The sequence below is a fragment of the Rhizobium sp. WYCCWR10014 genome (assembly GCF_001657485.1).
Classification (GTDB): Bacteria; Pseudomonadota; Alphaproteobacteria; order Rhizobiales; family Rhizobiaceae; genus Rhizobium.
The window spans coordinates 1-47653 of record NZ_LXFU01000020.1 but is presented as its reverse complement, the minus strand read 5'-3'; the positions used below and the strand labels follow the sequence as shown (position 1 = coordinate 47653).

The 47653-nt window shown below is 62.0% G+C and carries 49 protein-coding genes and 1 pseudogene; 33 read left to right on the top strand and 17 right to left on the bottom strand.

The window, feature by feature from the left end:
• Window positions 1-234 precede the first annotated feature (234 nt).
• A complete protein-coding gene (locus tag A6U98_RS01545) occupies window positions 235-1242 on the top strand; it encodes an asparaginase (RefSeq protein ID WP_064647450.1) in 1008 nt (335 codons plus the stop codon).
• Window positions 1243-1370: 128 nt separating this feature from the next.
• A complete protein-coding gene (locus tag A6U98_RS01540; RefSeq protein ID WP_064647448.1) occupies window positions 1371-2111 on the top strand; it encodes a hypothetical protein in 741 nt (246 codons plus the stop codon).
• On the opposite strand, the gene A6U98_RS01535 is transcribed toward A6U98_RS01540, so the two are convergent.
• Window positions 2086-2841: a DeoR/GlpR family DNA-binding transcription regulator gene (locus tag A6U98_RS01535; protein WP_064647446.1), complete on the bottom strand. Its 756-nt coding sequence runs from the start codon at window positions 2839-2841 to the stop codon at window positions 2086-2088. The genes A6U98_RS01540 and A6U98_RS01535 overlap by 26 nt on opposite strands.
• Window positions 2842-2984: 143 nt before the next feature.
• On the opposite strand from A6U98_RS01535, the gene A6U98_RS01530 reads away from it, so the two are divergent.
• Both A6U98_RS01530 and A6U98_RS01525 read left to right on the top strand, forming a co-directional pair.
• Window positions 2985-3341 (top strand): hypothetical protein, encoded by a 357-nt coding sequence (locus A6U98_RS01530; RefSeq protein WP_012756560.1) that lies wholly within the window; start codon window positions 2985-2987, stop codon window positions 3339-3341.
• A gap of 366 nt (window positions 3342-3707) precedes the next feature.
• On the top strand, window positions 3708-4328 hold the full coding sequence (locus A6U98_RS01525) for a glutathione S-transferase family protein (protein ID WP_064647444.1): 621 nt from the start codon (window positions 3708-3710) through the stop codon (window positions 4326-4328).
• Here A6U98_RS01525 and A6U98_RS01520 read toward each other — a convergent pair.
• Both A6U98_RS01520 and A6U98_RS01515 read right to left on the bottom strand, forming a co-directional pair.
• Window positions 4313-4678, bottom strand: coding sequence for an MmcQ/YjbR family DNA-binding protein (locus A6U98_RS01520; RefSeq protein ID WP_064647442.1), 366 nt, complete (start codon window positions 4676-4678; stop codon window positions 4313-4315). The genes A6U98_RS01525 and A6U98_RS01520 overlap by 16 nt on opposite strands.
• 38 nt (window positions 4679-4716) lie before the next feature.
• Window positions 4717-4911 (bottom strand): hypothetical protein, encoded by a 195-nt coding sequence (locus A6U98_RS01515; RefSeq protein ID WP_064647440.1) that lies wholly within the window; start codon window positions 4909-4911, stop codon window positions 4717-4719.
• Window positions 4912-5086: 175 nt separating this feature from the next.
• Here A6U98_RS01515 and A6U98_RS01510 point away from each other — a divergent pair, with 175 nt between their 5' ends.
• On the top strand, window positions 5087-5983 hold the full coding sequence (locus tag A6U98_RS01510; RefSeq protein WP_064647438.1) for a LysR substrate-binding domain-containing protein: 897 nt from the start codon (window positions 5087-5089) through the stop codon (window positions 5981-5983).
• Window positions 5984-5986: 3 nt separating this feature from the next.
• Here A6U98_RS01510 and A6U98_RS01505 read toward each other — a convergent pair whose 3' ends face one another.
• Window positions 5987-6652, bottom strand: coding sequence for a glutathione S-transferase family protein (locus A6U98_RS01505; protein WP_064647436.1), 666 nt, complete (start codon window positions 6650-6652; stop codon window positions 5987-5989).
• Between the two features lie 264 nt (window positions 6653-6916).
• Between A6U98_RS01505 and A6U98_RS01500 the strand changes: the two are divergent.
• Window positions 6917-8085: pseudogene (locus A6U98_RS01500) on the top strand (IS481 family transposase); the annotation flags it as partial.
• A gap of 118 nt (window positions 8086-8203) precedes the next feature.
• On the opposite strand, the gene A6U98_RS01495 reads toward A6U98_RS01500, so the two are convergent.
• Window positions 8204-9571 (bottom strand): TIGR03808 family TAT-translocated repetitive protein, encoded by a 1368-nt coding sequence (locus A6U98_RS01495; protein WP_064647432.1) that lies wholly within the window; start codon window positions 9569-9571, stop codon window positions 8204-8206.
• 254 nt (window positions 9572-9825) lie between these two features.
• Between A6U98_RS01495 and A6U98_RS01490 the strand changes: the two genes are divergently transcribed.
• On the top strand, window positions 9826-12123 hold the full coding sequence (locus tag A6U98_RS01490; RefSeq protein WP_064647430.1) for an EAL domain-containing protein: 2298 nt from the start codon (window positions 9826-9828) through the stop codon (window positions 12121-12123).
• Between the two features lie 113 nt (window positions 12124-12236).
• Here A6U98_RS01490 and A6U98_RS01485 read toward each other — a convergent pair whose 3' ends face one another.
• Window positions 12237-13208 carry a glycerophosphodiester phosphodiesterase family protein gene (locus A6U98_RS01485; protein WP_064647427.1) on the bottom strand — a complete coding sequence of 324 codons (972 nt, stop codon included), beginning with the start codon at window positions 13206-13208 and terminating at the stop codon, window positions 12237-12239.
• A 104-nt stretch (window positions 13209-13312) separates the two neighbouring features.
• Here A6U98_RS01485 and A6U98_RS01480 point away from each other — a divergent pair, with 104 nt between their 5' ends.
• The 11 genes from A6U98_RS01480 (at window position 13313) to A6U98_RS01430 (ending at window position 21972) form a co-directional block, all read left to right on the top strand.
• Entirely contained in the window at window positions 13313-14119 is an 807-nt protein-coding gene (locus A6U98_RS01480; RefSeq protein WP_064647425.1) for an alpha/beta hydrolase, read from the top strand.
• Between the two features lie 87 nt (window positions 14120-14206).
• On the top strand, window positions 14207-15217 hold the full coding sequence (locus tag A6U98_RS01475; protein ID WP_029874314.1) for a ligase-associated DNA damage response exonuclease: 1011 nt from the start codon (window positions 14207-14209) through the stop codon (window positions 15215-15217).
• 229 nt (window positions 15218-15446) lie between these two features.
• On the top strand, window positions 15447-17072 hold the full coding sequence (locus A6U98_RS01470; RefSeq protein WP_064647423.1) for a cisplatin damage response ATP-dependent DNA ligase: 1626 nt from the start codon (window positions 15447-15449) through the stop codon (window positions 17070-17072).
• A 113-nt stretch (window positions 17073-17185) separates the two neighbouring features.
• Window positions 17186-18106 (top strand): alpha/beta fold hydrolase, encoded by a 921-nt coding sequence (locus tag A6U98_RS01465; protein WP_064647421.1) that lies wholly within the window; start codon window positions 17186-17188, stop codon window positions 18104-18106.
• A 41-nt stretch (window positions 18107-18147) separates the two neighbouring features.
• The gene (locus A6U98_RS01460; protein ID WP_064647419.1) at window positions 18148-18384 is read left to right on the top strand and encodes a hypothetical protein; all 237 of its coding nucleotides are present in this window, start codon (window positions 18148-18150) and stop codon (window positions 18382-18384) included.
• 90 nt (window positions 18385-18474) lie between these two features.
• Complete coding sequence (locus A6U98_RS01455) at window positions 18475-19281, top strand: L,D-transpeptidase (RefSeq protein ID WP_064647418.1); 807 nt, start codon at window positions 18475-18477, stop codon at window positions 19279-19281.
• Window positions 19282-19456: 175 nt separating this feature from the next.
• The gene (locus A6U98_RS01450) at window positions 19457-20191 is read left to right on the top strand and encodes a L,D-transpeptidase (RefSeq protein ID WP_064647415.1); all 735 of its coding nucleotides are present in this window, start codon (window positions 19457-19459) and stop codon (window positions 20189-20191) included.
• A 281-nt stretch (window positions 20192-20472) separates the two neighbouring features.
• Entirely contained in the window at window positions 20473-20682 is a 210-nt protein-coding gene (locus tag A6U98_RS01445; protein WP_003546468.1) for a cold-shock protein, read from the top strand.
• 254 nt (window positions 20683-20936) lie between these two features.
• Window positions 20937-21221 carry a hypothetical protein gene (locus A6U98_RS01440; RefSeq protein ID WP_064647414.1) on the top strand — a complete coding sequence of 95 codons (285 nt, stop codon included), beginning with the start codon at window positions 20937-20939 and terminating at the stop codon, window positions 21219-21221.
• A gap of 78 nt (window positions 21222-21299) precedes the next feature.
• On the top strand, window positions 21300-21539 hold the full coding sequence (rpsU, locus tag A6U98_RS01435; protein ID WP_003546477.1) for a 30S ribosomal protein S21: 240 nt from the start codon (window positions 21300-21302) through the stop codon (window positions 21537-21539).
• Window positions 21540-21747: 208 nt separating this feature from the next.
• On the top strand, window positions 21748-21972 hold the full coding sequence (locus A6U98_RS01430; protein WP_064647412.1) for a hypothetical protein: 225 nt from the start codon (window positions 21748-21750) through the stop codon (window positions 21970-21972).
• 69 nt (window positions 21973-22041) lie between these two features.
• Here the strand turns inward: A6U98_RS01430 and A6U98_RS01425 are convergent, their stop codons facing one another.
• Window positions 22042-22518 (bottom strand): MarR family transcriptional regulator, encoded by a 477-nt coding sequence (locus A6U98_RS01425; protein WP_064647410.1) that lies wholly within the window; start codon window positions 22516-22518, stop codon window positions 22042-22044.
• A gap of 133 nt (window positions 22519-22651) precedes the next feature.
• Here A6U98_RS01425 and A6U98_RS01420 point away from each other — a divergent pair, with 133 nt between their 5' ends.
• Window positions 22652-23074, top strand: coding sequence for an organic hydroperoxide resistance protein (locus tag A6U98_RS01420; protein ID WP_003546481.1), 423 nt, complete (start codon window positions 22652-22654; stop codon window positions 23072-23074).
• A 92-nt stretch (window positions 23075-23166) separates the two neighbouring features.
• On the opposite strand, the gene A6U98_RS01415 is transcribed toward A6U98_RS01420, so the two are convergent.
• Window positions 23167-23613 (bottom strand): MarR family winged helix-turn-helix transcriptional regulator, encoded by a 447-nt coding sequence (locus A6U98_RS01415; protein WP_064647408.1) that lies wholly within the window; start codon window positions 23611-23613, stop codon window positions 23167-23169.
• Window positions 23614-23701: 88 nt separating this feature from the next.
• Here A6U98_RS01415 and A6U98_RS01410 point away from each other — a divergent pair, with 88 nt between their 5' ends.
• The 3 genes from A6U98_RS01410 to A6U98_RS01400 all read left to right on the top strand — a co-directional run bounded on the left by A6U98_RS01410 (window position 23702) and on the right by A6U98_RS01400 (window position 25871).
• Window positions 23702-24427, top strand: coding sequence for a thioredoxin family protein (locus A6U98_RS01410; protein ID WP_064647406.1), 726 nt, complete (start codon window positions 23702-23704; stop codon window positions 24425-24427).
• Window positions 24428-24545: 118 nt separating this feature from the next.
• Entirely contained in the window at window positions 24546-25013 is a 468-nt protein-coding gene (locus A6U98_RS01405) for a DUF1579 domain-containing protein (RefSeq protein ID WP_064647404.1), read from the top strand.
• Between the two features lie 78 nt (window positions 25014-25091).
• A complete protein-coding gene (locus A6U98_RS01400) occupies window positions 25092-25871 on the top strand; it encodes a VOC family protein (RefSeq protein ID WP_064647454.1) in 780 nt (259 codons plus the stop codon).
• 60 nt (window positions 25872-25931) lie between these two features.
• Here the strand turns inward: A6U98_RS01400 and A6U98_RS01395 are convergent, their stop codons facing one another.
• The 3 genes from A6U98_RS01395 to A6U98_RS01385 form a co-directional block, all read right to left on the bottom strand.
• A complete protein-coding gene (locus A6U98_RS01395) occupies window positions 25932-26549 on the bottom strand; it encodes an outer membrane protein (RefSeq protein WP_064647403.1) in 618 nt (205 codons plus the stop codon).
• A gap of 164 nt (window positions 26550-26713) precedes the next feature.
• Window positions 26714-28240 (bottom strand): ABC-F family ATP-binding cassette domain-containing protein, encoded by a 1527-nt coding sequence (locus tag A6U98_RS01390; RefSeq protein WP_064647401.1) that lies wholly within the window; start codon window positions 28238-28240, stop codon window positions 26714-26716.
• Window positions 28241-28764: 524 nt separating this feature from the next.
• Window positions 28765-30360, bottom strand: coding sequence for an ABC-F family ATP-binding cassette domain-containing protein (locus A6U98_RS01385; protein ID WP_064647399.1), 1596 nt, complete (start codon window positions 30358-30360; stop codon window positions 28765-28767).
• Here A6U98_RS01385 and A6U98_RS37965 point away from each other — a divergent pair.
• Window positions 30347-30469, top strand: a complete 123-nt coding sequence (locus tag A6U98_RS37965; RefSeq protein ID WP_280818220.1) for a hypothetical protein — start codon at window positions 30347-30349, stop codon at window positions 30467-30469. The genes A6U98_RS01385 and A6U98_RS37965 overlap by 14 nt on opposite strands.
• A gap of 225 nt (window positions 30470-30694) precedes the next feature.
• Here A6U98_RS37965 and A6U98_RS01380 read toward each other — a convergent pair whose 3' ends face one another.
• Complete coding sequence (locus A6U98_RS01380) at window positions 30695-32260, bottom strand: helicase HerA-like C-terminal domain-containing protein (RefSeq protein WP_064647397.1); 1566 nt, start codon at window positions 32258-32260, stop codon at window positions 30695-30697.
• A 224-nt stretch (window positions 32261-32484) separates the two neighbouring features.
• On the opposite strand from A6U98_RS01380, the gene A6U98_RS01375 reads away from it, so the two are divergent.
• From A6U98_RS01375 to A6U98_RS01365, 3 genes are all read left to right on the top strand, one after another.
• The gene (locus A6U98_RS01375) at window positions 32485-32877 is read left to right on the top strand and encodes a hypothetical protein (RefSeq protein WP_003546502.1); all 393 of its coding nucleotides are present in this window, start codon (window positions 32485-32487) and stop codon (window positions 32875-32877) included.
• A gap of 107 nt (window positions 32878-32984) precedes the next feature.
• Window positions 32985-33440 carry an NUDIX domain-containing protein gene (locus A6U98_RS01370; RefSeq protein WP_064647395.1) on the top strand — a complete coding sequence of 152 codons (456 nt, stop codon included), beginning with the start codon at window positions 32985-32987 and terminating at the stop codon, window positions 33438-33440.
• Between the two features lie 77 nt (window positions 33441-33517).
• Window positions 33518-33859: a hypothetical protein gene (locus A6U98_RS01365; RefSeq protein WP_082933826.1), complete on the top strand. Its 342-nt coding sequence runs from the start codon at window positions 33518-33520 to the stop codon at window positions 33857-33859.
• Window positions 33860-33891: 32 nt separating this feature from the next.
• Here the strand turns inward: A6U98_RS01365 and zwf are convergent, their stop codons facing one another.
• The 3 genes from zwf to A6U98_RS01350 form a co-directional block, all read right to left on the bottom strand.
• Window positions 33892-35400 (bottom strand): glucose-6-phosphate dehydrogenase, encoded by a 1509-nt coding sequence (gene zwf, locus A6U98_RS01360; RefSeq protein WP_064647391.1) that lies wholly within the window; start codon window positions 35398-35400, stop codon window positions 33892-33894.
• A gap of 112 nt (window positions 35401-35512) precedes the next feature.
• A complete protein-coding gene (gene tam, locus A6U98_RS01355) occupies window positions 35513-36283 on the bottom strand; it encodes a trans-aconitate 2-methyltransferase (RefSeq protein ID WP_064647389.1) in 771 nt (256 codons plus the stop codon).
• A gap of 125 nt (window positions 36284-36408) precedes the next feature.
• Window positions 36409-37683: a hemolysin family protein gene (locus A6U98_RS01350; protein ID WP_064647387.1), complete on the bottom strand. Its 1275-nt coding sequence runs from the start codon at window positions 37681-37683 to the stop codon at window positions 36409-36411.
• Window positions 37684-38366: 683 nt separating this feature from the next.
• On the opposite strand from A6U98_RS01350, the gene A6U98_RS01345 reads away from it, so the two are divergent.
• The 5 genes from A6U98_RS01345 (at window position 38367) to A6U98_RS01325 (ending at window position 43401) form a co-directional block, all read left to right on the top strand.
• On the top strand, window positions 38367-40748 hold the full coding sequence (locus A6U98_RS01345; RefSeq protein WP_064647385.1) for a methyl-accepting chemotaxis protein: 2382 nt from the start codon (window positions 38367-38369) through the stop codon (window positions 40746-40748).
• 110 nt (window positions 40749-40858) lie between these two features.
• Entirely contained in the window at window positions 40859-41710 is an 852-nt protein-coding gene (locus A6U98_RS01340; RefSeq protein WP_064647452.1) for an alpha/beta fold hydrolase, read from the top strand.
• A 98-nt stretch (window positions 41711-41808) separates the two neighbouring features.
• Window positions 41809-42372 carry a hypothetical protein gene (locus A6U98_RS01335; protein WP_064647383.1) on the top strand — a complete coding sequence of 188 codons (564 nt, stop codon included), beginning with the start codon at window positions 41809-41811 and terminating at the stop codon, window positions 42370-42372.
• Window positions 42347-42817, top strand: coding sequence for a GNAT family N-acetyltransferase (locus tag A6U98_RS01330; RefSeq protein ID WP_064647381.1), 471 nt, complete (start codon window positions 42347-42349; stop codon window positions 42815-42817). The genes A6U98_RS01335 and A6U98_RS01330 overlap by 26 nt, the downstream gene beginning before the upstream one ends.
• A 74-nt stretch (window positions 42818-42891) precedes the next feature.
• The gene (locus A6U98_RS01325) at window positions 42892-43401 is read left to right on the top strand and encodes an AAA family ATPase (RefSeq protein WP_064647379.1); all 510 of its coding nucleotides are present in this window, start codon (window positions 42892-42894) and stop codon (window positions 43399-43401) included.
• Between the two features lie 58 nt (window positions 43402-43459).
• On the opposite strand, the gene A6U98_RS01320 is transcribed toward A6U98_RS01325, so the two are convergent.
• The gene (locus tag A6U98_RS01320; protein WP_064647377.1) at window positions 43460-43927 is read right to left on the bottom strand and encodes a cupin domain-containing protein; all 468 of its coding nucleotides are present in this window, start codon (window positions 43925-43927) and stop codon (window positions 43460-43462) included.
• Window positions 43928-44371: 444 nt separating this feature from the next.
• On the opposite strand from A6U98_RS01320, the gene A6U98_RS01315 reads away from it, so the two are divergent.
• Window positions 44372-45190 (top strand): sugar phosphate isomerase/epimerase family protein, encoded by an 819-nt coding sequence (locus tag A6U98_RS01315; protein ID WP_064647375.1) that lies wholly within the window; start codon window positions 44372-44374, stop codon window positions 45188-45190.
• Between the two features lie 66 nt (window positions 45191-45256).
• Here A6U98_RS01315 and A6U98_RS01310 read toward each other — a convergent pair whose 3' ends face one another.
• Window positions 45257-46300, bottom strand: a complete 1044-nt coding sequence (locus A6U98_RS01310) for a zinc-dependent alcohol dehydrogenase family protein (RefSeq protein ID WP_064647373.1) — start codon at window positions 46298-46300, stop codon at window positions 45257-45259.
• A gap of 247 nt (window positions 46301-46547) precedes the next feature.
• Between A6U98_RS01310 and A6U98_RS01305 the strand changes: the two genes are divergently transcribed.
• Entirely contained in the window at window positions 46548-47435 is an 888-nt protein-coding gene (locus tag A6U98_RS01305; protein ID WP_064647371.1) for a branched-chain amino acid aminotransferase, read from the top strand.
• The last annotated feature ends 218 nt before the right edge of the window (window positions 47436-47653 follow it).

Genomic DNA, 47653 nt, shown 5'->3' with positions numbered 1-47653 from the left:
CGCGAGCCACCGCGAAGGCGACGAGCCATCGCACATCGACAACTAAGTTAGCGCCTATGGGGTCAAGCCCGAGGATGACGGAGGGTGGGGTGACGTCCTGCCATACATAGAGCCGGCACTATCAGCAGGCACCCGCGTAGCCGCCTAGACCTCGACGCCACGTCAACCCCGTTGGCTTTCGCCGCGTGACGCGTTATGGACTGCGCAACCCCGCCAGCATCCGGATGAGAGCTCATGACCAATCCCGTCACCGTCGAAGTCACCCGCGGCCTGCTCGTCGAAAGTCGCCATCGTGGCGCGGTGGCTGTGGTCGATGGCGATGGTAAGCTTGTCTTCTCGCTGGGCGACATCGAAGCTGCGGTCTTCCCGCGCTCGTCCTGCAAGGCGATGCAGGCGCTGCCGCTGGTCGAGAGTGGTGCGGCCGATGCCTATGGCTTCGGCGACAAGGAATTGGCGCTGGCCTGCGCCTCGCATAATGGCGAGGACGAGCATGTGGCGCTTGCCGCGTCCATGCTGTCGCGTGCCGGCCGCGATATCGAAACGCTGGAATGCGGCGCCCACTGGTCCATGAGCCAGAAGATCCTGATCCAGCAGGCTCGCATGCTCGATGCGCCGACCGCGCTGCACAACAATTGCTCGGGAAAACATGCCGGTTTCATCTGCGCCTGCTGTCATCAGGACCTCGATCCGAAGGGCTATGTCGGCTATCAGCACCCGCTGCAGGTTGAGATCCGCGCGGCGATGGAAAGCCTGACCGGGGCCGTGATTGGCGCCGATAGCTGCGGCACCGACGGCTGCTCGATCCCGACCTATGCCGTGCCGCTCAAGAGCCTTGCCCATGGTTTTGCGAAGATGGCGACCGGCACCGGCCTCGAACCCCTGCGTGCCAAGGCATCCCGTCGCCTGATCGAGGCCTGCATGGCCGAGCCCTTTTACGTCGCCGGCTCCGGCCGTGCCTGCACCGCGCTGATGCAGATCGCCCCCGGCCGCATCTTCTGCAAGACCGGCGCCGAGGGCGTCTTCTGCGCCGCCATTCCGGAAAAGGGCATCGCCATCGCTCTCAAATGCGAGGATGGCATGACCCGCGCCGCCGAAGCCATGGTGGCGGCGACGCTTGCCCGCTTCTTCGAGATGGAGAGCGAGGTGCATGCGGCCCTGATGGCCTATGCCACGAAGCCAATGCGCAATTGGAACGGCATCCATGTCGGCGATATCAGGGTCACTTCCGCCTTGGCCGGATGAGTTGAGCTTGCGTATATAAGTTATCAGAAAAATAAGAATTACCTAATATAAAGGGGTACGTCCTGCGATCGCGGATGCACCCTTTCGCGGCGACGTGAGCACAGTCCTGGAAGCCGTGAGGGCAGGGCATGTTTGCAGGCCGCTATCTGTGGTGGATGCTGATGGGTATCGGCATCTTCATGTTCGCCGCGCTGAGCCTCGATTATATCACCTGGCTCACGATCCAGCTGTCCGGCTGCGGCGAGATGGCCGGGGCCTGCGAGCCGGGCCTGCGGCTGATATCGGGCGTGCTCAAACCCGCCTGCATCTGGACCGCGATCGGCGTGCTCTTCATGGCGACGCTGCTCCGTCTTCACGCTCTCTCGCTCATCTGGTTCTGGGGCCCGATCGTCGCCATCTGGTTCGTCGCTTCCACGCCGATCCTGCTCTTCCTGGCGGCGGATGCGGCGGCGCTGACACAATCCGCCACCCTGGCCGCACTGCCTGTCGCCTTGCTGTTTCTGGCGTCTTTCGCAGCCTATCTCATGGTTGCCCTCGAGGATGGCGAGATGCCGCCGCTTGCAGCCTCGGTGCCGTTGCGCCTCACACTCCGCCTGACGGCGGTCTACGGCGCGCTTGCCGGTGCAGCCTTCATGCCGGAACTGTCGCGGATCGCCGGAACCCTGCTCGACATGCCGGCGCTTTCCGTCATCATCGCGCTGGCGCAGCCCTATCTGCAGACGGTGCTCACCCTTGGAACCGGCAGCATGGTGCCGGCCTATGCCGTGCTGGCGGCCTTCATCGCGGCCCTTGCCGCAAGCCTCCTGCCACATGCTGCCGTGCCGCCGCCCTCCCGCAGCGCCATCATGCTGCGGCGATCGCGCCGTTGAGATCGCGATAGGGTTTCAGCTGTTCGGCCGTCATCTCCATGGGCACGATCAACCCCGCCACCTCGGAAATGCCGAGCACCGGGCAGGGCGAGACGAGGTCGAACTTATCCTCCGTCAGCAGCACATGCGTTTCGGCCGAGCAGCGGGCGATATGCCGCTTGATCGCCGCTTCCTCGAAATCGCCGGTGGAAAGCCCGTGCACCGGATGCGCGGCGGTGACGCCGAGAAAGAAGAGGTCGGGGCGGAGCTGCGAGATTGCCGCCATGGCCGCTGCCCCCGTCGCCACCATCGAATGTTTGTAGAGCCGGCCGCCCGTCAGGATCACCTCGGCTGTCGGGTGGTGTTCGAGTTCGGCGGCGATCGTCGGGCTGTGGGTCGCAACCGTCAGCGGCATGTCGCGGGGCAAATGCCTGGCGATCTCCGCCGTCGTCGTGCCGCCATCGAGGAAGATCATCTGACCGGGCTTGACCATCGCCGCCGCCGCCGCCCCCAGCCGCGCCTTGATCTGCGACGAGACGCTGCGCCGCGCGGTGAAATCAGGCAGGTCTGGCGCCAGCGGCATCGCCCCGCCATGCACCCGTTTCAGCAGCCCTTCCGCTGCCATTTCCCTGAGGTCGCGGCGGATCGTGTCCTCCGAAAGGGCGAAATCCTCGGCGACGCGCTTGGCGATCACCTGGCCGTCACGGCGCAGGATGTCGAGAATGAGGGTCTTGCGTTGTGTTGTCAGCATCGGATCTCTGCACGAAATTAAACATAACAGCCCGATATTGCACGAAATGACTCGACATTCAAGAAATATCGTGCATTTTCATGACATCCCGTGCATGAGGCCGGGAAAGTGCTCACGCATAAAGCGGAGCGAAGGAGTGGATCATGTTGATTTTGATTGCCGGGCCCTATCGGTCCGGAACCGGCGACGACCCGGAAAAGATGGCCGCCAACCTGAAGCGGCTTGAGGCACCCTCTCACGCGCTGTTTCAGGCCGGCCATGTGCCGATGATCGGCGAATGGGTGGCGCTGCCGATCTGGCACGCCGCCGGCGGCCGGTCGGTTGGCGATGCGCTCTACGAAGAGATCTTCCACCCGGTCGCCGGCCGGCTGCTGCAGCTCTGCGAGGGCGTGCTGCGGCTGCCCGGCGATTCCAAGGGAGCGGACAACGACGTGCGCATCGCCCGGGAACGCGGCATTCCGGTCTGGCACAGGCTGGAGGATGTTCCGGGCTGCGGCTGAGGTTACCTCCGGAGGGAGAGGTGCGCCGATCGTATCCGGCTACGTTGGCTGACAAGGCGAGTGGAAGTGCAAGATCTGCCCCTCACACTAACCCTCTCCCCGTAAAAACGGGGCGAGGGGACGTGGCAAACGCAGCGTCGAGGTCGGGGAAAGCCGGTGCGGCATGTCCCTTCGCCCCGCCTGCGGGGGTCCGAAGGACGGGTCGAGACCCGTGGCTCGACCCCGGTTGGTGGCGGCAGCCGGATGAGGGGCGCGCGCGGCACACCGATCATGCCCTCACACTCGCACGCACCCAAAACCCAATCACCCCAGTTCCGGCGCACCGACCCCTGGGCTATAACCCTTGCCGAAAGGGAGTCGAGAACCATGCTGACATTGTACTACGCGTCGGGAACCTGCGCGCTCGCAAGCCTTATTGCCCTGGAAGAATCCGGCCTGGCCTTCGAAGTAAAGAAGATCAGCCTCCGCGATGGCGAGCAGCGTTCGCCGGACTATCTGAAGATCAACCCGAAGGGCCGGGTGCCGGCACTGGTCACCGATTATGGCGTGCTGACGGAAACGCCGGCGATCCTGGCTTATATCGCCCAGAGCGCGCCGGCCGCCAAGCTGGCGCCGCTTGACGATCCCTTCGAATTTGCCAGGCTCCAGTCCTTCAACAGCTATATCTGCTCGACCGTGCATGTGAACCATGCGCATCGCCCGCGCGGCTCGCGCTGGGCCGACGAGCCGGCGGCAATCGAGGCGATGAAGGCGAAGGTGCCCGAGAATATGGCCGATTGTTTCACGCTGATCGAGCGGACGATGTTTGAAGGCCCATGGGCGATGGGTGAAGCCTATTCGCTCGCCGATCCCTATCTCTTCGTCATGACCGACTGGCTGCCGTCGGACGGCGTCGATCCCGCCCGCTTCGAAAAGGCGAGCGACCACCACGCCCGCATGCTGCTGCGCCCCGCCGTCCAGCGGGCGCTGGCCTACGACCGGGCCTGACCGTTAAATCCTGCGGCAAGCTTCTTCGGCGCCCGGAACAGCCAGGCGCCGATCAGCCGCAGCCGCAATTCCTCGTCGCCGATCACGGCGGCGCGCACCGGCAGATGCGGCCAGCCGACATAATGATCGGTTTGAAAATAGACGTCAGGCGCCATTTCCAGTAGGTGATCCTTGTCGTCGAGCGAAATCGAGATCAAGATCGTCTCGGCATTCTTCACCGCGACAAAACTCTTGCCGCCGACCTTCAGCGCCGGATTGCCGTAGGAGGTGCTCTCCTCGACATCAGGCAGCCCGGCTTCCGCCGCCAACCGCTTCAGGCGTTCGAAGATCGCATCGACATCGCCGGCCATGGTTCCGCCCTTTCTGCCAGGGCGAACCTACCATATTTTTACGCGCATTTCGCCAGCGGCGACTTGGCCTCCGCCTGAAAGCCGGCCGGCATCCCGAGCGGCAGATCGGCGATTTCGCGCATCGACATTCGTTCGACCTCCGGATGCCGCAGCGGATCATCCTTCCAACTGGGGACAATTTCTGCGCTTCCCACCGGAAGGGCAGGTCTCAAGAAAAACTTCAGCAACGACATGGCATGCCTCGCTTTCTTCCGTGGCGCGGATATGATCGCCCAACGGCTCTCGGCCTCCGAGCCATCCTATCTGGCCAACGCTCCGCGCTCGAATGGATTGCCTATGCTTGCAATGTCGGCCTCAACAGCCAGATTTTCAATTGAGAATAACGCTGAGGCGGTATAGAAAAACTATATGAAGAACCTCAACATGGTCCATCTCAACGGCCTGCGGGCGCTGGAAGCCGTCGGTCGTCTCGGCTCGCTGCAGGCCGCCGCCGACGAGCTCGGCGTCTCGGTCGGCGCCGTCAGCCAGCAGGTGATCAAGGCCGAAGCCCAACTCGGTCAGGTGATCTTCGAGCGCACCGCCAGGGGCATGATCGCCACCGAAGCCGGCCGGCCGGTGCTCCTGGCGCTCGACGAGGGATTCGCCCGGCTTTCGGCGGCGGTGTCGATCGCCAGCCGCAAGGACGATACCATCCTGACCATCTCGGTGGCGCCGGTTTTCGCCGCCCGCTGGCTGGTCTGCCGGCTCGATCGCTTCGCCGAGCGTCATCCCGACATCAAGCTGCGGCTGGATGCAACCACCAACCTCGTCAATCCGGCCCTTTGCGACGTCGATATCGGCATCCGCGTCGGCAACGGCAAGTGGCCGGACGTGAAGGCCGAACTGCTGTTGGCACAGGAGGTCTTTCCGGTCTGCTCCCCCGAGATGGCGGCGACATTGAAGGAACCCGCCGATATCCTCGCACTGCCCGCGATCATTGACGGCCGCGCCATGTTCACCTGGGAGGTCTGGATGCGCGAGGTCGGCCTATCCGGTGCCACGCTTTCGACCCGCCACGTCTTCAACGATGCCTCGCTCTGCCTCGATGCGGCGATCGCCGGCCAGGGCGTCATGCTCGCCTGGCAGACCCTGGCCGCCTTTGCGCTCGCCGAAGGCCGGCTCGCCGCCCCTTTCGGCATCCGCGCGCCGACCGGCTTCGGCCATTACTTCGTCACCGCCGAAGGCACGCGTGAGCCGAAGAAGGTCAAGGATTTCAAGGCCTGGATCCGTGAGGAAATGGCCGGCACGCTCGCCCTTTTCCAGTAGTCCTCAAATTTCGATCGGCTCCTTGCCGCGGGTCGCCTGCATGGCCTTGTAAGCCGGGCGGGACTGGCAGCGCTCGATCCAGACTTTGATGTTCGGATGCGCATCGAACAGCGCCTCTTCGGTCTGGGTGTAGCGCAGCACCTCGGCAATGTTGAGATCGGCAACGGTAAAGCGGTCGCCGGCGATCCATTGCCGGCCGGCGAGGTGGCCTTCGAGAACCGCCAGCGGCCTGCGCAGCGAGCGGCAGGAAACCGCGATCGTCTGTTGGCCGCCTTCGCTGTTTTCGAGCCCGTTATCATAGGTGAGCACGATCTTCACTGCGTGCGGTTCGACCTCCGCAGCCGCCCAGACCGTCCACATCGTCAGCAATCCCTCTTCCTCGACGGTTTGGCCGGAAAGCGGTCCGCCATGTTTACGGGCGAGGTAAAGATTGATCGCCAGCGACTCGTGCATGACGAGGTCGCCGTCCCGAATGCTGGGGATCTGCGCCATCGGGTTGACGGCAATGAATTCAGGCGAATGCGTGTTGAGCGGCGCATTCTCAGATAGCGGATCTGCGAGCCGCCTTGCCTGCAGCACCGGCACCGAGCGGAATTCGAGCCCAAGCTCCTCCGCCATCCAATAAACGCGTGAGGCGCGCGATCGATAGACCCCGTAGATTGTCAGCATGAACGTATCCCCTCGATGTGTCCAAGAGACCGTAAATGCCGCACCGATCCTGGAAAAATCCTTGTGGCTGATGGGATGATGAAAGCTTTTGATATCAGATGAAGATTTCAAGTTATACGCGCCGCAATTCCGGCAGGGTGAGTTTGGCGAAAGCGCCCCCACCCTCCGTCATCCTCGGCCTTGTTGTACGGCCTTGATACATAGCTGACAGATGTTCGGAGACATGCCTGACACTTCCGCGATGATTTTTGTCGGGAGGTCGGCATGGTTTGGCGGTCGAGGTCAGTTGTGGACGAGCGTTTGGAATTTTGCCGGTTGGCAGGGCTGGAGGGGACGAACGTCTCTGAGCTTTGCCAGCGCTTCGGCATCAGCCGGCAGACGGGCTATGTCTGGCTGCGGCGCCTGCGGGCGGGCGAGCCGGTGGAGGACCGCTCACGCCGGCCGCATGCGAGCCCGCGGCGGACCGGAGCCGATCTCGAGCGCGCGGTGCTTGATATCCGCGACGAACATCCGGCCTGGGGCGCTCGCAGGATCACCCGCCGGCTGCAGGATCTCGGGACCGAGCCGCCGTCTGCATCCACCGTCCATGCCATCCTGGTGCGCCACGACCGCATCGGGCCACAGACGGGTGGCCGGCCGGCGCTCGGCCGCTTCGAGCGTGAGGCACCCAACCTGCTCTGGCAGATGGACTTCAAGGGCCGCACGCAGCTCGTCTCAGGCCTCTGGTGCCATCCCCTGACGATCATCGATGACCATTCCCGCTTCGCCGTCGGCCTCGAAGCCTGCGCCGACGAGCGCATGCAGACCGTCCGCGGCCGGCTGGAGCCCATCCTGCGCCGCCACGGTCTGCCGATGGCCATCTATACCGACAACGGCAACCCATGGGGCACCGGCGTGCCCAACCAATGGACAAGGTTGCGTGTCTGGCTGCTCAAGCTCGGCATCGACCTCATCCATGCCAGACCCTACCACCCCCAGGGCCGCGGCAAGAACGAACGCTTCCACCGCAGCCTCAAGGCCGAGGTTTTCGACTTCAAAGCCCTCGCCAGCCACGCCCAAGCGCAAAGGGCCTTCGACCGCTGGCGTGACATCTACAACCATTGCCGTCCCCACCAGGGCATCGACATGGCCGTGCCGGCCAGCCGCTACCGGCCTTCACCGCGCCCGTTTCCCGACCGCCTGCCCGAACCGGCCTATGACAGCTCGGAGATCGTGCGCCGCGTTGGAACAACCAAGGGCTATGTCAGCTTCAAGGGACGGGCCTGGCGCGTGCCCAACGCCTTCAAAACCGAATGCCTCGCTATCCGCCCGCTCCAGCGCGATGGTCTCTACGGCGTCTTCTTCGGCGCAACACAGGTCGCAAAAATCGACCTCAAAAGCCAGGACTGACTGTCAGGCATGTCTCCGAACATCTGTCAGCTATGTCTCCGGGCTTTACACTTGTGCCGAGGATCTATGCCCGTAGCGGTTTTTGGATGCGGCGTGGATGCTCGGCACAAGGCCGAGCATGACGGAGCAAGGAGCCATGACTCGGGGAAGCAAAAGCACTTGTTACGAAACGCGGTTCCGCTCGACGGTCAGCTGCGCATAGGGCGAGCCGCCTCCCGCCATCTCGCCGGACACTTTCTTCTCCCATTGGAAGCCTAACACCGCGCCTTCGGCGGTCTCCTGGAAGATGTTGTCGGTGATGACGGCGGTCCCCGCCCCGTCGGCGACCGAGACGGCACAGCCGACCGGGGCCTTGCGCACCACATTGCCTGTCACAACGACGTTGCGCAGATACGGACCCCAGCCGATCTGCAGGCCCCAGCGCGGCGCACCCTCGATCACATTGCCTGAAATCAGCGTATCGGCCTCCGCCGCGATGCCGATGCCGAAACCGACCTCGTGCTGGTAGGGACCCTTCAGCGTCAGGTTGCGCACGACATTGCCGGTGACGCTCGCCAGCCGGCCGCCCTCGTCGAAATTGGCGATCGAGATGCCGTTCGCCGCCCCGTCGATCATGTTGGCGGAAACGACGGCGCCTTCGAAGGCGAATTCGACATAGATCGCCGTCTCGCCGGACCGCCGGCACTGATTGCTGCTGATCTGGATGTCCGAAGCCGAATTGGCGCGGATCGCCGTAAAGGCGCAGTCGGAGATGTGGTTGTTCACCACCATCACGCCGTCGGCACGGAAGATGTTGATGCCGTTGCCGTTTTGGCCGGTGCCGCCGTCATTGGCGCGAATGTTGGAAATGCGGTTGCCGGAGACAACCGTGCCGTCCTCCGCCTTCTTCCAGCGATGCACCAGGATGCCGCCATTGCCGCAATCCGAGACCGTATTGCCCGTCACCGAAAGGTTGGCGGAATCCACCGCGTAAAGCCCGGATTGGGCGGCACCCGAAATGCGGCTGCGCTCGATCCGCCCGCCGCAGCGCTCCAGCTGCAGGCCGTGCTTGCGGCTGCCGCCGATCTCGCAATTGTCGATCAGCACCTCGTCGACGCCGGTAAATTGCAACAGCCCGCCGGCATCGTCGCCAAGCCAGCGGTTGCCGCCGTCGATGACGAGATTGGAAAGCTCGATCCGCCGCACGTTCTCGGCCGAAAAGAGATGGCCCTCGCCGGTATAGATAATCTGCGAGGCGCCGGGCACGCCAGTGATGCGCGTATTGTCGGGCAAGGTGAGATTGGAAATCCGGTAGGTGCCGGGCGGCAGGAAGACCGGCACGTTCTCGCGCGCCGCCTGTTTGATCATCTGCTCAAGGTTGCGTGTCTTGCGGTCGCCGCTTTCGGGAATGGCGCGATATTCCACCGCGTCGATCGCCCCGCGCAGGTCCGGCTGAGCGGCCGCCGTCAGCGGTGAGGCAAGCGCGCGTGATGTCCCTCCCGCAACGGCCGAGGCAGCGAGGAATAAAAGCATGTCGCGGCGTGAGGGCATCCGGGGATCACTTGTCATAACGCGCCCGTAGCAGGAAACGTGCCAGGCGGGCATGTATTCTTTTGGCACAAGCTTGGCAAAGGCGGGCGAAATTGCCGTCGTGGAGAGCCCGACGGCAGGATATCGCCGCTTATATTGTCGTCTTGTTCACCCTTTCATTTAAGCAAGCCGAAGGAAATGAGGACTACTTTTAAGGGAATTTCTATGATGACGGGTGTGGGGTACGGCCTTCGGCCGGCGGGGAGAATGGCGGCATGCAGGAACCGAGTGCCAGGCGATGGGAATCAGCCGATGCCCTGACGGCCGAAACGCGGCGCATCGTCGCCGCGACGGAGGCAATGATGGCATCGACCGCCCACCACCTTTCCGAGGGCATCGAGAACCTGCGCCTCAAGGAAATCGTCCACGAACTTCCGGATTTTCTCTACGTCAAGGATCGTGACAGCCGCTTCGTCTTTGCCAACGCCGTCACCGCCAGCAGCCTTGGCCTGGAGAGCGCTGCGCTGATCACCGGCAAGCGTGACTTCGACCTGTTCGATTTCGAGACGGCGCTCCACCATTTCGATATCGAGCAGCAGATCATGACGACGGGCGAAGCCCGCATCGACATGGAGGAATCCTACGTCCTTCCCGGCAGCAGAAGACCGATATGCCGGCTGACCTCGAAGATACCGCTGCGCAACGATCGCGGCGAAATCGTCGGCCTGATTGGTGTTTCCCGTGATATCACCGAACGCAAGCGCCAGGAGGATCTGCATCGCGGCCAGGCGAGCCTGCTCGAAATGATTGCCCGCAACGAACCGTTGCCGATGATCCTCGAGGCTCTCGTGCTGATGATCGAGGCGCAACTGACCGGGATCGACGGCTCGGTACTGCTGCTCGACAGCGAGGGCACCAGGCTCTATCATGGCGCCTCTCCCAATCTGCCCGGCGGCTATAGCCGCCTCATCGATGGTGTCACGATCGGTCCCAAGGTCGGCTCCTGCGGCACCGCCGCCTGGCGCGGTCAGACCGTGATCGTCGAGGATGTGATGAGCGATCCGCTCTGGGAGGATTTTCGCGCGTTGATCGCCCCGTTCGGCTTCCGCTCCTGCTGGTCGACGCCGATCGCCACATCGCAGAACAATGTGCTCGGCACGTTCGCGCTCTATTCCAGGGAAGTCCGCCGTCCCACCGAGCACGAGATGACGCTGGTGGCGCTCGCCACCCATATCGCCGGCATCGCCATCGAGCGCAAACGTGTCGACGATCGCATTCATTTCATGGCCCATCATGATGATCTGACGGGCCTGCCGAACCGTGCCTTCCTGAAGGAGCGGCTGGCGAGTATCCTCGACCAGGCCCGGCGCAACAACCGCAAGGTGACCGTCGCCTATATCGATCTCGACAATTTCAAGGACATCAATGATGGCCGCGGCCACGCCGCCGGCGACGAGGTGCTGAAGGAGATTGCCGCCCGCATGGCCAATAGCGTCAGGGCGTCAGATATGGTGGTGCGTCTCGGCGGCGACGAATTCCTCGTGGTGCTCGTCCACCAGTCAAGCCACGATGCCGGCATCACGCGCCGCCTTCGCGAGCTGCAGAAGGCGATCAACCGGCCGATCCGCGGTGCCGACGGCGAGATCACCGTCACCTCGAGCATCGGCGTTGCCGCCTTCCCCTTCGATGGCGCAACCTCGGAAGAGCTTCTCGCCAATGCCGACCGCGCCATGTACCGCGCCAAGGAACTCGGCCGCAACACATTGCAACATCACGAGGGCTGCAGCACGCCCGTCGGAATGCCGCTCGGCGAGCACGAGGAACTGCACCTGGCGATCGCCGGCGACCAGTTGTTCCTGGAATACCAGCCGCAGGTCGATGTCGCCACCGGCCGCATCACCGGGCTCGAGGCGCTGGTCCGCTGGAACCATCCGGCCAAGGGCAGGGTGCCGCCGATCAATTTCATTCCGCTCGCCGAAGAGACCGGCTTGATCGTCCCCCTCGGTCTCTGGGTGCTGAACGAGGCCTGCCGTCAGGCGCGCAACTGGCAGGACATGGGCCTGACGCCGCTGACGATCGCCGTCAACGTCTCCGCCAAGCAGTTCGCCGATCCGGATTTCGCAACCCATGTCGCCGAAGCGCTCGAGCGCCACCGTCTGCAGTCCCGCTGGCTGGAGCTGGAGGTCACCGAAAGCGTGGTGATGCACGATGCCGAACGCGCGCTCGCCATGATGGAAACGCTGCGGGCGTTGGGCGTTCGCCTGTCGATCGACGATTTCGGCTCCGGCTATTCCAGCCTGGCGGCGCTGAAGACCTTTCCCTTCGATCGCCTGAAGATGGACCGTTCGCTGGTCGAGGCTTTGCCGGGCGACAAGACCGCCGTCGCCATCGCCTCGGCCGTCATCTCGCTGGCGCAGACGCTGAAGCTTTCCGTTCTCGCCGAAGGCGTCGAGACCGACGCCCAGATGGATTTCCTGCGCCAGGCGCGCTGCGAGCAGGCGCAGGGCTACCGCTTCTCCAAGCCCGTCTCCCCGGAGGAGATCCCGGCATTGCTGCGGGCGCGGAGCCTCTAGTGCATTAGTGCATGTCGCCCAAAACTGTGCAGCGGTTTTGGGAGAACGACATGCACAAAAGGAAACATTGAAAAACGCCGCATCGATCAGGTCGATGCGGCGTCTTTCAAGCTCTATTTCGCAAGCTTACCCATCGCCTCGATTTCGTTCGTCCATATGCCCGTCGCATAGTTTGGCGGCAGCCGCGCCAGTTGCGCGGGGTCGTCGATGCCGGTGGAAAAATCGCTGCCGCGATAGGGGCCGAGCACGAAAACCTCGGTCCCGGCATCCGCCATCCGGTTGAGAAAACGATCCGGCCAGCCCCAGAGCCACGGCGCGATATTGATCGGCACCAGCATCATCGCATGTTTGCATTCTTCCGGCAGCAGGCCGGTCCAGCCATAGCCGATATAGCCGAACAGGCAGCCCTTCAGGCTCTTGCGCGAGGCGGTCTTGATATCGGGTGCCATCCGGCGCAGCACGTCGATCGGCTCGTCGCCGCCATAGACAATGATCTCGGCCCGTCTTTCCGTGGAAAACCCGTTGAGCACGGCAGCGAGCTTTTCACCCTCGGAGGGATCGCGGCTCTTGACGTTGATGAGGAAGCGCCGATCCGGAAAACTCGACAGCACCTCGGCAAGGGTCGGCATCATGCCGATGCCCCGGCCACGAAAGGGAAAGGTCTTGCCGCCATCGGCGGTATAGCCATAGCCGATGTCGAGCTTCCTCATGTCAGCCATCGAATGCTCGCGGGTGACGCCATGCCCGTCGGTGCGGCAGTCGAGCGTCCAGTCGTGAAAGACGGCAAATTCGCCGTCGGTCGTCGGATGCACGTCGATCTCGACGATATCGGCGCCGGCCGCAAAGCCTGCCTGCATCGACGGAAGTGTGTTTTCCAGATAGTCGTGCTTCGGCGGCAGCATGCGGCTCGCCGTGCAGGTGTCGTTCTTGAGATCGGTTTCGTCGAACCGCTGGGCTATGCCGCGATGAGCGAGCAGCACCGGCTTTCCGGGCCGATGTTCGGCGAGCAGGCTGGTATTGTTGAGATAGATGCCGGCGGCCGCGACCGCGATCGCCGCCGCACAATAGAAAAACTTCCTGCCCAATGCCGATCCTCCTGGTTGCATCGCAAGGGCTAGAAAGCGATTCTGGTTGTTCTTGGGCTGTTTTCCGGCTTTTCTATGCTGCGGCAACAATGAGTCTGATCGCTATGGAATTTGACGACGACGAGCTCATCCATTTCGAAGCGCATGGCGCCACCCCGTTGCCGCCGGCAGCAGTCGACGGTCATGTCGCCCATGAAGGCGCCCGTATCTGGTATGCGAGCTACGGCGCCGGTCCACCCGTCATTCTGCTGCATGGCGGCCTCGGCCACAGCGGCAACTGGGGCTATCAGGTCCCGGCACTCTTGCGCAGCGGCCACCGCGTCGTGCTTGTCGACAGCCGCGGCCATGGAAGAAGCACCCGCGATTCCCGTCCCTACACCTATGAGTTGATGGCTGCCGATGTGCTCGCCGTCATGGACGAACTGCATCTCGACAAGGCGGCCATCATCGGTTGGAGCGATGGCGCCTGCATCGCTTTGATCCTTGCCATGACGGCGCCGTCCCGGGTCGAGGGCGTCTTTTTCTTTGCCTGCAACATGGATCCGAGTGGCACGCTGGAATTTGTTCCGACTCCGGTCATCGACCGATGCTTCAGCCGACACGCCAGGGATTATGCCGCATTGTCCACCACGCCGGATGATTTTAATCCATTCGTCGAGGCGGTCAGCCTGATGATGCGGACAGAGCCGAACTATCAGGCCGCCGAGTTGGGCCTGATCCGCGTGCCGGTCGCGGTCGTCCTCGCCGAGCACGACGAATTCATCAAGCCAGACCATGCCGAATATCTGGCCCGCAGCATTCCGAACGCTGAGATGATCTATCTCACAGGCGTCAGCCATTTCGCGCCGCTGCAGCGGCCGTCGCAATTTAATGCCGCAGTGGAATCCTTCCTCGATGGATTAGGTTCGTGACGATCGCCGGCGTTGAGCCACGGCGCATTCGCCGGTCCGTCTTCCCGCCCTCTGGCCTCGCGCCCATTTCCCGCTATCTCTCGTTTCATGAGACCTGATGCGCTGCTTTATCCCGCCCCGGAGGGGCTCTATTGCCCGGAAGGCGGCTTTTATGTCGATCCGGTGCGGCCCGTCGAGCAGGCGCTCGTCACCCATGGCCATTCGGACCATGCCCGCCCGGGCCATGTGAACGTGCTTGCCACCCGCCAGACGCTCGACATCATGCGCCTGCGTTACGGCGACGGTTTTTGCGCCAGCGAGCAGGCGGCAGCCTTCGGCGAGGAATTGCTGGTCAACGGCGTCAAGGTAAGCTTTCATCCGGCCGGTCATGTGCTCGGCTCCGCCCAGATCGCCATTGAGAAGAACGGCACACGCATCGTCGTCTCCGGCGACTACAAGCGCCGACCCGATCCGACCTGCGCCGCCTATGAGCCGGTTGCCTGCGATGTCTTCATCACCGAGGCGACCTTCGGCCTGCCGGTCTTCCATCATCCCGATCCCATGGACGAGATCGGCAAGCTCTTGGCATCATTGCGGCAATTTCCCGAGCGCACTCATCTCGTCGGCGCCTATGCGCTCGGCAAGGCCCAGCGCGTCATCCGGCTGCTGCGCGATGCCGGTTATGCCGAACCGATCTATATCCACGGCGCCATGGAAAAACTCTGCGACTATTACATCGAGCAGGGCATCGATCTCGGCGAGCTGCTGCCGGCGACGATCGAAAGCCGCGACAAGTCCGCCTTCAAGGGTGCGGTCGTCATCGGCCCGTCATCGGCTTTCGCCGACCGCTGGGCCCGGCGCTTCAACGAGCCGCTGCCGGCCTTCGCCTCCGGCTGGATGATGGTGCGCCAGCGCGCCAAACAGCTCGGCGTCGAACTGCCGCTCGTCATCTCCGATCATTGCGACTGGCCGGAACTGACCGAAACGATCCGGGAATTGCACCCGGCCGAGGTCTGGGTGACGCATGGCCGCGAGGAGGCCCTGGTGCGCTGGTGCCAATTGCAGGGCATCAAGGCGAAGCCGCTGCATCTGGTGGGTTATGAGGATGAGGGGGATTGAGGATGGAGTTTGTCGCTGAAAACCCCTCCCCAACCCCTCCCCACAAGGGGGAGGGGCTTAACGCGCGGCCCTCGCCGTATTCATCTACCGGCGCAGAGCCTGCGGCCGGCTTGTTGGTTTGCGAGGCGGTGCCACGGCTTAGTCCCTCCCCCTTGTGGGGAGGGGTTGGGGAGGGGTTTTTTCCATATGCCATTGGGAAGTGGCTTTCCTCCCGAGTCGGGAGGCACCCATGAAAGCCTTCGCCGACCTCCTCGACCGCCTGGTGCTGACCCCCAGCCGCAACGGCAAGCTGAAGCTGCTGACCGACTATTTCCGCGACACGCCGGACCCTGACCGCGGCTATGGGCTTGCCGCCATTGCCGGCACGCTGGAGGTGCGCAACGTCAAGCCCGCCATGCTGCGCGAGCTGGTGCTGGAGCGCATGGACGAGGTGCTGTTTCGCTATTCCTACGATTATGTCGGCGATCTTGCCGAAACCATCTCGCTCGTCTGGGACAATGAGAGGGATATCGACCGTTCGGCCCTTGCCCAGCCGCGGCTTGGCGAGGTCGTCGCCGGTATGAATGCGCTCGGCCGCACCGAAGTGCGCAGCTACGTCCGCGATCTTCTCGATCGGCTGGATTCGTCCGGCCGTTTCGCCTTCATCAAACTTGCCACCGGCGCCATGCGCATCGGCGTTTCCGCCCGCCTTGCCAAGCAGGCGCTCGCCGATCTCGGCGACAAGGACGTCACCGAGATCGAAACCCTCTGGCATGGCCTGCAGCCGCCCTATGAAACATTGTTCGAATGGCTGGCGGGTGGCGGAGAAAAACCGGTACTGGCGACACCGGCGATCTTCCACTCCGTCATGCTCGCCAATGCGGTGGAGGAGGGCGATCTTGCCGGTCTCGATCCGGCCCACTATGTCGCCGAATGGAAATGGGACGGCATCCGCGTCCAGCTCTCCCGCTCCGGCGATAGGCGCAAGATCTATTCCCGCTCCGGCGACGACATATCAGGCGCCTTTCCCGATATTCTCGACGCGATCAATTTTTCAGGCGTCGTCGACGGCGAGCTGCTGGTTGGCGGCACCGCCCGCTCCAACAGCCCGACCCGCACCTTCTCCGACCTGCAACAGCGCCTGAACCGCAAGACGGTGACGGCAAAGATGCTTGGCGATTACCCCGCTTTCATCCGCACCTATGATCTGCTCTTCGATGATGATGAGGATGTTCGCGGCCGCACCTATGTCGATCGCCGCGACCGGCTGACCGAGATCATCGACCGTGCCCCGCACGACCGTTTCGACCTCTCGCCGCTCGTGCCGTTCTCGTCGTGGGAAGAGCTCGACGTCCTGCGTGCCGCGCCGCCCGACCCGGTCATCGAAGGCGTGATGATCAAGCGCCGCGACAGCGTCTACCAGGCCGGCCGCATGAAGGGCCCCTGGTTCAAGTGGAAGCGCAACCCCTATAATGTCGATGCGGTGCTGATGTATGCCCAGCGCGGCCATGGCAAGCGCTCCAGCTACTATTCCGATTTCACCTTCGGCGTCTGGGCCGATGATGAGGACGGCGAACAGCTGGTGCCCGTCGGCAAGGCCTATTTCGGCTTTACCGATGCCGAACTCGAGGTGCTCGACAAATTCGTGCGCAACAATACCACCGAGCGTTTCGGCCCGGTGCGAGCGGTGCGCGCCGACAAGGATTTCGGCTTCGTCGTCGAAGTGGCCTTCGAGGGGATCAACCGCTCGACCCGGCACAAATCGGGGGTCGCCATGCGTTTCCCCCGCATTGCCCGCCTTCGCCCCGACAAGCCTTCCTACGAGGCCGACCGGCTGCGCACGCTGATCGCCATGATCGATGCCAAGCCGGCGTGAAGTTGCATACCCTGCGCAACAATGACGCAGGGCAATATTTTCAACAGCATGTGTATTGGCGGCAACGATCTTCCGGTGCAGATTCTGCGTGCCGGGAAAATGATGGGTGCGTTATGAGCTCGCTTGAACAAAATTCCTTTTTCCGTCAACGCCGTGCCGTTCTGGCGGGGCTTGCCGGTGCACTCGTCTTGCCGCGCATGGCAGCCGCGTTTGATGTCCCGGACGAGCCGCGCCTTGCCAAGCACGACTATGCCAAGGTCCGCCACCAATTCCGCACCAAGCTGTTGCAGAAGGGCCCGGCGCCCGACAAATACGAACCGCTGAATGCGCCTGCCGATGCCGACAAGATCTTCTACCGCTCGGGCTACGGCGAGCTGGAACTGGCAGCCTGGGTCTCGAAATACAAGCGCGAGCGCGCCGCCAAGCCTGCCGTGCTCTTCCTGCACGGCGGCAATGCCATGGGCATCGGCCACTGGCAGTTGATGAAGCCCTATATGGATGCCGGTTACGTTGTGATGATGCCGTCGCTGCGCGGCGAAAACGGCCAAATGGGCAATTTTTCCGGCTTCTACGACGAGGTCGACGACGTGCTCGCCGCCACCGAGCGCCTGGCGCATCTGCCGGGTGTCGATCCCGAGCGTCTCTTCATCGCCGGCCACAGCATCGGCGGCACGCTGACAATGCTGACGGCGATGACCACCCACAAGTTCCGCGCCGCCGCGCCGATTTCGGGCAACCCCAACGCCTTCCGCTTTTTCAGCCGCTATCCCCAGGACATCCGCTTCGACGACAGCAACGCACATGAATTCGAGGTGCGTTCGGCCCTTTGTTATGCCCACAGCTTCAAATGCCCGGTGCGTGTCGTCCACGGCACGGAGGAGCCGCATTTCAACGACCGCGCCGATCTGCTTGCCCGCCGCGCCCGCGCCGCCGGCATCCATATCGAGACCGAAACCGTCGCCGGCAATCATACCTCAGCGCTGCCGGCCGAGATCGAACAGAGCATTCGTTTCTTCCACGGGGTGGCAGCCTGAATTCCAGCCGCTTAGAGGGCCATTGGCCCTATATTGCTGGAATGACGACGAACGCTAAGAGCATGCCACAGAGCACGATTGTGCCGAACGACTTTCCCGAGCTGAAATCGCTCGCCTGGAATCGCGATCCCGCGCGCGCTATACCCGCCGGCGAGGCCTTCGCGCTTTATGAACGCAACTGGCGTTTCGTCGATACCGGCAGGCTGACAGAACGGGAGACGCAACTGATCGGCGATCTGGCCGCCACCTATGGCAACGGCGTCCTGCTCGTTTCCTGATCCCACCTCAACGCCAGCCTCGCGCCAGCCGCAGATGCCATCGTTCCGGCAGATATCGCTGTCTCGCCGATCGTTGATAAGGGTGGTTCCATGAATTTTCTGCGCCGGGTCTTCCCGCTTGCCGGGCTTGTGATCGCGGTTGCGTCGCTAAGCGGCTGCAACATCCTCATTCCCGATGTCGCCGCTGATTCGCCCGCCCGCTTCGTCCAGGAAACCTCGCCGGTCTTCTATCAGCCGCCCGGCGTCGATCCACGCCGGGTGCGGCCGATCCCCGATCAGCCGGTGCCGCAGACGCGTGAGCTCTACAAGACCCAGTTCCACCAGACCTATGGCCTGCCGGTCAGCAATCCGGTGCATATGGCGATGTATGGCCAGCTGCGTGACGAGGATTTCACCCTGCCGGCGGTCCCGGTCAGCCGCGTACAGCCGCAGTTCCTGCGCCAGGAGGTCGACTATCAGACGATCGAACGTCCCGGCACCGTGGTCATCGATACCAAGGCGCATTTCCTCTATTTCGTCGAGGGCAACGGCAAGGCGATGCGCTACGGCGTCGGTCTCGGCCGCGACGGCTACGCCTGGTCCGGCCGCGGCGTCATCCAGTGGAAGCAGAAATGGCCGCGCTGGACGCCGTCGGTCGAAATGGTCTCGCGCCAGCCTGAAGTTCGCCCTTTCGGGGCGGAGAATGGCGGCATGAATCCGGGGCTGATGAACCCGCTCGGCGCGCGCGCCATGTATATCTTCAAGGACGGGCAGGATACGCTCTACCGCGTCCACGGCACACCCGACTGGCAGTCGATCGGCAAGGCCACCTCGTCGGGCTGCGTGCGCATGCTGAACCAGGACGTCATCGATCTTTACGACCGCGTTCCTGCCAAGGCCGAGATCGTTGTGATGTAGCGCTGCAACAGCGCGGCCCATATCGTCTGCTCCGGACCAGACACGTCTGCGTGAAGCTATGGTTTATTTGGCGCAAGCCGATAGATCTTCTCATGTTGTTATCGGCATCGGACGAATCACCGGCTTCCCGGCGTCTCGTCCGGCTTCCCGCATCAGAGGAAATCAGTCCCGCGTCATGAGCTTCGATAGACATCTTTCCCGCCGCAGCTTTCTTTCCTTTTCGGCGTTGACCGCAGCCTCCGCGCTCACCGGCTGCGCCTCCTCAGCCAACACGGTGACATCAGGCGATACGAGGATCATTTACCGTTCGCCCATGCGCCTGTTTCAGTCGATGGGAACATCGAGCGTGCCGAGTGGGGCCGAGCTTGCCGTCATGTATGGCCCCATCGAAGACGGCGGCTTTCTCATTCCAGCCGTTCCCTACGAGCAGATTGATCCGCGCTATTATCGCCAGCGCGTCGTCGATCCCACCGGCCAGCCCCCAGGGACCATCGTCGTCGATACGCCGTCGCGCTTCCTCTATCTCGTCCAGAGCGACGGCATGGCGATGCGTTACGGCGTCGGCATCGGCCGCGAGGGTTTCGCCTGGCAGGGGTCTGGCGTCATCCAGTGGCGTCAGAAATGGCCGCGCTGGAAGCCGCCGAACGAGATGGTCGCCCGCCAGCCGGAACTCGTCAAATATTCGATCGAGAACGGCGGCATGGAGCCGGGTCTGAAGAACCCGCTCGGCGCCCGCGCCCTCTATATCTTCTCGAATGGAGAGGACACGCTCTATCGCCTGCACGGAAATCCCGACTGGCGCTCGATCGGCAAGGCCGTCTCGTCGGGCTGCGTGCGGCTGATGAACCAGGATATCATCGATCTCTACGACCGCGTTCCGACCAAGGCGCCCATCGTCGTCTGGCAATAATCGTCCCCGAGGCGGCCGAAATCCGGCCGCCTCGTACCGATCGTTTTCTCGGGCAAGCAGGCGCTTTGCCCTGGGCAAGAGCTTCATTTTGCCCCCGCGAGAGAATTATTTTCCGAAATACCATTGCTTAATTCGGTAAATATCCTACATGGTGCGTATCGAATTGCTTGCGACCTTTGTCCACGCGCTTGAGCGCTCCGTCAGATATCCTCTCAACATCGATACGGCTTGTCGGATATCTTTTCCGCAGGCGAACACAAACGGTTGAAAAGGAGATCGTTATGAATTCAGGCGTCGTCAAGTGGTTCAATGGCACCAAAGGTTTTGGCTTCATTCAGCCCGATGATGGTTCTACGGACGTTTTTGTCCATATCTCAGCGGTTGAACGCGCCGGAATGCGCGAACTCGTTGAAGGTCAGAAGATCCGCTACGATCTCGTCCGCGACAAGAAGTCCGGCAAGAATTCGGCCGACAACCTTCAGGCCGCATGATTTGTCATTCGCCTCTGCTGACCATGAATATGGCAGCGCGCTGGCCATGTGCTGGCAGCAAGCTGACCACGGATGTACTGGCAGCGAGCTGCCCATACCGGCAGCGGGCTGAGTGACTGGAAGAGGTCGGGTCCGAGCCCGGCCTTTTTGCTTTGATCGCAGGCTTTTCCGGAATGCCCCGCGGTCGTTCCTGAATGACCCCCGGTCGTTCTGATTGACCGATTGAGCAGCCGAAGAGTCGAAGGGACGCTGAAATGGGCAGACCAAACTATAAAGTCGGCGACGTGATCGTGCTGAAATCCGGCCTCACCCGCACGGCGAAAGCTAATAAGCGGTGCCGGATCTCCAGCATCCTTCCCAACGACCATGGGCATGTGCAATATCGCGTCCAGTTCGACGCAGAGAATTTCGAGCGCCGCATCACTGAGGCCGACATCGATACCGGTGAATCTCCGTCTAGGGCTTCCCCCGAGGCGGCGGCCAAGTCTGACGGCGCCGAGCCCTGGCTGAAGTTTTCGAGCATCAAAATCGGGAAGTAGTTCCGGGTTTTTTATTTTGGCCCGGGTTTTTAATTTTGGACAGTGCGGCCTCGCCGCCGCAACAGGAAGGATATCGTTTTGCAGGTACTCGTCAGAGATAACAATGTCGATCAGGCGCTCCGCGTGCTCAAGAAAAAGATGCAGCGCGAAGGCCTGTTCCGGGAGATGAAGGCGCGCAGCGCATTTGAGAAGCCGTCCGAGAAGCGCGCCCGCGAAAAGGCCGAGGCCATTCGCCGCCAGCGCAAGCTCGCCCGCAAGAAGCTGCAGCGCGAAGGTTTGCTGCCGGCACCGAAGAAGGTTCTGCGCCCCACCCGCTAATCCCGGCCGTGGCATCACGGCCCACCGTGGCATCACGGCCCAACCGTGGAATCATGGTTTCTGCCGTGGAGCCGTGGCTTACAGCGCCGCGCGTCTTTTCCAGACGCGCAAACGAGGCTGTAACACTTGAATTTCAGCATAATTCCTTGAACCGATTTCGATTTGAGGAACTATGCGGTAACGCCGCCATCACCTGGGAAAGGGGCACATGACCGCCACCAAGGGAGAATTCTTCAATCCCGCCAAGCTTTCGTCTCGCGACAAGGCGGAAGCGACCGATCACACGGCGCGCGCCATTATCGCCGCCGAGGCAACGGCCCGTGACAAGAAGACGGAGAAGCTGAAAGCACTGCGTTTGCAGCAGGAGGCCGATGCTGAACCTAAGGCGGCGCCTGCGAAGAAGCGCCGGTCGCCGGCTAAGCCGCGGCCCTGATCTCGGCGCGCATGCCGGCTCTGCCGGGTGCCAGTTCTACCGGGTGCCAGTTCTACCGGATGAATGCGTTCAGCCGCCCGTGCCGGCCCGCCCGAGATTGCCCCGCAGCCGATGCAGCATGTCGCGCATCTCGGCCATTTCCTGAAGCGTGCAGCCTGCGGCTTGCCCGATCGCCCCCATGATCGTATCGATCTCCCCCTTCATTGCCTGACCTTGCGGGGTCAGCGACACGATCACCTGCCGTTCGTCGCGCAGGTCGCGGATGCGCTTGAGCAGCCCGCTCTGTTCCAGCCGTTTCAACAGCGGCGATAGCGTGCCGGAATCGAGATCCAGCTGCTCGCCGATCGTCTTGACCGGCAACTCGCCGCGTTCCCACAGCACCAGCATCACCAGATATTGCGGATAAGTCAGGCCGACCCTGTCGAGGATCGGCTTGTAGGCGCGGGTGAAAGCATGCGCCGTCGCGTAGACCGCGAAGCACAACTGCTTTTCCAGCCGTTTCTCCTCTTGCGGTATCTCCATCGTCTTCGTCGTTTGCGCTTTCATATCTATTGTCCTTGAAGCCTGATTGTCCTCTTTTCGAATTCGAAATGCAATTTGCAAAATTCACTTGCGTACAATTTAATTGTGCGATACTAAAAATCCAACCCGATCGAAGGGCCAACCAAAGGAGATTGTCATGCCTATTCTCTATACGACCAAAGCCTCTGCCACCGGCGGCCGCGCGGGCCGCGCCGTTTCCGAAAACGGCGTTCTGGACGTGACGCTGACCGTTCCCAAGGAACTCGGCGGCGACGGCGCAACCGGCACCAATCCCGAACAGCTCTTCGCTGCCGGCTACTCCGCCTGCTTCCTCGGTGCATTGAAATTTGTCGCGGGACAGCAGAAGGTCAAGATTCCGGAAGATACGACGGTTTCCGCCAAGGTCGGCATCGGCCCGCGTGAAGATGGCGGCGGCTTCGGCATCGAAGTGGCGCTGACCGTCAACATCCCGGGTCTCGACCGCGAAACCGCTGAAAAGCTCGCAGCCGCAGCCCACATCGTCTGCCCCTACAGCCACGCGATGCGCACCTCGACCGAGGTCCCGGTTACCGTCGCCTGATCGATTTTAAAAAGCTGGTAGCCGTATCGGCTGCCGCCATCTGCAGGCCGGGTAGGGTACTATCCGGCCGGCTTTGCCGTTTCTGCCATCATTCATGACAGCGCCTGCAGATCCTGCCGCAGCCTTGCGACGCTGCCATCCGGCAGCTTTCCGTCGATCATCGCATGTGTGCTTTCCCAGATCGGCAGTGCTCTTGCCAGCACCGCCTTGCCCTCAGGGGTGAGGCTCAGCAGCCGGCCGCGCCTGTCCCTCGGGTTCTCCATCACCGTTACCCAGCCCTTGCGCTGCAGCGGCTTCAACGCCGCCGTCAGCGTCGTCTGGTCCATGGCGAGCAGGGCTGCGACCGGCCCCATCGGCGGCGGCTCCGGCCGGTTCAGCGACATCATCAGCGAAAACTGCCCGTTGGTCAGGCCGGCCGGCCTCAGCGCATCGTCGAACAGCCGGGCAAGCGCGCGTGCCGCCCGCTGCACATGCAGGCAGAGGCAGGTGTCGCGCACCATCAGCGTCGTGGAAAAGGGAATCTCGATCGAATTTGACATGCCCCATTTCTATTGATATCAATGTATTTAGTCAAGGAGAAGGAGATGAGCCGGCTTCACCGGCAAGCGCCGGAGGAGGGCGCATTCCATGCAGAATGAAGTTGTGTCCCGCGAAGAGTGGCTCGAGGCCCGCCGTGCCCTGCTGGCAAAGGAGCAGGAGGCGACGCGGTTGCGCGACAGCGTCAACGCCGCCCGTCTGGCGCTGCCCTGGGTGAAGGTCGACAAAGATTATGCCTTCGAGACGCCGGAGGGCAGGAAGTCGCTCGCCGATCTCTTCGACGGCCGCAGCCAGTTGCTGATCTACCATTTCATGCTTGGCCCGGATTGGGATGCCGGCTGCACCGGCTGCTCCTTCCTGTCCGATCATGTCGATGGCGCCTTGCCGCATCTGAACCATCACGACGTCACCTGGGTCGCCGTTTCACGCGCGCCGCTCGACAAGATCGCTGCCTATAAACAGCGCATGGGTTGGCAATTTCCCTGGGTTTCTTCCTTCGGCAGCGATTTCAATTTCGATTATCACGTTTCTTTCAGCCCCGAGGATCTTGCCAAAGACAAGGTCTTTTACAATTTCACGCCTATGCAGCCGGCTGATGCCAATGACGAACTGCCGGGTCTGAGCGCTTTCTACCGCAACGACAAGGGCGAGGTCTTCCATACCTATTCGAGTTATGCCCGCGGGCCGGAAGAACTGATCGGCACCCTGATGATCCTCGACCGCGCGCCGAAGGGCCGCAACGAGGACAGCACGATGAATTTCGTGCGCCGCCACGACGAATATGAGGAGGCCAAGGCGCCATCCTGCTGTCACTGAGCCGGAGCATGATGCCGAAAAGTGTAAGCGGTTTTCGGGCGACATCATGCTCTAACGATCCAGCAGTTTTGCGTCCGGAATGCGGACTACGCACCACCATCACTCAAGGGAGAAGAGGATGATGAAGACCGCTGAAGTGCTGAAGGAACATTCCTTCCTGGAAAGACTGGTCGGCGACTGGACCGTCACCGCACCCGACATGAGTGGCGGCGAGCCCTGGACGGAGACCGTCCGCTCGTTGCACGGCATCTGGTTCGTCGCAGAAGGGACCGGCCGCATGCCGGATGGTAAGGAGGCGACCAGCATCCTGACGCTCGGTTACAACGACGCAAAAGGCAAGTATGTCGGCAGCTGGATCGGCAGCATGATGGACTATATGTGGGTCTATGAGGGCGAGGTCGACGCGTCAGGCAATGTGCTGGAACTCTATACCACAGGTCCAGACTTCAATGGCGAGGGGCTTGCCGATTACCGCGAGCAGATCATCTTCGTCGACGCCGATCACCGCACCTTCGTCTCCAGCGCCAAGCAGCAGGACGGGTCCTGGAAGCAGTTCATGGAAGCACATTACGCCCGCAAGATCTGACAATCGCGGCGTTCAACCTCGAGAAAGGGGCCTCGCAAAGAGGCCTCCGAAGAAGGGCGTCGAAAAAGGGAGTGTATGATGTCTGAGACGCATGGAAAGTTCATCTGGTGCGAGTTGATGACCCCCGACACATCGGCTGCCGCGAAATTCTATAGTTCGGTCGTCGGCTGGACCACCTCCGAAATGAAAATGGAGGGCATGCCCACCTACACGATCTTCGAGGCGAACGGCGTCGGCGTCGCCGGCCTGATGGAATTTCCGGCCGAACTCGAGGGCAAGGGCATTCCGCCGAACTGGACGGGTTATGTCGATGTCGACGACGTCGACCAGTCGGCCAAGGATTTCGCCGCCAATGGCGGTTCGGTCCGCCGTCCGCCGGAAGACATCCCGACCATCGGCCGCTTCGCCGTCGTCGCCGATCCGCATGGCGCGGTGCTCTGCATCATGACGCCGGCGCCGATGGAGAAGCCCATGCCGGAACTGGCCTTCGACGCACCCGGCAATATCGGCTGGCGCGAACTCTATGCCGGCAATGGCAAAGAGGCGTTGGCCTTCTATTCCAAGCTGTTCGGCTGGACGAAGGACAGCGAATTCGACATGGGACCGATGGGCGTCTATTATCTTTTCGCCCATAACGGCCGGCAGACCGGCGGCATGATGACCAAGCCGGAAAACATGCCGATGACCTTCTGGTGCTATTATTTCATCGTGCCGACCCTCGATGCCGCGATCGAACGCGTCACCTCAGGCGGCGGCAAGCTCGTCAACGGCCCGATGGAAGTCCCCGGCGGCAGCTGGATCATCCAGGCCACCGACCCACAAGGCGCCTTCTTCTGCCTGGTGGCACCGAAGCGTTAGGCTTTTAGGCGTGGCAGCGTGCGGCAGGACCCCCATACGGTTGCCGCCGCTGCCTTTCCGTCAGAACTTGTAGCTGGTCCCGAAGAGGACCTTGTCCTGCGTGGCGCCGACATCGCCGATGGTCGAGCCGAAGTCCTTGTTGCCGAAATCGGAATGGCGATACTCGCCGCGCACCAGGATATTGTCGGTGACCGCGTGTTCGATACCACCGCCGGCCGTCCAGCCGATCAGGATGCCGTCCTTCTTTCCGGCAGCCGGAATGTCGACCTTGCCGCCGCCGGCTGCCACGCCTGCCGTCGCAAAAAACAGGGTTCGATCCAAAGCGTAACCGACCCGGGCTCGGCCGGAAGCATCCCATTCGAGGTTCGCATTGCCATTTTTCTCGAAGTTGTAGTTGAAGTCGTTCTCGATGCCGTAGACGATATTTCCGGATTGGAAATTATAGCCTGCATGCAGGCCGGATGTACCGCTGTCGATATCCTGATCCGAGCCGAGAATCTCTGCCTGGCTCCAGGAATATCCGCCCTGGGCGCCGAGATAGAAGCCTGACCAGTCATAGGCCGAAGATACTTGCTCGGCGGACGGCGCCGACGGCGTTTCATAGGTGAGATCGGCGGCAACGGCCGGAACGGCAACCGAAAGCGCCAGGGCGGCGCAGGCGACTAGTCTGATATGCATGGAGATGCCTCGTGTTTCATGGGGAGAAAAGCCGAGAGAGCGATCGCGACACCCGGCTCTCAAGAAACCATGCCCCACGCCGGTGTTGCGGAGTGTCCTTTAACATTGAGATTTGTTGCGAACCCTCGCAAAGGACGGGGCGGCACGGCACGCCGCGCCACCCATCACGCGCCTGATCCCACCGAAGCAAAGAATCCTTTCGGGCTTTCCACCTCCACCAGCCGCTTCTTCTCGATCAGCCAGAACCGGTTTCCCACGGCCCGCACGAAACTGCGGTCATGCGAGACCAGCAGGCAGCTCGCTTCATGTGCCATCAACTCGCTCTCCAGCGCCTCCTGTCCGTCGATGTCGAGGTGGTTGGTCGGTTCGTCGAGCAGGTAGAAGTTCGGCTCCGTCAGCCGCAGCACCAGCATGCCGAGCCTGGCCTTCTGGCCGCCGGAGAGCTGGCCGATCGGTTTTGCCTGCATGTCGATCGTCATGCCGGCGCCCGCCAGCAGGGCCCGCGCCCGCTGGTCGCCGACATCGAAGCGGCGGATGATCGTGCCGATCGGCGTGTCGGTGTCGGCAAGATCGGCAAGCGCCTGGTCGCCATAGCCGAGCACCAGCGAGGGGGTCGCCTTGATGCTGTCGCGCACCGTCTCGGGTCTTTCGATCGCCTGTTTCAGCATCGACACCAGCCGCGACTTGCCGGCGCCGTTGAGGCCGAGCAGCACGATGCGGTCGCCCTGGCAGATGAACTGCCGGCCGGTCTTGAACAGCAGCGTTCCATCCGGCGTCGTTACCGCCGCATCCTCCAGCGTCATCAGCACCTTGGCATGGGTGCCGCGGTTTGAAAGCCGGATGGCGCCGGCCGAGCGCTCCAGGTGCGCCGGTTTTGCCGCGTCCTCCAGCTTCTCCGCACGCTGCCTGAGCTGCTTCGTCTTGACGACGAGCAGGTCGCTGCCGGAATTGATGCCGATATTGTTGAGCTTCGCCGCCTGCTTGCGCAATTGCTCCGCCACCTTCATATCGCGCTCGTAGCGCCGGGCTTCGGAAGCGTCGGCCTCGTCGAGGGCGGCGCGTGCCCTGGTATAGGGCAGGGTAAAGACCGGCGATTGCTCCGGCCGCAGGAACAGCGTCCGATTGGTCGTCGCATCGAGGAAGGCGCGATCGTGGCTGGACAGGATAACCGGCACGTCGCGCGGCAGCGCGTTCAACCAGCTCTCCAGCTGCGCGATCTTTTCGAGGTCGAGATGGTTGGTCGGCTCGTCGAGCAGAAGCACGTCGGGCTCGCTCACCCAGGTGCGGGCAAGCATGGCAAGCCGCTGCCATCCGCCGCTCAACTGCTTCAGTGGCCGGCCGCGCATGGCCTCCGGCACGTCGAGCGATTCCAGCACCACATCGACCCGCCAGCTTTCGCTTTCGGCCTGATCGGCCGGCAGCGCCTGCAGCACCGCATCGTAGAACGGCGTGTCGAAAAGGGCAGGCGGCACATTCTGCGCGACATGGCCGACGGTCAGCCCGCGCGCCTTGGTGATCTCGCCCTCGCTCGGCTCCAGCGCACCGGTGATGCAGGCAAGCAGCGTCGATTTCCCCCGCCCGTTGGCGGCGACGAGGCCGATGCGGTCGCCGGCATTGACGACGAGATTGAGCTTGGAAAACAAAGGATTGCCCAGCGTCACGCCGAGATTGCGGATATTGATGAGTGTCATGATCGTTCTCTGGTCTTGACCGGGTGGTCGGCACGATCCGGGGCATTCAGCCATCACGGGATTGCGCGGTTCGAGCCCGGGAAATGAGAGGAATGCGCGCTGTCAATTACGACGCCGCATTGGCCACGAAGGGCAGACCAGGAAGAGATGTCGAGAAACGGTCTCTGGTCAGCCCTGCAAACGCATTTGCAGGGCGTTGACGGGACCACGCTGGCGATTAAACCGAAAATATTGCATTGCGTGATCCTCCTTTCTCAAAAGCTTGCGAGATCCAAATAACATTGCTCGCAAAAAGAGGCAAGGGAGCCGGAGGCGTGCCGATCACCAGCCGTCGCGCCGGCGGTGAGTTGGCAGGAACGGTCACCCCGCCCTCCGTCCTCCTCGGCCTTGAGCCGAGGATCCATGCCCGCTGCTGATGGACGCCGCGTGGATGGTGGGGCAAGCCCGCCTTTACCCGCGTCGCGCTGATGTGCACTTCATTCACCGGGGCCAAGGCCGTGGCTCAGTTGCGCCCAATTCTTGATTTATCCACTCAGCTCACCGGCAATCAACTCCAACCGCCGCTCTATCCCGATACTCTCGAGAAACGTCTCGTCATGGCTGACGACCACGAGCGCGCCGTCATAAGCGCGCAGTCCGGCCTCGACGGCGGCGATCGAGTCGATGTCGAGATGGTTGGTCGGTTCGTCGAGGATCAACAGTGGCGGCGGTGCCGAGCCGAGGACGCAGGCAAGGCCCGCCCGCAGCAATTGCCCGCCGCTCAGCGTCGATACGGTCTGCAGCGCCGCATCCGCCCTGAACATGAAGCGGGCAAGGGCGGCCCGGCAGGTATTTTCATCGGCCAGCGGATTGATCCGACGGAAATTGTCGCGGATCGAGGCCGACGGATCGAGAAGGCTGACCGTCTGATCGAGCATCGAGAAGGCAGTCATGACGCCGACCGTGCCCGCCCAGGGTTTTAGGTCGCCGGTGATGAGCGCCAGCAAGGTCGTTTTGCCCGAGCCGTTGCGGCCGGTGACGGCGATACGCTCCGGTCCCGTCACATCGAAGGAGAGATCGCGGATGACGGGATCGCCCGGCTGGTAGCCGGATGTCACGCCATCCATCTTCAGCACGATCTTGCTGGCAGGCAGCCCGGTCGGCGGCAGGGTGACCGACAAGGGCTGCAGGATCTCGATCTTCTCGCGCGCTGCCCTTGCCTCTTCCAGTGCCTGGGCGCGCCGGCGCTCGGCGAGGCGGGCATTGTCGCCGCCCGTCGTTTCGCTCCGCTCCTTCATGCCGCCGAGCATGATGCGCGGTATGCCGCCCTTGGCGGCCATCTTCCGCCCGGTGCTGTCCCTCTGCGCCTGGCGCTCGACCGTCGCCTGCGCCTTCTTTGCCACCTCGGCCATGCGTTTTTCGGCTTCAGTGAGATCATGCTGTGCCGCCGCGAGCTCAAGGGCCTTGCGCTCGCGATAATGGCTCCAGTTGCCGCCGTAGCGCGTGGCACTGAGCGAGGTCAGCTCGACGATCGCATCGACACTTTCAAGCAGTTCCCGGTCATGGCTGACGATGATGGCGCCGGCCCGCCAGCCTGACACCAGCGCGATCACCGCCTCGCGGCCTTCGCGATCGAGATTGTTTGTGGGCTCGTCGAGCAGCAGAAAATCCGGTTCGGTAAAGATCAGCGCTGCCAGCCCAGCACGTGTGCGCTGCCCACCGGAGAGTGCCGCAAGCGGGGTTTCCGGGGCCACGTCGAGCCCGGTCCGATGGAGGGCTGCGGCAATGCGCGCCTCCAGCATCCAGTCCGCCGATGCAAGCTCGTCGGTCGTTGCCTCGCCGGCTTCAGCGCGGCGAAGAATAGCGAGCGCATCGGTCACGCCGAAGAGATCGGCAACCGTTTCGTCAGATGCTACCTGAACGCTCTGCCGCAGCACGCCAAGGCTGCCGTTGACGGATACGGTGCCCGAATGCGGCTGGACTTCACTGGAGACGAGTTTGAGCAGCGTCGTCTTGCCGACGCCATTACGCCCGACGAGACCAGTACGCTCGGCGCCGAAACTCAGGTCGAGATTGGAAAAAAGCGGCCGCCCGTCAGGCGCGGACCACGAAACTTGGGAGAGGGTGATGGATGCAGGCATGGATATGGATTTCCCGGTTGGCAAGGCGAACTGGCGTTGCGATCGGGTTGAAATCCATTGCGGCACACATCCTGTTGAAATGGTCGATGGCAGGGAATTTAGGGAATAAACGCTGCGGGTTCAAGGTTAAGCAACCAATCGGGCGGCAGGCGGCGATATTGCTCCCTCTTCTCCCCAGCGGGGAGAAGGTGGCCCGAAGGGTCGGATGAGGGGGCCGCACGGTACCCCGTTGCTGCCTTTCGCCGGCCGCTCAAGGCGTTCGTCGCTGACGCTTCTCACACCCCCTCATCTGCCTGCCGGCATCTTCTCCCCGCTGGGGAGAAGGGACCCAGGCTTACCGCTTCAAGCTCCCCAATATCCCACGCACCAGCGCCCGGCCGACTTGTGTCGCCACCGTGCGCGCCACGCTCTTCATTGCCGCTTCCACCACCGTTTCGCGCTGGTAGCCGGAAGTCCTGCCGCGCGATTGGCCGCGGCCCTGGTTGTCGTCGTCATTGCCGCCGCCGAAGCCCGGCAGGTTCCAGCCGGAGGTAGTGTTGCCCTGTTGCTGAGGCGCTTCTTCCTGGGCTCGCTTGGCGGCTTCGGCATCGGCCGCCTTCTTCGCCCGTGCGGCCAGCAGCTCGAAGGCGGATTCGCGGTCGATATCCTCGTCATAGATGCCGAGAACCGGGCTCCTGTCCATGATCTGCCGGCGCTCGTCATCCGTCACCGGGCCGACGCGGCCGGATGGGGGGCGGATCAGCGTGCGCTCGACGATCGAAGGCGCGCCCTTGGCCTCCAGCGTTGAAACCAATGCCTCGCCGGTGCCGAGATTGGTGATGACGGTGGCGCAATCGAAAGCCGGATTGGCCCGGAATGTATCGGCCGCCGTCCTGACCGCCTTCTGCTCGCGCGGCGAATAGGCGCGAAGCGCATGCTGCGCCCGGTTGCCGAGCTGGGCGAGCACCGTTTCCGGCACGTCGAGCGGGTTCTGCGTCACGAAATAGACGCCGACGCCCTTGGAACGGATCAACCGCACCACCTGCTCGACGCGTTCGGTCAGCACCTTCGGCGCATCGTTGAAGAGCAGGTGCGCCTCGTCGAAGAAGAAGACGAGCTTCGGCTTGTCGGGATCGCCCACCTCGGGCAATTCCTCGAAGAGCTCGGAAAGCAGCCAGAGCAGGAAGGTGGCGTAAAGCCGCGGGTTCATCATCAGCTTGTCGGCGGCCAGCACCGAGATCTGGCCGTAGCCATTATTGCTGGTGCGCATGATGTCGGTGATCTTCAGCGCCGGTTCGCCGAAGAAATGCTCCGCACCCTGCTGTTCGAGAACGAGCAGCGCCCGCTGGATCGAGCCGACCGAGGCCTTGGAGATCAGCCCGTATTGGTTGGAAAGTTGGCTGGCGTTCTCGCCCATATAGTTCAAGAGCGAGCTGAAATCCTTGAGGTCGAGCAATGGCAGGCCGCCCTGGTCGGCGATCTTGAAGGCGATGTTGATGACGCCTTCCTGCGGTTCGGAGGCATCCATCAGGCGAGCGAGCAGCAGCGGTCCCATCTCGGCGATGGTGGTGCGCACCCGGTGGCCCTTCTCGCCAAACAGATCCCAGAAGATCACCGGAAACTGGTCGAATTCGTAGTCGGCAAAGCCGATCTGCTCGGCGCGCTTCGTCAGGAAATCCCTGGGCTCGCCCTTGGCGGCGATGCCGGAAAGATCGCCCTTGATGTCGGCCGCAAACACCGGAACGCCGGCCCGTGAGAAACCTTCGGCCAGCACCTGCAGCGTCACCGTCTTGCCGGTGCCGGTGGCGCCGGTGACGAGGCCGTGGCGATTGCCGAATTTCAGGTCGAGATATTCCGGCTTGTTGATGCTGTCATCGGGATTGCGGCTCGCGCCGATGAAAATCTTGCCATCCTCGATCATTCGGAATGCTCCTTTGGGGCTCTGCCGCCATTTGTATGAGAAGGCGTGCTTCCGCCGCCTTCATCGAACCATCGTTTCCCTGTTATAAGCAGGCATGTGCATGCGGACAACTGTTTGCATTGAAAGCAAAACCGGACAAAGTGCGACCCGGGGAGGGGTCGGCTTGAGTTGCGGTCGAATCTCGATTAACGTTGACGTTAACGTCAAAAAACAGGAGGCTGACGATGAATGAAATTGTGACCCAGATCGCCGATCGCGTGGGTATTGCGCCTGATCTGGCCGAAAAGGCGCTCGGCATGATGCTCGGCTTTCTGCAGCGCGAGGCCGCCGATGGCCCGGTTGCCAAGATGATCGAAGCGATCCCCGGCGGCGCCGATCTCGTCGCCCAGTTCAACGGCGCCGGTGCCGGCGGCGGCGGCCTGCTCGGCGGGCTGATGAGCTCGCTCGGCGGCGGCGGCATCATGGGGCTCGGCCAGCAGCTGATGGGTGAAGGCCTCGGCATGGGCGAGATCACCTCGCTTGCCAAGGAAACCATCGCGATCGCCAAGCAATATGCCGGCGAAGAGGTCGTCGACGAGGTCGTCGCTTCCGTTCCGGGCCTCAGTCAGTTCGTCTGAGACGAGAGATCGGCATGAGCCTCGCGTTGTCGCGGGGCTCATTGTTCTCGCTTCGGAAGTCCCGGAGTGAAGAGCAAGCGCTGTCCCTTGGATGGAAGGAAAGCCCCATGACCGTCTGGCGCCCATCGCAGCAAATCAGGGTGAAGGTGATCGGTCTTGCCTGGCGGAAAGACCAGCTGCTCGCAGCCGAAGTGGAGGATGACAGCGGCCGCATCAAGGGCGTTCGCCCGCTTGGCGGCGCCATTGAATTCGGCGAGAGCCGCGAAGAAGCCTTGCACCGTGAATTCAGGGAGGAACTCGAGACTGATATCCGCATCGTCGGCCCCTGGCATCTGCTTGAAAACATCTACGAGCATCATGGCGCGACCGGTCACGAATTCATCTTCGCCGCCGATATCGAACTGACCGATGCATCGCTCTATCAGCGCGACGAAATCCACTATTCCGAGCTCGACGAGACGGCGGCGACGGCGCGCTGGTTCGGCCGTGACAGGCTGCGGGACGCCGGCATCGAACTCTATCCGACAGGTCTCGACAGACTGCTGTCGCGATGGCGCGATTGAACTGGAGATCGCCCTTTCTGAGGCGTCATATTCCGATCGCCAAACTTTGATCGCCTGCCCCCGCTTCCGGGGGAACAATGAGCTCGTCCTGCTGTTTCTGTCGCATCGCTGAAACCATAGGGAATAGCATCATGCGTATGTTTCTTGCCGCAGCCTCGATCATTCTCCTCGGCTTCGCCGCTCCAGCTTTTTCTCAGGCGCTTGCTGATATGGACTCTAGCGGCCGCTTCGGCGGCATGCCACCCGGCACGGTGCCAGGGGCGGAATCCAATGGCGGTCTCATGATTCCGCTCGATCCAGTCGAAACCGGTGATATCACCGTCGTCATTCCGTCGGATCGGACCACCTGCCCGCGGCCCGGAACGCGTCAGTACCGCGTGGCAGAGCGCGACGGTACGCTAAGCGACGCCTGCCGCTGACGGGATAGTCCAAGATCATAAAGCAGGAACGGCTATTTGTCGTTTCTGTGCAGCACCACGCCGAGTTCATGCCACTGCCGCCTGTCGCGCTGGATCAGTTCGTCGGCTGAGGCTGGTCCCATGCTGCCTGGCGCGTAGGCGTCAGGCACGCTCTGATCCCTAGCCCAGATGTCCAGGAAGGGCTGCACCGCCGCCCATCCGGCCTCGATGCCGTCGGCGCGCTGGAACAGAGTCTGGTCGCCGATGAAGAGATCGTAGAGCAACGATTCATAGCCGGTCGTCTTGGCGATATCGAATTTGTCGGCATAGCGGAAATCGAGAGAGACCGGCACGGTATCGACGGAAAGCCCCGGCGACTTGATCGAGATTTCCATGCTCATTCCTTCGTCCGGCTGCACTTGGATCACCAGCCGGTTCGGCGGCAGTCGGCGCTTGACGTCGGTCTCGCGAAACTGCGCGAAGGGAACCGGCTGGAAAGTGATGACGATCTCGGTGTCGCGCGCCGTCAGCGCCTTGCCCGTCCTGAGATAGAAGGGCACGCCGGCCCAGCGCCAGGTATCGGCATAGAGCTTCAGCGCCACGAAGGTCTCGGTCCTGCTGTCGGGCGAGACGTCCTTGGTATCGCGATAGGCCGGGAGCTCGGCACCATTGAGCGGGCCCGCGCCATAGGCGCCGCGCACGCCATGCGTCTTGGCCTCATCAGGCGTATAGATGCGCATCGCCTTCAGCACCTTGCTCTTCTCGTTGCGGATCGCTTCGGCATCGAAGCTGTTCGGCGGTTCCATGGCGATCATCGCCAGCAACTGGAAGAGATGGTTCGGCACCATGTCGCGCAACGCGCCGGTTGCATCGTAGAATTTGCCGCGGCTGCCGACATCGACGATTTCGGCAGCGGTGATCTGCACGTGGTCGATGTAGCGGCTGTTCCACAAGGACTCGATCATCATGTTGGCGAAACGCGCCGTCATCAGATTCTGCACCGTCTCCTTGCCGAGGAAATGGTCGAGCCGGTAGACTTGGCTCTCCCCGACCTGTGCGAGAATCTGCGCATTGAGTGCCTGCGCCGAAGCGAGATCGGTGCCGAACGGCTTCTCGATCGCGATGCGACGGAAGACGCCGTCGCTTTCATCGGTCAGCCCGTGCGCGGCCAGCTTCTCGACGATCGTCCCGAAGAAGGATGGCGGCACGGCGAGATAGAAGGCGGCATTGGCATGCGGCCCCAGCCGCTTGCCGATCTCGACGAAAATATCGTCCTTGGTGAAATCGCCGGACGTATAGGAAATGCGCCGGCGCAGGCTTTCCCAGGCCTCGTCCTTCACCGGTGGCTCTTCACCGCTCAGATGATTGAGGAATTGGTCGAGCCGCCCGCGCAGGAATTCGTCGTCACCAGGTTCGATGCCGATGCCGAGAATGTGGAGATCCTCGCCGACCAGGCGGCTGCGCGTCAGATTGATGATCGCCGGCACCAGCAGGCGGCGCGTCAGGTCTCCGGTGGCGCCGAAGATGACGAGGGTGACCGGCGGGGTAGGGGCAGCGTCCATGTGTCATCTCCTTGGAATTTGCGGCCGACTATAATGCGTGCCGGCCTCGCCGCAACATAGGCGGCGAGGGGTAACAGGCATTTGACAGCCTCTGACGTGCGCCCGAGGCCGGTTACGCTTTGACCGCCACCATGAAAATCCTCGGAAACCTGAGCAGCACCCGCCCATCCGACAGCTTGGGATAGGCCTGTTCCACCCGCTTGAGGTAATCGGCCAGGAAGGCTTCGCGATGCTCTTCGCCGGCATGGGCGAGATAGGGCATCAGTCCGGTTCCCTTCACCCATTCGACAATCGCTGCAGCATCCGCCATCGGGTGATTGTAGACGGTGTGCCAGATATCGACACGTGCGGCTTTGGCAATCAGCCTGTCGTAATAGGCGGAGGGCGGCGGCAGCGCCTTGCGCCGCACGCTCTTCGCCTCGAAGGCGGATTTCCACGGGCCGGCATGGGCGGTCTCCTCCATCGCCAGATGGGAGGGTTCGCCGAGATTGTCGGGCATCTGCACGGCCAGCACGCCGCCTTCGGAAAGCCCGTCCATCAGCCGGTCGAAGATATCGAGATGATCGGGCAGCCATTGGAAGACGGCATTGGCAAATAAAAGGTCGGCGGGCTCAGTCGGTTGCCAGCTGCCGAGATCGGCCTCGACGAAGGCAGTGCCCGGAAGCCGCTTGCGCGCTGCCTCCAGCATGTTCACGTCGCTGTCGACGCCAGAGACGCCGTCCGCCCCATAGCGCTCGATGATCAGCTCGGTCGAATTGCCCGGGCCGCAGCCGAGATCGACGGCATGACGAATCTTTTGCAGCGGCACCGGTGCCAACAGGTCGCGCGCCGGTCGCGTGCGCTCATCCTCGAATTTTACGTATTGATTGGCGGACCATGCCATGGCGTTCACTCCTGCTGTCAGGCCACATCGCCCATGTGGTGGATGCGGATCTTGTCGATGTTGCGGCCGTCGAGCTTGACGACCTCATCGGCGAAGTCGCCGGCGACGAGGGCACCCGCCGATCTTCACTCGGCCGATACAAGTATTTTGTCGACGCGCCTCCCGTCGAGATCGACGACTTCGAAGCGCCATCCGCCTCGCGTGAAGCTCTCACCCAATTCCGGCAGATGTTTCAACTCTTCCAACACCAGGCCAGCGACAGTCTGATATTCGAGATCGTCATCGAGCCTGAGGTTTAGGAATTCAGCGAACTCGTCAATCGGCGTCCAGCCCGACACGAGATAAGAACCGTCGTCTCGACGAGCGATGGCCTGTTCATCGACAGGTCCCTCCTGCAGAGCCCCCATGATTGCTTCCAAAATGTCACCTGACGAAACAACTCCCTCGAAATGGCCGTACTCGTCGAAAACCAGCACCATGTGAACGGGCGATTTCCTGATTGCTTCGATAACATTGATGGCAGTTGAGAGGTCTGAAACCACCGGGACGTCTTGCGTCAGAGCCTTGATGTCGACAGTCCCGTGTTCGGACATCGAGTCGTAGAAGTCCTTGACCGGAAGGATGCCGATTACCTCGTCCGAACTGCCTTTTCGAACCGGCAACCGCGACCGCTTCGTCCTGTGCAACTGGGTCCGAATTTCATCAAGGCTGTCGTCGATATCAATAATTTCGACGTCCCGTCGGGGCGTCATAAGCGCTCGGGCAGTGCGGTCCGCCAGCCGCATGACACCTGAGATCATCGCGGACTCTTCGCTTTCGATAACTCCAGCCGACTGCGCCTCGGCCAGAACGGTTTTGATCTCTGCGTCAGAGACATTGTCGCCACCTTTTCCTGCCTGGCCCAAGAGCTTCAGCACAAGGTTTCCGGAAGCGTTTAGAAGCCACACGAGTGGCAGCGCGATTTTTGAAAGTACCGCCATAGCTGGCGCGACCTTGGCCGCAACCGCTTCGGGTTCCCGCAATGCGATCTGCTTTGGAACAAGTTCGCCGATGATCAACGAAAGATAGGTGATTGCCACAACGACTGAACCTACGCCAATGGCATCAGCGGCCGTCGATGACAGCCCCTGGGCTTCAAGCCATCCGCTCAGGCGGCCGCCGAGCGTGGCCCCCGAGAAAGCGCCGGATAGAACGCCGACCAGCGTGATGCCGATCTGCACCGTAGAGAGGAAACGACCGGGGTTTTCGGCAAGTTTGATCGCTTGAGCTGCACCCTTGCTTCCATTGTCGGAGAGAACCTTCAGGCGGGCTGTTCGAGAAGACACAACGGCCAGCTCAGACATGGCGAGCACACCATTCAGGATGGTGAGAAACGCCACAATTCCAATTTCCAGAAACACAGGGACCCTATTCGTTGAGGTTGTAATGCCGCATTCATCAGGCGAAGCGGCGAGGCAGTCGAAGGGACGCTCTTATACGCCTATACGCATCGCCTGTCGTCTTTCCATTATCGTGTTGACATCAGTTCAGGTTCCATCGGACGCTCCTCTGAAGTGAAAGTCAGGGCAATCGGTAAAACCGGGCAGGCCGCGGCCACCCGTCATCGGCAATGGTCTGGGAAGCGGCCCTCTCTGCTGGAGCCTTGATATGCCTGGGGCGAGGCGGAGGTCATCGCACCGTCTACAATGGTCGCCTGCTTCCTCGGCCGGGAGATCCCGGTTGGAACGGGCGGAGCTTGTACTGGATGGGTCGCTGTCAGGCATGTCGCAATTTTGACGGTGAAACAGTGCCGACGCAAGAGGCGCCGGGCGAAAATCCTCATAGCATCTTGATGTGACAGTTTCGCCAACGGCAGCAGCACCGCATCTGCGCGTCTTAAAAGAGGCGCTGGGAGCCGCCTTGTCATAAGGAAAGCTGCCGCAATACACCGTAAATTAACAGCCTCTCGGTAGTTTCTTTAAAATTGCGAACGATTTCCGCGACGTGCAGGCACGTCCTGAAATCAGTTCTCGGTCAGGGGGAAGCCGGGACGGAATAGATCGATGCGCGATCGACGACCTGCCCGCTCGAGGAGGTTAAGCGCATGCAGTTCAAATCGGCTACCGGACGCAATATTTTTTCCGTGGCGGCTTGCGGTGTCATCGCGACGATCGCGGCATCGGGCGTTCTCTTTTACATCGCCTACAACGATATGCGCAAATCGAGCCTCGACGAGATGCTGCAGATCGCTGCTGCCAATGCGCTCAACGTCGAGAAATCCATGAGCGTGGCGCTCGGTATCGTCAATGCGTTGGAAACGTCGCTGTCGACGATGAAGGACGGCGGAAACGCCAATCGGGCTGCCGCCGACGACCTGCTGAAGAACATGCTGCAGGATAATCCGATGGCGCTCGGTGTTTGGACCGGCTGGGAACCGAATGCCTTTGACGGCAAGGACAAGGATTTCGTCGGCAAGGAAGGCCACGACACGACCGGCCGCTACGTGCCTTACTGGGTCCGCAGTGGCGACAAGATCCAGCACACGCCGCTGGTCGACTATGCCGTATCGGGCGCCGGCGATTACTACCAGCTGCCCTTTACCCAGAAAAAGGCCGTGGTCATCGAACCTTATGTTTACGCGGTGGACGGCAAGGACGTGCTGATGACCTCGGTCGCCAAGCCGATCATGGTCGACGGCAAGGCGCTGGGCGTCGCCGGCTTGGACATTTCGCTCGAAGACGCCAACAAGGCGATCTCGGCAGTCCACCCGATGGAGACCGGCTATCTCAGCCTGGTGACGGGCGCTGGCAGCGTCATCAGCCATCCTTCCGCCGAGCTCGCAGGCAAGAATATCAAGGACGGCGGTGATCTGACTGCCGGCTGGGATCAGTTGATCGCCAAGCCCGGCGTCGCGCAGGAGATCGCAGGCCGGGACGGCCAGACCTATTTCTCGGTCGCCTATCCGGTAAAGCTCACGAATGACCTCAACTGGTACGCCGTCGTCTCGGTGCCCAAATCCACCGTCTTTGCCCAGCTCAACAACATGGCCTGGAGCGCCGTTGCGATCACAGCCATCGCTGCTCTCCTGCTCGGCCTCGCAGGCTGGCTCATTGCCCGCAAATTCATCCGCCGCATAGAGGGCGTGATCTCCGAGACCGATCGCATCGCCCATGGCCAGCTCGACGTGCAATTGAGCGACAAGAATGCCAAGGACGAAATCGGCGACCTCTCACGCTCCCTCGCCATCCTGCTGGAAAGCAATCGCCAGAAGATCAAGCTGGAAACGGATGCGGAAACCTCCCGGGCCCGCGAAGAGGTCGAACGGCAGGAACGTTCCGTCCATCATGCCGCCCGCGAGGATTCGATCAAGTTCGCGGTCAGCGAACTCGGCAACGGACTGGCCAGCCTTTCCAACGGAGATATGACCATCCGGCTGGAAAAGCCATTTACCGACTCGCTTGACGAAATCCGCGTCGATTTCAATGCGTCTGTCGAAAAGCTCCAGGCAGCCCTGATTTCCTTCTCCGAAAACGCCGCCGTCATCCAGGCCGGTTCGGAAGAAATCCGCTCGGGCGCCGACGATCTCGCCCGCCGCACCGAACAGCAGGCCGCTTCCGTCGAGGAGACCGCCGCTGCGCTTGAGCAGATCACCACCTCGGTCAAGGACTCCACCCTTCGCGCCGAAGAGGCGGGAACGCTCGTCAGCCGCACCAAGGATGGTGCAGAAAAGTCCGGAGAAATCGTGCGCAACGCCGTCGACGCCATGACCGGTATCGAGCAATCCTCGCAGTCGATCTCCAACATTATCGGCGTGATCGACGATATTGCCTTCCAGACCAACCTGCTGGCCCTCAATGCAGGCGTTGAAGCAGCACGTGCGGGGGAAGCCGGCAAGGGCTTCGCCGTCGTCGCACAGGAAGTGCGTGAACTCGCGCAGCGCTCGGCCACCGCCGCCAAGGAGATCAAGGCGCTGATCACCTCTTCCGGCGACCAGGTCAAGCGTGGCGTCGATCTCGTCGGTCAGACCGGCAAGGCACTGCAGGCGATCGTTGCCGAAGTCCAGCAGATCAACAGCAATGTCCAGGCGGTCGTCCAAGCCGCCCGTGAACAGTCGACCGGTCTCCTGGAGATCAACACGGCGGTCAACCAGATGGACCAGTCGACCCAGAAAAACGCCGCGATGGTCGAGGAATCGAACGCCGCTTCGCATACGCTGGTGACGGAGGTGTCTGCCCTCTCGGAGCGTCTGGCACAGTTCAATCTCGGCCAGGTGGCAAAGGCGGCCCCTGCCGTCCGGACGACTGCCAAGCCGGTGGCACGCCCGGTCGGGGCGATGCTTTCGATGCGCAGACCGGTTCCCGCCTCGGCCACCGACCATGCCAGGCCCGCTCCGTCACCGGCCCGTGCACTCGGCGGCAAGCTCACAGCCGCCTTCGGCACCTCAGCCGCACCGGCTTCGACCGAGGGCAACTGGGAAGAGTTCTAGACATACGGCGTGCGACGCCGCTGAGCGCCGCTCCCCTTGGCAGAAGATGGCACCCGCGCGAGTTTGTTGCCGCCTCAGCTCTGTATTTGGTTGTATCTCGGTGGTGGAAATTGCCAAAGGACCGCAACAGTAACGAACCGTCAGAGGAGGTCGTAGCCTTTGACGTTCAGGGAGAGCGTGTTGTCGGCACGTTGCGCCTTGCTGCCGGAAAACCACAGCCGGTGATCCTGCTTTTCCCTGGGTTTGGCGGAGTTCGCGATGAGCTTCAGATTCCAAGCCAAGGCAAAGGAATTTTCGCCTACATAGCCAGGTCTTTTGCATCCCTAGGGTTTTCCAGTCTTCGTATCGATTTCCGTGGAAGCGGCGAAAGCGACGGCCTGTTTGAGAACACGACATATTCGAGCCAAATAGCGGATGGCATTGCCGCGATGGAGTTTCTGAGATCCGACCCTCGCGTCGATGGACGCCGCATCTTCCTGCTGGGGTGGAGCCAGGGAGGATTGATCGCCGCTGCGATCGGCGGCCGTACCAACTGGTCGTCCGGGATTGCTCTTTGGGCTGCTGTTGGAGAGCCAAGTGTTTCCTTTCCCGCTCTGATCGGTCAGAAAACCTATCTTCGCGGTTTGGCGGAAGAGAGTATTGCGACCGAGATCGTGATGCCGTGGGGCGCCAGGCTCAAGCTCAGGCACCTCTTCTTTCAAGAGGTGGCAACGCACGATCCATTCGATGAAATCAAGGCCTATGATGGCCCGCTCTTTGTGGCGGAAGGGTCCTTGGATACCGCCATTCCGGCGGGCACAGGACAAAAATTCGTGTCGGCCCATAACGGGGACAACGAGCTTCGGATCAGTCCGATGGACCACGCCTTCAATACGTCGCGCGGCACTGAAGCTCTCGATGCGCTGGTGATGGCGACCGCGAATTTCTTTGCTCTGCGGCCAGCTTTCCTCAAGCGAACATAACTGCCAGGATGGCGCGCTCAATTTTGATTTGAAAGCATTCAATATCTCGCGCTAAGGTCACACAAACCAGCATCAGCGCAAAGTCCTCGGAGTTGCCGATGACGTTTCCCGTTCCCTCCGCCGCCTTTGACCGCATGCTCATCATGGGCAATGGCGGCGCAGGTAAAACATGGCTCGCCCGTCGTATTGGTGAGCAGCTTCACCATCCGGTTGTCCACCTTGATGACATGCATTGGGAGCCGGGGCGCTACGGCATCGATCGCGACAGGGCATTGCGGGACGAGATGGTCAAGGCGGCGGCCGAGCGCCACGCCTGGGTCATGGAGGGCGTTTACGGGCAATTGGTGAACATGGTCCTCAACCGCACGACGATCCTGATCTGGATTGATCTGCCGGAGGGGGAATGCATCGCCAACATCAAGCTGCGAGGCATCCAAGGCGGCGAGACCGAAACGCAATTCGATGGCCTTTTAAAGTGGGTGGCCGAATACAGGAGTAGAACGAACAACTGGAACTCCTTCGAGACACACGCGCGATTGTTCTCGGTCTTTTCCCGTCCGAAGTTCCTGTTGTCGAGCCGTGAGGCGGTCACCGATTTTGCTGACCGGTTGTCCACCAGCATCGACGAGGCCATTGATGAACGAGCCCAGATTTCCGAATGACGAGGGCGAAGACGCCTGGATGGTCGTCCAGGTGTTTGCGGATGAACACTGGAATGCCTACCACGATATCCGTCGCGTCGTCCTCTTCGAGGCCCGCGGATTGATTGGCTATGATGCCAACCATCCCGACGACCGAAGGGAGGGGCATTTCCCTTTGCTGCTTCTGCTTGAAAACACGCCCGTCGGTGCGGCTCGTCTTGATCTGATGAGCAGGCAGACCGCATGTGTGCGGACCGTCGCGATCAAGGCGGAATGCCAGGGAAAAGGGTACGGCCGGATGCTCATGACCGGCCTCGAAAAATTCGCATCACAACACGAGGTCGAGAGACTGCTTGTGAATGCGGCGCGAGACGCTGTGGGATTCTACGACGCGCTCGGGTGGACCGTCGTTGAGGCCGGTGGTGAAAACCCGGTGCTGACTAAGGAATTGCGAACTGGGTCTTAATGGTGAAGTATTGCGCTGACCGCGAGCTGCCCTGACGTTCTCGTGGAGCTTCTCCAACCAACGCCGAGGTCACGATGCTCATTATCTTTGGCGGTCTGCCTGGCAGTGGAAAGACGACGATTGCCCGCGCTCTGGCCGAGCGGTTGAATGCGGTCCATGTGCGCGTCGATACCATAGAGCAAGCAATCCGTGCCTCCGGAATTGCCGATGATGCCGGGCCTGCAGGCTATATCGTGGCTTATGGTATCGCCGGGGACAATCTGACCCTCGGCAGGACCGTTATCGCCGACTCCGTCAACCCGCTTCGGATAACCCGCTCAGCGTGGCTTTCGGTCGCGCAAGCCGCTGGTGTGACGGCGGCGGAGGTCGAGGTCGTTTGCTCGGACAAAGCCGAGCACCGCAACCGTGTCGAAACGCGCCCCACTGACGTCGAAGGTCTGGTGAAGCCGACATGGCAAGAGACTTCCGAAAGAGCCTATGACGAATGGCACGATGCAATCCTCATCGATACGGCTTCGAAAACGGTCGACGCCGTTTTGGATGAACTGGTGAGCCGATTGAAATCGCTCCCGCCAAAAGCCTAGCAGAACCGACGAAGGAACGCATGATGTCGTCCGAAAAGCGACACCACGCACTCACCCGTCACGCCGCGAGAATAGTAATCCCGTAGGCATTGGCGGCCGCAGTCATGCGAGCGATGGTTTCAGCCGAAGGGCTGGCCTTCGGTGGCTCCGTAGCACCTTCTGCTTCGATGAACTCGGCCATGTCTCGGTCGACGACCGCGGAAAAGACCACGGGGACGGTTCCTCGGTTGGAATAGCCGTGCACCATGAAGGGCGGGATGGTGACGATGTCGCCGGCGTTGGCCTCGATCTCTTCGGGGCCGCTGTCGCTCAGGCGCCAGATCGTCAGCTTTCCCTCGAGGATGCGGAACACTTCCGGGCTCGCATGCGCATGTTTCGGCGTCCGGCTGCCTGATGGCACGGTGACGTCGAAGATATTGAGCCAGGCTCCGCTGATTCTAAGCCGCCGCTCGACCCGGTCGCCGAGGACGAAAAAACGCTTTGCCTCGTCGCTCGAAGGCATTTTCACAAATGAGTTGGACATCATGTCTCTTTCTTTTTCTTACAGGGCTTCTTGTTATGGGCTTTTTCTTGCGGGCGCAGCCGTTAGACCTTTGCGCCGCCTTTGACAACCCATCCTGTTGTTGGGGGTAACATCGCCGAACGCTTTCAAAGAAGCGCGGGACATCGGCCGAAGCGATGAACAAACGGCTCCGTTGCCACGGGTTCAGCGCCGCTCGCGCGCCACTGCGTCACGAGACTGTCGGGGCCGATATCGGTACTTCGGGGCGTTTCCGCAAGGTCCGCCAATGCCGCATCAGCTATGCGGAAATGACTGAGGCCAGAGGGTGCGAAAGGCTCGGCGCCTGTAATACCGCCGACACAGAAGGGGCGCATAGAACGCGGCGGCCGTTCTTGGCCGTTCTTTGGGGCCGTCCTTCCACGCCGTCCCGCCATTCACATTGATCATTCACATTGATGGAGCGCATCCATGTCCTCTCCCCCCGTCGTCGGCGCCGCCATGACGCTCGATGAAGTCGAACTTCACCGTGACTGGCTCTTCGAAAAGTCTCGCGATCTCGAATTGCAGAGCTTTATCGATGCCGAGGTTCTGAACGGCGACTGGGCGCCGCTTGCCGCCCGCACCAGAAGGCTTCTCGACGGGCATGGTGGCCGCCTCGGCATTCACGGCCCGTTCTGGGGCTTCACTATTGCCTCGGAAGATCCTGATATCCGCGCCATCGTCACCCGGCGCCTGCTGCAGGGGCTCGATGTCTGCGCCGCCATCGGTGCGACGCATATGGTCATCCACAGCCCTTATACATCCTGGTCCTACAACAACCTCGACGACAATGCCGGCGCCCGCGAAGCCTTGGCCGAGCGCACGCACATGACGCTGCGCGACGCCGTCAGGCGCGCCGAGGATATCGGCTGCACCATGGTCATCGAGAACATCGAGGACAAGGATCCGCATATTCGCGTGGCGCTTGCCGAAAGCTTCCAATCACCTGCCGTCGCGGTCTCGATCGATACCGGCCACGCCCATTATGCCCACGGCTATACCGGTGCTCCGCCGGTCGATTACTACGTCAAGGCTGCCGGCAGTCGCTTGCAGCATGTCCACCTGCAAGACGCCGACGGATATGCCGATCGCCATTGGAGCCTCGGCGAAGGCTCGATCCACTGGCACGCCGTCTTTAGGGCCCTTGCCAAGCTCGAAAGCAATCCGCGCCTCATCATCGAGATCAAGGATAAGTCGAAGATCCCGGCCTCTGCTGCCTATCTCGCCTCGATCGGCGTGGCTCAGTAGGGTCTGTTACTCGTCCCGCCCTCCCTCATTCCCGTGCTTGCCACGGGCGGGGAGGGTGGAATTCCCTCATGAAAACCGGGTGATCACGCTGATTCCGGTGGCCTCTGCCTTGTCGAGCGCCATCAGCGCCGGCACGGCTTCCTCGAGGCTGACCCGCCGTCCGATCAGCTTCTGCGGCGCGATCTTGCCGGCCGAAAGCATCGACAGCATGGCGTCGTAACGCCAGGCCTGCATCCCGTGGCTTCCGTAGATTTCCAACTCGTGGCCGATCACCTGCGCCATTGGAATCTGCGGCGTCGAGTGTTCACCCAGCATCAGCCCCACTTGCACATGCCGCCCGCGCCGGCGCAGATTCTTGATCGAGTTGAAGCAGGTGACGGGATGGCCGAGCGCATCGATCGAGACATGCGCGCCGCCCTTGGTGATCTCGCGCACCGCTTCCGACACGTCGGCGACGCCTGACGCATTGACCGTCGCCACCGCCCCGCACTCCCGCGCAAAGGCGAGCTTCTCCTCGGAAATGTCGATGCCGATCGCATTCGCACCGAGCGCCGTGGCAATCATGATCGCCGACAGGCCGACGCCGCCGCAGCCATGCACGGCAATCCACTCGCCGGGCCCGGTGCGGGCCTGGTCGGCGACGGCGCGAAACGAGGTGGCGAAGCGGCAGCCGAGACTTGCCGCCGTCGCATCGTCGATCGTATCGGGCAGGTGCACCAGATTAGTGTCGGCATAATCGATCGCCACATATTCGGCGAACGACCCCCAATGGGTGAAGCCCGGCTGGAACTGGTTCGGGCAGACCTGCTGGTTGCCGGAATGGCATTCGCTGCAATGGCCGCAGCCGGAAACGAAGGGCACGGTCACCCGGTCGCCGACCTTGAAGCGCATCACGCCGCGCCCGGTGGCGACGATCCGCCCGGCAAGCTCGTGTCCCGGCACATGCGGCAAGCGGATATCCGGGTCGTGCCCCATCCAGCCGTGCCAGTCGCTACGGCAGAGCCCGCTTGCGCCAACGGATATCACGACGCCGTCCTCGGTTGGCGTCGGATCGGGCAGCGTGCGGATTTCGGGCGCCTGTTCGAAGGCTTCGTAGAACATGGCTTTCATCGGCGTTTTCCTTGCTGCTTATCCGCTGTTGCACCCATCATCGCATGCGGCAGCCAGCCATTCCAACATTCCATTCCATCATTTTTGCTGATGCACCCATCGATGAAGCTGCCGTGGCTGCGCACGATTATTGCGGCCTGGCGCCATTCCCCGGCATTTTCTTGCTTCCGTGTTTTCGCTCGGGATTTGTCCTTGACCCGGCTTGCCGCCGCGGTTTTTCCTTGTCCGGCTTCAGGAGGAAACCATCATGGTCGTCGATACATCACCCCGTTCAACCACCTGGACTCATGTCGACGGAGAGTGGCTCCCCGGCAATCCGCCGCTGATCGGACCGACCTCACATGCCATGTGGCTCGGCTCCACGGTCTTCGACGGCGCCCGCTGGTTCGACGGCATCGCGCCCGATCTCGACCTGCACTGCCAGCGCATCAACCGCTCGGCGCTCGCCATGGGCCTGAAGCCGGTAAAATCAGCCGAGGAAATTGCCGCGCTTGCCTGGGAAGGCGTTGCGAAATTCGATGGCGCGACGGCAATCTATATCAAGCCGATGTATTGGGGCGAACACGGTTCCCCCGGCAGCGTCGTCGCCGTCGACGGGGAATCGACCCGCTTCGCGCTCTGCCTGTTCGAGGCGCCGATGGGCGGCCATGGCGGCACCAGCCTCACCGTCTCGCCCTATCGCCGCCCGTCGCCGGAAACGGCGATGACCGAGGCAAAGACCGGTTCGCTCTATCCAAACAGCGGCCGCATGATCGCCGAAGCGCGCAGCCGCGGTTTCGACAATGCGCTGGTGCGCGACCTGAACGGCAACGTCGTCGAGACCGCCTCGTCGAACGTCTTCATGGTCAAGGACGGCGTGGTGATGACGCCGGCCGCCAACCGCACCTTCCTCGCCGGCATCACCCGCGCCCGTGTCATCGACCTGCTGCGCAAGGCCGGTTTCGACGTCGTCGAAGCAGCGCTCTCCGCCGAGGATTTCATGCAAGCCGACGAGATCTTCACCACCGGCAACTATTCCAAAGTCGTTGGCGTCATCCGCCTCGACGACCGCGATCTCCAGGAAGGCCCGGTCACGCGCAAGGCGCTTGATCTCTACATGGACTGGGCCCACGGTAGGAGTGAGAGCGAGGAGTGAGCCACGATCCCGCGAAGCGGGAGCAATCGATCCAGTGAATCGATTGCAGCGACGAACGCCCGAAGCGCAAGCGCAGGGCCGGCGCGGCCGCCTCTAGCAAAATCCACGTCTGGATCCGCCCCTCATCCGCCTGCCGGCACCTTTGTAACTTCCCTTTACCCGCTCTTGGCGCTGTAATGCCTCTTGCGGTGGCGGATGGAAGACCGATGCACCTTTGG

What these genes read in the sequence shown, in the direction of transcription:
- A6U98_RS01545 (WP_064647450.1), top strand. Translation starts at nt 235, where the DNA reads ATGACCAATCCCGTCACCGTCGAAGTCACCCGCGGCCTGCTCGTCGAA.
- A6U98_RS01540 (WP_064647448.1), top strand. Translation starts at nt 1,371, where the DNA reads ATGTTTGCAGGCCGCTATCTGTGGTGGATGCTGATGGGTATCGGCATC.
- A6U98_RS01535 (WP_064647446.1), bottom strand. Translation starts at nt 2,841, where the DNA reads ATGCTGACAACACAACGCAAGACCCTCATTCTCGACATCCTGCGCCGT.
- A6U98_RS01530 (WP_012756560.1), top strand. Translation starts at nt 2,985, where the DNA reads ATGTTGATTTTGATTGCCGGGCCCTATCGGTCCGGAACCGGCGACGAC.
- A6U98_RS01525 (WP_064647444.1), top strand. Translation starts at nt 3,708, where the DNA reads ATGCTGACATTGTACTACGCGTCGGGAACCTGCGCGCTCGCAAGCCTT.
- A6U98_RS01520 (WP_064647442.1), bottom strand. Translation starts at nt 4,678, where the DNA reads ATGGCCGGCGATGTCGATGCGATCTTCGAACGCCTGAAGCGGTTGGCG.
- A6U98_RS01515 (WP_064647440.1), bottom strand. Translation starts at nt 4,911, where the DNA reads ATGTCGTTGCTGAAGTTTTTCTTGAGACCTGCCCTTCCGGTGGGAAGC.
- A6U98_RS01510 (WP_064647438.1), top strand. Translation starts at nt 5,087, where the DNA reads ATGAAGAACCTCAACATGGTCCATCTCAACGGCCTGCGGGCGCTGGAA.
- A6U98_RS01505 (WP_064647436.1), bottom strand. Translation starts at nt 6,652, where the DNA reads ATGCTGACAATCTACGGGGTCTATCGATCGCGCGCCTCACGCGTTTAT.
- A6U98_RS01495 (WP_064647432.1), bottom strand. Translation starts at nt 9,571, where the DNA reads ATGCCCTCACGCCGCGACATGCTTTTATTCCTCGCTGCCTCGGCCGTT.
- A6U98_RS01490 (WP_064647430.1), top strand. Translation starts at nt 9,826, where the DNA reads ATGCAGGAACCGAGTGCCAGGCGATGGGAATCAGCCGATGCCCTGACG.
- A6U98_RS01480 (WP_064647425.1), top strand. Translation starts at nt 13,313, where the DNA reads ATGGAATTTGACGACGACGAGCTCATCCATTTCGAAGCGCATGGCGCC.
- A6U98_RS01475 (WP_029874314.1), top strand. Translation starts at nt 14,207, where the DNA reads ATGAGACCTGATGCGCTGCTTTATCCCGCCCCGGAGGGGCTCTATTGC.
- A6U98_RS01470 (WP_064647423.1), top strand. Translation starts at nt 15,447, where the DNA reads ATGAAAGCCTTCGCCGACCTCCTCGACCGCCTGGTGCTGACCCCCAGC.
- A6U98_RS01465 (WP_064647421.1), top strand. Translation starts at nt 17,186, where the DNA reads ATGAGCTCGCTTGAACAAAATTCCTTTTTCCGTCAACGCCGTGCCGTT.
- A6U98_RS01460 (WP_064647419.1), top strand. Translation starts at nt 18,148, where the DNA reads ATGACGACGAACGCTAAGAGCATGCCACAGAGCACGATTGTGCCGAAC.
- A6U98_RS01455 (WP_064647418.1), top strand. Translation starts at nt 18,475, where the DNA reads ATGAATTTTCTGCGCCGGGTCTTCCCGCTTGCCGGGCTTGTGATCGCG.
- A6U98_RS01450 (WP_064647415.1), top strand. Translation starts at nt 19,457, where the DNA reads ATGAGCTTCGATAGACATCTTTCCCGCCGCAGCTTTCTTTCCTTTTCG.
- A6U98_RS01445 (WP_003546468.1), top strand. Translation starts at nt 20,473, where the DNA reads ATGAATTCAGGCGTCGTCAAGTGGTTCAATGGCACCAAAGGTTTTGGC.
- A6U98_RS01440 (WP_064647414.1), top strand. Translation starts at nt 20,937, where the DNA reads ATGGGCAGACCAAACTATAAAGTCGGCGACGTGATCGTGCTGAAATCC.
- A6U98_RS01430 (WP_064647412.1), top strand. Translation starts at nt 21,748, where the DNA reads ATGACCGCCACCAAGGGAGAATTCTTCAATCCCGCCAAGCTTTCGTCT.
- A6U98_RS01425 (WP_064647410.1), bottom strand. Translation starts at nt 22,518, where the DNA reads ATGAAAGCGCAAACGACGAAGACGATGGAGATACCGCAAGAGGAGAAA.
- A6U98_RS01420 (WP_003546481.1), top strand. Translation starts at nt 22,652, where the DNA reads ATGCCTATTCTCTATACGACCAAAGCCTCTGCCACCGGCGGCCGCGCG.
- A6U98_RS01415 (WP_064647408.1), bottom strand. Translation starts at nt 23,613, where the DNA reads ATGTCAAATTCGATCGAGATTCCCTTTTCCACGACGCTGATGGTGCGC.
- A6U98_RS01410 (WP_064647406.1), top strand. Translation starts at nt 23,702, where the DNA reads ATGCAGAATGAAGTTGTGTCCCGCGAAGAGTGGCTCGAGGCCCGCCGT.
- A6U98_RS01405 (WP_064647404.1), top strand. Translation starts at nt 24,546, where the DNA reads ATGATGAAGACCGCTGAAGTGCTGAAGGAACATTCCTTCCTGGAAAGA.
- A6U98_RS01400 (WP_064647454.1), top strand. Translation starts at nt 25,092, where the DNA reads ATGTCTGAGACGCATGGAAAGTTCATCTGGTGCGAGTTGATGACCCCC.
- A6U98_RS01395 (WP_064647403.1), bottom strand. Translation starts at nt 26,549, where the DNA reads ATGCATATCAGACTAGTCGCCTGCGCCGCCCTGGCGCTTTCGGTTGCC.
- A6U98_RS01390 (WP_064647401.1), bottom strand. Translation starts at nt 28,240, where the DNA reads ATGACACTCATCAATATCCGCAATCTCGGCGTGACGCTGGGCAATCCT.
- A6U98_RS37965 (WP_280818220.1), top strand. Translation starts at nt 30,347, where the DNA reads ATGGATGCAGGCATGGATATGGATTTCCCGGTTGGCAAGGCGAACTGG.
- A6U98_RS01385 (WP_064647399.1), bottom strand. Translation starts at nt 30,360, where the DNA reads ATGCCTGCATCCATCACCCTCTCCCAAGTTTCGTGGTCCGCGCCTGAC.
- A6U98_RS01380 (WP_064647397.1), bottom strand. Translation starts at nt 32,260, where the DNA reads ATGATCGAGGATGGCAAGATTTTCATCGGCGCGAGCCGCAATCCCGAT.
- A6U98_RS01375 (WP_003546502.1), top strand. Translation starts at nt 32,485, where the DNA reads ATGAATGAAATTGTGACCCAGATCGCCGATCGCGTGGGTATTGCGCCT.
- A6U98_RS01370 (WP_064647395.1), top strand. Translation starts at nt 32,985, where the DNA reads ATGACCGTCTGGCGCCCATCGCAGCAAATCAGGGTGAAGGTGATCGGT.
- A6U98_RS01365 (WP_082933826.1), top strand. Translation starts at nt 33,518, where the DNA reads ATGAGCTCGTCCTGCTGTTTCTGTCGCATCGCTGAAACCATAGGGAAT.
- zwf (WP_064647391.1), bottom strand. Translation starts at nt 35,400, where the DNA reads ATGGACGCTGCCCCTACCCCGCCGGTCACCCTCGTCATCTTCGGCGCC.
- tam (WP_064647389.1), bottom strand. Translation starts at nt 36,283, where the DNA reads ATGGCATGGTCCGCCAATCAATACGTAAAATTCGAGGATGAGCGCACG.
- A6U98_RS01345 (WP_064647385.1), top strand. Translation starts at nt 38,367, where the DNA reads ATGCAGTTCAAATCGGCTACCGGACGCAATATTTTTTCCGTGGCGGCT.
- A6U98_RS01335 (WP_064647383.1), top strand. Translation starts at nt 41,809, where the DNA reads ATGACGTTTCCCGTTCCCTCCGCCGCCTTTGACCGCATGCTCATCATG.
- A6U98_RS01330 (WP_064647381.1), top strand. Translation starts at nt 42,347, where the DNA reads ATGAACGAGCCCAGATTTCCGAATGACGAGGGCGAAGACGCCTGGATG.
- A6U98_RS01325 (WP_064647379.1), top strand. Translation starts at nt 42,892, where the DNA reads ATGCTCATTATCTTTGGCGGTCTGCCTGGCAGTGGAAAGACGACGATT.
- A6U98_RS01320 (WP_064647377.1), bottom strand. Translation starts at nt 43,927, where the DNA reads ATGATGTCCAACTCATTTGTGAAAATGCCTTCGAGCGACGAGGCAAAG.
- A6U98_RS01315 (WP_064647375.1), top strand. Translation starts at nt 44,372, where the DNA reads ATGTCCTCTCCCCCCGTCGTCGGCGCCGCCATGACGCTCGATGAAGTC.
- A6U98_RS01310 (WP_064647373.1), bottom strand. Translation starts at nt 46,300, where the DNA reads ATGAAAGCCATGTTCTACGAAGCCTTCGAACAGGCGCCCGAAATCCGC.
- A6U98_RS01305 (WP_064647371.1), top strand. Translation starts at nt 46,548, where the DNA reads ATGGTCGTCGATACATCACCCCGTTCAACCACCTGGACTCATGTCGAC.